General features: G+C 65.3%; 50 protein-coding genes and 1 tRNA gene (1 of these 51 only partly in view). 23 read left to right on the plus strand and 28 right to left on the minus strand.

From position 1 onward, the window contains the following. A partial coding sequence (locus B8115_RS00685) for a magnesium chelatase domain-containing protein (RefSeq protein WP_010625803.1) occupies nt 1–483 on the minus strand: 483 nt, incomplete at its 3' end. Nucleotides 484–558: 75 nt separating this feature from the next. Further along, nucleotides 559–888, minus strand: coding sequence for an accessory factor UbiK family protein (locus B8115_RS00690; protein ID WP_010625804.1), 330 nt, complete (start codon nt 886–888; stop codon nt 559–561). On the opposite strand from B8115_RS00690, the gene B8115_RS23515 reads away from it, so the two are divergent. The 4 genes from B8115_RS23515 to glnK all read left to right on the plus strand — a co-directional run bounded on the left by B8115_RS23515 (nt 887) and on the right by glnK (nt 3,340). Then, nucleotides 887–1,024, plus strand: coding sequence for a hypothetical protein (locus B8115_RS23515; protein ID WP_158409627.1), 138 nt, complete (start codon nt 887–889; stop codon nt 1,022–1,024). The genes B8115_RS00690 and B8115_RS23515 overlap by 2 nt on opposite strands. Nucleotides 1,025–1,172: 148 nt before the next feature. Next, nucleotides 1,173–1,511: a P-II family nitrogen regulator gene (locus B8115_RS00695; protein ID WP_010625805.1), complete on the plus strand. Its 339-nt coding sequence runs from the start codon at nt 1,173–1,175 to the stop codon at nt 1,509–1,511. A gap of 30 nt (nt 1,512–1,541) precedes the next feature. After that, nucleotides 1,542–2,867 carry an ammonium transporter gene (locus B8115_RS00700; protein ID WP_010625806.1) on the plus strand — a complete coding sequence of 442 codons (1,326 nt, stop codon included), beginning with the start codon at nt 1,542–1,544 and terminating at the stop codon, nt 2,865–2,867. 134 nt (nt 2,868–3,001) lie between these two features. Further along, complete coding sequence (glnK, locus tag B8115_RS00705; protein WP_010625807.1) at nt 3,002–3,340, plus strand: P-II family nitrogen regulator; 339 nt, start codon at nt 3,002–3,004, stop codon at nt 3,338–3,340. A gap of 74 nt (nt 3,341–3,414) precedes the next feature. Here the strand turns inward: glnK and B8115_RS00710 are convergent, their stop codons facing one another. Next, on the minus strand, nt 3,415–4,191 hold the full coding sequence (locus B8115_RS00710; protein WP_010625808.1) for a ferredoxin--NADP reductase: 777 nt from the start codon (nt 4,189–4,191) through the stop codon (nt 3,415–3,417). 146 nt (nt 4,192–4,337) lie between these two features. Here B8115_RS00710 and B8115_RS00715 point away from each other — a divergent pair, with 146 nt between their 5' ends. Beyond that, complete coding sequence (locus B8115_RS00715; protein WP_010625809.1) at nt 4,338–5,264, plus strand: LysR family transcriptional regulator; 927 nt, start codon at nt 4,338–4,340, stop codon at nt 5,262–5,264. A 41-nt stretch (nt 5,265–5,305) separates the two neighbouring features. On the opposite strand, the gene B8115_RS00720 is transcribed toward B8115_RS00715, so the two are convergent. The 6 genes from B8115_RS00720 to phnD form a co-directional block, all read right to left on the minus strand. After that, complete coding sequence (locus tag B8115_RS00720; RefSeq protein WP_010625810.1) at nt 5,306–7,369, minus strand: methyl-accepting chemotaxis protein; 2,064 nt, start codon at nt 7,367–7,369, stop codon at nt 5,306–5,308. A 132-nt stretch (nt 7,370–7,501) separates the two neighbouring features. Next, nucleotides 7,502–7,930: a host attachment protein gene (locus tag B8115_RS00725; RefSeq protein ID WP_010625811.1), complete on the minus strand. Its 429-nt coding sequence runs from the start codon at nt 7,928–7,930 to the stop codon at nt 7,502–7,504. Between the two features lie 101 nt (nt 7,931–8,031). Then, nucleotides 8,032–8,841 (minus strand): phosphonate ABC transporter, permease protein PhnE, encoded by an 810-nt coding sequence (phnE, locus tag B8115_RS00730; RefSeq protein ID WP_010625812.1) that lies wholly within the window; start codon nt 8,839–8,841, stop codon nt 8,032–8,034. Continuing rightward, complete coding sequence (phnE, locus tag B8115_RS00735) at nt 8,835–9,644, minus strand: phosphonate ABC transporter, permease protein PhnE (RefSeq protein WP_010625813.1); 810 nt, start codon at nt 9,642–9,644, stop codon at nt 8,835–8,837. Before phnE (B8115_RS00735) ends, phnE (B8115_RS00730) begins: the two co-directional genes overlap by 7 nt. Further along, on the minus strand, nt 9,631–10,440 hold the full coding sequence (phnC, locus tag B8115_RS00740) for a phosphonate ABC transporter ATP-binding protein (protein ID WP_010625814.1): 810 nt from the start codon (nt 10,438–10,440) through the stop codon (nt 9,631–9,633). The genes phnE (B8115_RS00735) and phnC overlap by 14 nt, the downstream gene beginning before the upstream one ends. A 73-nt stretch (nt 10,441–10,513) precedes the next feature. Continuing rightward, nucleotides 10,514–11,515: a phosphate/phosphite/phosphonate ABC transporter substrate-binding protein gene (gene phnD, locus B8115_RS00745; protein ID WP_010625815.1), complete on the minus strand. Its 1,002-nt coding sequence runs from the start codon at nt 11,513–11,515 to the stop codon at nt 10,514–10,516. Between the two features lie 180 nt (nt 11,516–11,695). Here phnD and B8115_RS00750 point away from each other — a divergent pair, with 180 nt between their 5' ends. The 3 genes from B8115_RS00750 (at nt 11,696) to B8115_RS00760 (ending at nt 14,475) form a co-directional block, all read left to right on the plus strand. Continuing rightward, nucleotides 11,696–12,286: a histidine phosphatase family protein gene (locus B8115_RS00750; protein WP_010625816.1), complete on the plus strand. Its 591-nt coding sequence runs from the start codon at nt 11,696–11,698 to the stop codon at nt 12,284–12,286. Nucleotides 12,287–12,405: 119 nt separating this feature from the next. After that, complete coding sequence (locus tag B8115_RS00755; protein WP_010625817.1) at nt 12,406–12,834, plus strand: hypothetical protein; 429 nt, start codon at nt 12,406–12,408, stop codon at nt 12,832–12,834. Nucleotides 12,835–12,939: 105 nt separating this feature from the next. Continuing rightward, nucleotides 12,940–14,475 carry a diguanylate cyclase gene (locus B8115_RS00760; protein WP_010625818.1) on the plus strand — a complete coding sequence of 512 codons (1,536 nt, stop codon included), beginning with the start codon at nt 12,940–12,942 and terminating at the stop codon, nt 14,473–14,475. On the opposite strand, the gene B8115_RS00765 is transcribed toward B8115_RS00760, so the two are convergent. The 10 genes from B8115_RS00765 to B8115_RS00810 all read right to left on the minus strand — a co-directional run bounded on the left by B8115_RS00765 (nt 14,453) and on the right by B8115_RS00810 (nt 26,454). After that, on the minus strand, nt 14,453–15,181 hold the full coding sequence (locus B8115_RS00765; RefSeq protein ID WP_035589725.1) for an amino acid ABC transporter ATP-binding protein: 729 nt from the start codon (nt 15,179–15,181) through the stop codon (nt 14,453–14,455). The two genes, B8115_RS00760 and B8115_RS00765, sit on opposite strands and share 23 nt — an antisense overlap. Nucleotides 15,182–15,231: 50 nt before the next feature. Then, a complete protein-coding gene (locus B8115_RS00770) occupies nt 15,232–16,332 on the minus strand; it encodes an amino acid ABC transporter permease (protein WP_010625820.1) in 1,101 nt (366 codons plus the stop codon). A 10-nt stretch (nt 16,333–16,342) separates the two neighbouring features. Next, nucleotides 16,343–17,533 (minus strand): amino acid ABC transporter permease, encoded by a 1,191-nt coding sequence (locus B8115_RS00775; RefSeq protein ID WP_010625821.1) that lies wholly within the window; start codon nt 17,531–17,533, stop codon nt 16,343–16,345. Between the two features lie 108 nt (nt 17,534–17,641). Next, on the minus strand, nt 17,642–18,670 hold the full coding sequence (locus B8115_RS00780) for an amino acid ABC transporter substrate-binding protein (protein WP_010625822.1): 1,029 nt from the start codon (nt 18,668–18,670) through the stop codon (nt 17,642–17,644). Between the two features lie 354 nt (nt 18,671–19,024). Next, nucleotides 19,025–20,581: an alkyl hydroperoxide reductase subunit F gene (ahpF, locus tag B8115_RS00785; protein WP_010625823.1), complete on the minus strand. Its 1,557-nt coding sequence runs from the start codon at nt 20,579–20,581 to the stop codon at nt 19,025–19,027. Nucleotides 20,582–20,755: 174 nt separating this feature from the next. Next, on the minus strand, nt 20,756–21,319 hold the full coding sequence (gene ahpC / locus B8115_RS00790; protein WP_010625824.1) for an alkyl hydroperoxide reductase subunit C: 564 nt from the start codon (nt 21,317–21,319) through the stop codon (nt 20,756–20,758). Between the two features lie 128 nt (nt 21,320–21,447). After that, on the minus strand, nt 21,448–21,852 hold the full coding sequence (locus B8115_RS00795; protein WP_010625825.1) for a hypothetical protein: 405 nt from the start codon (nt 21,850–21,852) through the stop codon (nt 21,448–21,450). A 110-nt stretch (nt 21,853–21,962) separates the two neighbouring features. Next, complete coding sequence (locus B8115_RS00800) at nt 21,963–23,915, minus strand: M1 family metallopeptidase (RefSeq protein WP_010625826.1); 1,953 nt, start codon at nt 23,913–23,915, stop codon at nt 21,963–21,965. 8 nt (nt 23,916–23,923) lie between these two features. Continuing rightward, nucleotides 23,924–25,099 carry a ChaN family lipoprotein gene (locus tag B8115_RS00805; RefSeq protein ID WP_010625827.1) on the minus strand — a complete coding sequence of 392 codons (1,176 nt, stop codon included), beginning with the start codon at nt 25,097–25,099 and terminating at the stop codon, nt 23,924–23,926. Nucleotides 25,100–25,152: 53 nt separating this feature from the next. Continuing rightward, nucleotides 25,153–26,454 carry an MFS transporter gene (locus B8115_RS00810; protein ID WP_010625828.1) on the minus strand — a complete coding sequence of 434 codons (1,302 nt, stop codon included), beginning with the start codon at nt 26,452–26,454 and terminating at the stop codon, nt 25,153–25,155. A 209-nt stretch (nt 26,455–26,663) separates the two neighbouring features. Here B8115_RS00810 and B8115_RS00815 point away from each other — a divergent pair, with 209 nt between their 5' ends. From B8115_RS00815 to B8115_RS23510, 8 genes are all read left to right on the plus strand, one after another. Beyond that, nucleotides 26,664–27,077, plus strand: a complete 414-nt coding sequence (locus tag B8115_RS00815; RefSeq protein WP_010625829.1) for a hypothetical protein — start codon at nt 26,664–26,666, stop codon at nt 27,075–27,077. A 153-nt stretch (nt 27,078–27,230) separates the two neighbouring features. Further along, nucleotides 27,231–30,299, plus strand: coding sequence for a formate dehydrogenase-N subunit alpha (gene fdnG / locus B8115_RS00825; protein ID WP_141638468.1), 3,069 nt, complete (start codon nt 27,231–27,233; stop codon nt 30,297–30,299). Nucleotides 30,300–30,314: 15 nt separating this feature from the next. Further along, nucleotides 30,315–31,271 (plus strand): formate dehydrogenase subunit beta, encoded by a 957-nt coding sequence (gene fdxH / locus B8115_RS00830; RefSeq protein ID WP_010625832.1) that lies wholly within the window; start codon nt 30,315–30,317, stop codon nt 31,269–31,271. After that, nucleotides 31,268–31,957, plus strand: a complete 690-nt coding sequence (locus tag B8115_RS00835; RefSeq protein ID WP_010625833.1) for a formate dehydrogenase subunit gamma — start codon at nt 31,268–31,270, stop codon at nt 31,955–31,957. The genes fdxH and B8115_RS00835 overlap by 4 nt, the downstream gene beginning before the upstream one ends. After that, nucleotides 31,954–32,892 carry a formate dehydrogenase accessory protein FdhE gene (gene fdhE, locus B8115_RS00840; protein WP_010625834.1) on the plus strand — a complete coding sequence of 313 codons (939 nt, stop codon included), beginning with the start codon at nt 31,954–31,956 and terminating at the stop codon, nt 32,890–32,892. Before B8115_RS00835 ends, fdhE begins: the two co-directional genes overlap by 4 nt. Nucleotides 32,893–33,021: 129 nt before the next feature. Then, nucleotides 33,022–34,464, plus strand: coding sequence for an L-seryl-tRNA(Sec) selenium transferase (gene selA / locus B8115_RS00845; RefSeq protein ID WP_010625835.1), 1,443 nt, complete (start codon nt 33,022–33,024; stop codon nt 34,462–34,464). Further along, nucleotides 34,461–36,401 carry a selenocysteine-specific translation elongation factor gene (selB, locus tag B8115_RS00850; RefSeq protein WP_010625836.1) on the plus strand — a complete coding sequence of 647 codons (1,941 nt, stop codon included), beginning with the start codon at nt 34,461–34,463 and terminating at the stop codon, nt 36,399–36,401. Before selA ends, selB begins: the two co-directional genes overlap by 4 nt. A gap of 30 nt (nt 36,402–36,431) precedes the next feature. Beyond that, nucleotides 36,432–36,527 (plus strand) — tRNA-Sec (locus tag B8115_RS23510). A gap of 26 nt (nt 36,528–36,553) precedes the next feature. Here B8115_RS23510 and B8115_RS00855 read toward each other — a convergent pair. The 6 genes from B8115_RS00855 to B8115_RS00880 all read right to left on the minus strand — a co-directional run bounded on the left by B8115_RS00855 (nt 36,554) and on the right by B8115_RS00880 (nt 43,516). After that, entirely contained in the window at nt 36,554–37,213 is a 660-nt protein-coding gene (locus B8115_RS00855) for a L,D-transpeptidase (RefSeq protein WP_010625837.1), read from the minus strand. A gap of 248 nt (nt 37,214–37,461) precedes the next feature. After that, entirely contained in the window at nt 37,462–37,707 is a 246-nt protein-coding gene (locus B8115_RS00860; protein WP_010625838.1) for a formate dehydrogenase subunit delta, read from the minus strand. Between the two features lie 7 nt (nt 37,708–37,714). Next, on the minus strand, nt 37,715–38,539 hold the full coding sequence (gene fdhD, locus B8115_RS00865) for a formate dehydrogenase accessory sulfurtransferase FdhD (RefSeq protein ID WP_010625839.1): 825 nt from the start codon (nt 38,537–38,539) through the stop codon (nt 37,715–37,717). Next, nucleotides 38,536–41,451 (minus strand): formate dehydrogenase subunit alpha, encoded by a 2,916-nt coding sequence (fdhF, locus tag B8115_RS00870; protein ID WP_010625840.1) that lies wholly within the window; start codon nt 41,449–41,451, stop codon nt 38,536–38,538. Before fdhF ends, fdhD begins: the two co-directional genes overlap by 4 nt. Before the next feature lie 17 nt (nt 41,452–41,468). After that, nucleotides 41,469–43,019, minus strand: coding sequence for an NADH-quinone oxidoreductase subunit NuoF (locus B8115_RS00875; protein ID WP_010625841.1), 1,551 nt, complete (start codon nt 43,017–43,019; stop codon nt 41,469–41,471). Then, nucleotides 43,019–43,516 (minus strand): formate dehydrogenase subunit gamma, encoded by a 498-nt coding sequence (locus tag B8115_RS00880; protein ID WP_010625842.1) that lies wholly within the window; start codon nt 43,514–43,516, stop codon nt 43,019–43,021. Before B8115_RS00880 ends, B8115_RS00875 begins: the two co-directional genes overlap by 1 nt. A gap of 207 nt (nt 43,517–43,723) precedes the next feature. Here B8115_RS00880 and B8115_RS00885 point away from each other — a divergent pair, with 207 nt between their 5' ends. Beyond that, nucleotides 43,724–44,797, plus strand: a complete 1,074-nt coding sequence (locus B8115_RS00885; RefSeq protein WP_010625843.1) for a substrate-binding domain-containing protein — start codon at nt 43,724–43,726, stop codon at nt 44,795–44,797. Nucleotides 44,798–44,815: 18 nt separating this feature from the next. Here B8115_RS00885 and B8115_RS00890 read toward each other — a convergent pair whose 3' ends face one another. After that, nucleotides 44,816–45,922 (minus strand): hybrid-cluster NAD(P)-dependent oxidoreductase, encoded by a 1,107-nt coding sequence (locus tag B8115_RS00890; protein ID WP_010625844.1) that lies wholly within the window; start codon nt 45,920–45,922, stop codon nt 44,816–44,818. Between the two features lie 329 nt (nt 45,923–46,251). On the opposite strand from B8115_RS00890, the gene B8115_RS00895 reads away from it, so the two are divergent. Beyond that, nucleotides 46,252–47,538: an SRPBCC family protein gene (locus tag B8115_RS00895; protein WP_010625845.1), complete on the plus strand. Its 1,287-nt coding sequence runs from the start codon at nt 46,252–46,254 to the stop codon at nt 47,536–47,538. A gap of 113 nt (nt 47,539–47,651) precedes the next feature. Here the strand turns inward: B8115_RS00895 and B8115_RS00900 are convergent, their stop codons facing one another. Both B8115_RS00900 and fdhA read right to left on the minus strand, forming a co-directional pair. Continuing rightward, nucleotides 47,652–47,891 (minus strand): hypothetical protein, encoded by a 240-nt coding sequence (locus B8115_RS00900; RefSeq protein WP_010625846.1) that lies wholly within the window; start codon nt 47,889–47,891, stop codon nt 47,652–47,654. 160 nt (nt 47,892–48,051) lie between these two features. Further along, a complete protein-coding gene (gene fdhA / locus B8115_RS00905) occupies nt 48,052–49,245 on the minus strand; it encodes a formaldehyde dehydrogenase, glutathione-independent (RefSeq protein ID WP_010625847.1) in 1,194 nt (397 codons plus the stop codon). 248 nt (nt 49,246–49,493) lie between these two features. Here fdhA and B8115_RS00910 point away from each other — a divergent pair, with 248 nt between their 5' ends. The 5 genes from B8115_RS00910 to B8115_RS00930 all read left to right on the plus strand — a co-directional run. Beyond that, nucleotides 49,494–51,068 (plus strand): BCCT family transporter, encoded by a 1,575-nt coding sequence (locus B8115_RS00910; protein ID WP_010625848.1) that lies wholly within the window; start codon nt 49,494–49,496, stop codon nt 51,066–51,068. A 604-nt stretch (nt 51,069–51,672) separates the two neighbouring features. Continuing rightward, complete coding sequence (locus tag B8115_RS00915; RefSeq protein WP_010625849.1) at nt 51,673–51,873, plus strand: helix-turn-helix domain-containing protein; 201 nt, start codon at nt 51,673–51,675, stop codon at nt 51,871–51,873. A 56-nt stretch (nt 51,874–51,929) separates the two neighbouring features. Continuing rightward, complete coding sequence (locus tag B8115_RS00920) at nt 51,930–54,809, plus strand: SNF2-related protein (protein ID WP_010625850.1); 2,880 nt, start codon at nt 51,930–51,932, stop codon at nt 54,807–54,809. Then, nucleotides 54,809–56,575, plus strand: coding sequence for an AIPR family protein (locus B8115_RS00925; RefSeq protein ID WP_010625851.1), 1,767 nt, complete (start codon nt 54,809–54,811; stop codon nt 56,573–56,575). Before B8115_RS00920 ends, B8115_RS00925 begins: the two co-directional genes overlap by 1 nt. Then, nucleotides 56,575–57,324, plus strand: the 5' portion of a protein-coding gene (locus B8115_RS00930) for an ATP-binding protein (RefSeq protein ID WP_010625852.1). The gene runs 1,251 nt beyond the window's last position; only the first 750 of its 2,001 coding nucleotides appear in the window; its start codon is at nt 56,575–56,577; its stop codon lies off the right edge, out of view. The genes B8115_RS00925 and B8115_RS00930 overlap by 1 nt, the downstream gene beginning before the upstream one ends.

Consider the following 57,324-nt stretch of genomic DNA (forward strand, 5'->3'; position numbering starts at 1 on the left):
GAGCAGATGCTCTGCCGGCAACACCTGCAGATCGCCGGCCAGGGCCGCCTCGTCGGCATTCTCCTTAGGCACGATCAGCTTGCGCCCGGCCTTGCGTGCCGCCAGCGCCAGCGGCAGTACGCCGCTGATGGGACGCAGCCGGCCGTCCAGCGCCAGCTCGCCGACGCTCTCGATGCCTTCGAGCGCCTCACCGGGAAGCTGGCCTGAGGCCACCAGAATGCCCAGCGCGATGGGCAGGTCGAAACGCCCGCCGACCTTGGGCAGGTCGGCGGGCGCCAGGTTGAGCACGATTCTGCGTGTGTTGGGGAAGTCGAAGCCAGCGTTGGTGAGGGCGCTGCGCACCCGTTCGCGACTCTCCTTGACGGCGGCCTCGGGCAGGCCCACCAGGGTCATTCCCGGCAGGCCGTTGGCCAGATGTACCTCGACCTGCACCTCGGGCGCTTCCAGCCCCAGGCCGGCCCGCGTGGCAACGATCGCCAGCATCTTGCGGTCCCTCGCAGTTCATTTGCGTGAGGCTCAGATACTAGCACTATGCCGCAACGGGCTCTCCACGCTGGCTCAGCGCTTGGCTTCGCCGGGTTCGTCAGCGTTCTTGCCCGCATCCTCGGGCAGCGTGAGGGTCGCCTGGGTCACCGGGGTCTCGCGGGCCGCCAGCGCCTTCTCCAACGCCGCCACCTGCTGCTCCAGCGCCTCGACCCGGATGCGCGTGCGCTGCAGCACGTCCATCAGGATGTCGAAATCCTCCCGCGATACCAGCTCGAGGCGGTCGAAGGCGCCGCGTACGACCTGCTGTATTCCCTTCTGCAACTCTTCCGGCGCCTGGGCCGCCCCCTGCAGGCGCTCGCCGAGCTGCTGCGCCAACCGGCTGATGGGGTCCTGACTCGCCATGGTGCGCTTCTCCTTTCGCCTGGGCATGTTGCTCTACAGCATACGCAAGGCGCTGCAACGACGCATTCCCTTCTCACGCTCCGACATGGCGCGCCTGCACCACAACAAGGCACCAAGCTGGTGCACGGGCGCGTAACCCTCCTCTCCCTCTTGGTGAATCGAGCCTATCTCGTCCTGAAAAACGGCTGTAAGAAAAGGTTTTTTTCGGAAATGGCACGTAATGCGCATAAGCAAGACACAGCAGCTGGCAACCCATCGCCCAATACCAGCATGGAGAGACGCTAATGAAGCTCATCACCGCCATCATCAAACCGTTCAAGCTCGACGACGTACGGGAGGCCCTGGCCGACAACGGCGTGCAAGGCATCACCGTGACCGAAGTGAAAGGCTTCGGCCGTCAGAAGGGCCACACCGAGCTCTACCGCGGCGCCGAATACGTGGTCGATTTCCTGCCCAAGGTCAAGGTCGAGGTGGCCGTGGACGACTCCCGCGTCGAGAGCGTGCTGGATGCCATCTGCGGTGCGGCCAACAGCGGCAAGATCGGCGACGGCAAGGTCTTCGTGACGCCGCTGGAGGATGTGATTCGCATCCGTACCGGCGAACGCGGCGCCGAAGCCGTCTGATCGACATAACGAGAACAACGGAGAACAGCCATGAGTGAACTTGCCGAGTTGAGCTATGCGCTCGACACCTTCTATTTCCTGATCTGCGGCGTGCTGGTGATGTGGATGGCCGCCGGCTTCTCGATGCTGGAAGCCGGCATGGTGCGCGCCAAGAACACCGCCGAGATCCTGACCAAGAACATCGCCCTGTTCGCCATTGCCTGTACCATGTATCTGCTGGTGGGCTACTCGATCATGTACTCGAGCGATGCCGGTGGCATCCTGCCCAACCTGGGCGTACTGATCGGCGGCGAGAACAGCGTCGATGCGGTCACCGCCGGTGGTGAAGACGCCCCCTACTACTCCATGCGCGCCGACTTCTTCTTCCAGGTAGTGTTCGTCGCCACCGCCATGTCGATCGTCTCCGGCGCCGTGGCCGAGCGCATGAAGCTGTGGGCCTTCCTCGCCTTCGCCGTGGTCATGACCGGCTTCATCTACCCGGTGTCCGGCTACTGGACATGGGGCGAGGGCTGGCTCGACGAGCTGGGCTTCTCCGACTTCGCCGGCTCCGGCATCGTGCACATGGCCGGTGCGGCCGCGGCACTGGCCGGCGTGCTGGTCCTCGGCCCGCGCAAGGGCAAGTACGGCAAGGACGGCAGCATTCACGCCATCCCGGGTGCCAACATGCCGCTGGCCACCCTGGGTACTTTCATCCTGTGGATGGGCTGGTTCGGCTTCAACGGCGGCTCGGAGCTCAAGCTCTCCGACGTGGCCTCGGCCAACAACGTGGCCCAGGTGCTGGTCAACACCAACGCCGCGGCGGCCGGTGGCGTCATCGCCGCGCTGATCCTGGCCAAGGTTTGGTTCCGCAAGGCCGACCTGACCATGGCCCTGAACGGCGCCCTCGCCGGCCTGGTGGCGATCACCGCCGAGCCGCTGGAGCCCACGGCGCTGGGCGCGACCCTGATCGGTGCCGTGGGCGGCATCATCGTGGTGGCCGCCATCGTCACCCTCGACAAGCTGAAGATCGACGATCCGGTCGGCGCCATCTCGGTGCACGGTGTGGTCGGCATCTGGGGTCTGCTGGCGGTGCCGCTCTCCAACGACGGAGCCACCTTCGGTGCACAGATCATCGGCGGCCTGGCGATCTTCGCCTGGGTCTTCGCCGCCAGCCTCGCCGTGTGGCTGATCATCAAGGCGATCATGGGCGTACGCGTCAGCGAAGAGGAAGAGTACGAGGGGGTCGATCTGGCCGAGTGCGGTATGGAAGCCTACCCCGAGTTCAGTGTCGCCCGTGTCTACGGCGGCAGTGGTGGACGTCCGCAGTCCGGCGGCTACGCAGCCGGCGCACCGGTCGGTCAGCCCCGCCCAGAATAAACGCTTACCCCTTCCGGGCTCCCTGCGGGGAGCCTTTTTTCTTCCTGCCAAGGGCGGTGTATGCTTGAGGCCAGCCGATTCGTACCCGCCCGGGTTCGAGCGAAGAACCCCGCACGACAACGAGGAAACAGACCATGAAACTGGTGACCGCCATCATCAAGCCGTTCAAGCTCGACGACGTTCGCGAGTCGCTTTCGGAGATCGGGGTGCAGGGTATCACCGTGACCGAGGTGAAGGGCTTCGGTCGTCAGAAGGGCCACACCGAGCTCTATCGCGGTGCCGAATACGTGGTCGACTTCCTGCCCAAGGTGAAAGTGGAGATCGCCATCGACGACGACCTGATCGAGCAGGTGATCGATGCCATCACCCAAGTGGCCAATACCGGAAAGATCGGCGACGGCAAGATCTTCATCACGCCGCTTGAGCAGGTGATCCGGATTCGTACCGGCGAAACCGGCAAGGATGCGGTATAAGCCCAGTCAAACAAAAACCCACGACCGCAAGGCCGTGGGTTTTTTGAAGCTCGCCAAGCACCGAACGCCCCTTTTTATTTCTCGACGAAGGCGCGCTCGATGACGTAATCGCCGGGTTCGCCCATGCGCGGCGAGATGTTGAAGCCCAGGTCGTCCAGCAGGGCGCTGGTCTCGTCGAGCATCGCCGGGCTGCCGCAGATCATGGCGCGGTCCTGCTTGGGATCCATCGGCGCAATGCCGGTGTCCTCGAACAGCTTGCCGCTGCGGATATGGTCGGTGAGGCGGCCCATGGTGTGGAACTCCTCGCGGGTCACCGTGGGGTAGTAGACCAGCTTCTCGCGGATCTCGTCGCCCAGGTATTCGTGAGCCGGCAGCTCCTTCTGAATGAAGTCGGCATAGGCCAGCTCGCTGACACTGCGCACGCCGTGCACCAGGATCACCTTCTCGTAGCGCTCGTACACCTCCGGGTCCTGGATCAGGCTCATGAACGGGGCCAAGCCGGTACCGGTGGAAAGGAAGTAGAGGTTGCGCCCCGGCAGCAGGTCGTCGGTGACCAGGGTGCCGGTGGGCTTGCGGCTGACCATGATCTGGTCGCCCACCTTGAGGTGCTGCAGACGCGAGGTCAGCGGGCCATCGGGCACCTTGATGCTGAAGAACTCGAGGTGGTCCTCGTAGTTGGGGCTGGCGATGGAGTAAGCACGCATCAGCGGCTTGCCGTTCACTTCGAGGCCGATCATCACGAACTGACCGTTCTTGAAGCGCAGGCTGCGCTCGCGGGTGGTGCGGAAGCTGAACAGGGTGTCGTTCCAGTGGTGGACACTGAGAACCTCTTCCAACGCAAACTTGCTCATGCCGGCTCCTAGATATTCCTATATCGAATAAAGCATTGGGCTAGATGATTTGCTTGCATTATAAGAGCGCAAGGTTTATCTGTTAATTGGATTGTATGGATATCCTTTATCCAGATTACTGATATAGATCAACATCGAGCCGTTTCATGCATTTCACCCTGCGCCAACTCGAGGTCTTCGTCGCCGTCGCCCAGCACGAGAGCGTCTCCCGCGCCGCTCGGGCGCTCTCCCTGTCGCAGTCGGCCACCAGTACCGCCCTGGCCGAACTCGAGCGCCAGTTCGACTGCCAGCTGCTCGACCGTATCGGCAAGCGGCTGCGGCTCAACGCGCTGGGCTTTCAGCTGCTGCCCAAGGCGGTGGCGCTGCTCGACCGCGCCGAGGAGATCGAGGAGATCCTGCACGGTCAGCAGGGCATCGGTTCGCTCGACGTGGGCGCCACCCTGACCATCGGCAACTACCTGGCGACGCTGCTGATCAGCGATTTCATGCAGCGCCATCCGGGCAGCCGAGTACGCCTGGCGGTGCGCAATACGCGGGAGATCATCGACCGCGTGCGTCAGCACGAGCTCGACCTGGGGCTCATCGAAGGGCACTGCGAGGAGGAGGACGTGATCACCCAGTCCTGGGTGGAGGACGAACTGTCGGTGTTCTGTTCGCCCCGCCATCCGCTGGCCGGCCAGGGGCCGGTGGAGCTGGAGCGGCTGCTGCGCGAGGCCTGGATCATGCGCGAGCAGGGCTCGGGCACGCGCATGACGCTGGAGCAGGCCGCAAGGCATCGCCGCGGGCGCTTCAATACGCTGCTGGAGCTGGAACATACCGAGGGCATCAAGCGCGCGGTGGAGTCGGGGCTCGGCATCGGCTGCGTGTCGAAGCTGGCGCTGCGTGACGCCTTCCGCCGCGGTAGCCTGGTGCCGATTCCCACTCCCGAGCTCGACCTGAGCCGCCAGTTCGCCTTCATCTGGCACCGCCACAAGTACCTGGCCACCGGCATGCGCGAATTCCTGCGCCTGTGCCGGCAGATGACTGAGGGGGTCAGGCGCAGCGACGAGATCGACCTGCCGCCGGTCTCCTGACCCTCCTGTTGCCTTACCCCAGGGTCCCTTGGCCCCTGCCGTCAGCGATCGCGCAGACGGAACCCGCCGACGACCTGGGCCAAACGATCGGCCTGCTCGCTGAGCTGCTCGGCGGCGGTGGTCGACTCCTCCACCAGCGCGGCGTTCTGCTGAATCGTACGGTCGAGGTCGGCCACGGCCACGCTGACCTGGCCGATGCCGTCGCTCTGCTCACCAGCGGCCATACTGATCTCGCCGAGCATGTTGGCTACCCGGTTCACGCTGGCCATCAGCTCGCCCATGCTCTCGCCGGCGCGTCCCACAAGCTCGGTACCGGTGATGACACGCTGGCTGGAGGCCTCGATAAGGGAACGGATGTCGCGCGAGGCCTCGGCGCTGCGCGTGGCCAGTTGGCGCACCTCACCGGCCACCACGGCGAAGCCGCGGCCGTGCTCGCCGGCCCGGGCGGCTTCGACCGAAGCATTGAGCGCCAGCAGGTTGGTCTGAAAGGCGATGCCGTCGATGACCTTGACGATCTCGCCGATCTGCTGCGACGAGCGGCTGATCTCCTGCATGGTGTCCACCACCTGGCCGACCGTTTCGCCGGAGCGCTGGGCGACCTCGGCGGCCGACTTCGACAGGCCGTTGGCTTCCCGCGAGGAGGCCGAGGTGTGCTCTACCGTGGCCGAGATCTGCTCCATGGAGGCGGAGGTCTGCTGCAGACTGGCAGCGGCCTGCTCGGTGCGCCGCGACAGATCCTCGCCGCCGTTGGCGATCTCGCTGGCCGCTATACGTACCGATTCGCTGCTGGCGCGCACGTCGAGCAGCACGTCGTGAATCTTGTCGACGAAGGCATTGAACTGAATGGCGAGCTCGGCGCTCTCGTCGCGCCCTCGTACCGGCAGGCGTTGGGTCAGATCGCCGTCGCCGGTGGCGATCTCACGCATGCGTTCGGCCAGCAGGCGCAGCGGCCGCGACACGCGGGTGCCGACCCACCACAGGGCGGCGAGCCCCAATGCCGCCAGCAGCAGGCCGACCAGCGCCATGCCCAGGGTGTCGGCCCGGCGCTGCTCGTTCATCATCGCCTGCAGCGCCGTTAGCTCTGCCATCACCGCCGCTTCGGGCAGCCGGATCATCAGCGTCCAGGGCTGCTCGCTCTCGCCGATGGTGAAGGGCTGATAGCGCTCCAGCATGCCATCCCGCACCAGGCTCACGCTGGAGCCCTCCGCCTGAGCCTGCTCGAGGGCCGACAGCACCTGAGCATCGAAGGCTTCGCTTGCCGCATCGCCGAGCCGCTCGGCATTGGCGGTATAGGCCACCAGCCCCCCGCGCCCCGCCACCAGGGCCATTTCGCCCGCCCCTCCGTAGAGCGACTGGTTGGCCTCGAGCAGCAGTGCCTGGATGAAATCCAGCGACAGGTCGACACCGGCCACGCCGCGAAACGCCCCCTCGACCAGGATCGGCACGTTGAACGAGGTGACCAGTAGCGTCTCGCCGCCGAAGTCGTAGGGCGCCGGGTCGATGATACAGGGGGCGAGGCTCTCCCGCGGGCAGAGGTAGTATTCGCCCTCACGCACGCCATTGCCGAGCAGCGCCGTGCTCTCCATGGTCTCGCCCAGCGGCAACACCTCGACGCCGCCCTCCCCGGTGCGATACCACCAGGGCATGAAGCGACCGCTGCCGTCGTAGCCGTCGCTTTCGCCAAGATCGGCATACAGCGCATCGCGGCCGAAAGCATCAGGCTCCCAGCCGATGAAGGCGTCCAGCAGCGAAGGGTTCTGCACCACCGTCTCGCGCACCAGATTGGAGAGCTCGCGCCGGCTCAGGCCAAGGGCGGTGCGGCCGCTGCCGTCCCGCTGGCCCATCAGCGCGTTGGTATCTGCCAACTGGGTGGCCAGGGTCAGGGCATGCTCGAGTTCGCGCTGGATCCTGCCGGCCTCGGCGTCCGCCAACACCGCCAGGCGCTCGTCTACGGCCCCTTCGAGCAGTTCGCGCGTGTGGGTCTCGACGGTCTGCTGGGTACGTGCCGAGGAGAACAGGGCATAAACGACCAGAGCCACGACCACTGCCAACAGGCAGGGTCCGGCCAGCATGACCACGAATTGGCGGATCGATCTGAGGTGCATGGGCGTTCTCGCTGAAGTGGATAGCATGTTGCAGCGAAGTAAACTTCACAGCCATGCTCCTTCTATCGGCAAGAACGCCCCTTTCTTGAGTGCACGCTTGAGTTCAGGCTCGAGCGCGAGGCCAAAGTCGCTTCAGCGCATGTCGCTGACGGCTTTCTGGATATCGTTCAGCGGCGCCTTGGAGAGATCCTTGTCCAGGGTGTGGATGATCAGCTTGCTGGTCGGCCCGTCGATCTTGTCACGCAGCACGCCCAGGAAGCGGGGCGGAGCGACGAGGATCAGCTTGTCCATGCTGTTGTCGACCCTGGCCTTGTAGATTCGCTCGGCGATCTGCTTGGCGAAGATCTCCGCCTCATGGTCCAGCGCCACGCTGTCACCGCGACTGGAACGCCGAGTGTGAGAGGTCGACTCGTCGACGGCTCCCGTCTCGCCGGTGACCAGGTCTCCCTCGTGCAGACGCCCTTCGGCGTGCACCAGGCTCTCCTTCTCCTCCAGCTTCAGCGCGTCGCGGGTGAATACGCGCGCCCTAGCCGCATCGGCCACCACGATATACGTTGTCATAGCCTCTCCTTGATGCAGTGAATGGAGCCCCATCGCGGGACCTCGATTTCAACATGGCAAGGGCAGCCGGGAAGGTCAACCGGACAACAAGCCGTCGTCCCTCAGAGCACCTTGCGTCGCAGCAGGCCCGTCACCGCCTCGCCGATCAGCACTAGCACGATGATGGCGATGAGGATGGTGGCCACCGTGGGCCAGGCGAAGGTGTCGATGGCTCCCTGCAGGATCACCCCGATACCGCCGGCGCCGACCAGACCCAGCACCGTCGATTCACGGATGTTGATGTCCCAGCGCAGGATGACGATGGCGAAGAAAGCCGGCATCACCTGGGGCACGACGGCATAGGCGATGACCTTGGCCTTGGAGGCGCCGGTGGCTTCCATGGCCTCCACCGGGCGACGGTCGATCTCCTCGATGGCCTCGCCCATCAGCTTGCCGATGAAGCCGATGGAGCGAAACATGATGGCCAGGATTCCCGCCAGAACCCCGGGGCCGAAGATGGCCACGAACAGCAGTGCCCAGATGATGGTGTTCACCGAGCGGCTGGCTACCAGGATGAAGCGCCCCAGCCACAGGCAGGCGCGGTTGGGCGTGGTGTTCTGGGCCGCGATGTAGGAGACCGGCAGCGCAATGAAGATCGTCAGCAGGGTCGCCAGGGTGGCGATGTGCACCGTCTCCAGCAGCGCGTTGGTGATCGCGGCAAGCCGCGAGGGGTCGGGCGGCCACATGCGCGCGCCCAGGCTCGAGATCTGGTTGGGAGCGTCCCACACCCAGGGCCAGAAGATGTCGATGTCGCGTATCGCCCAGTAGACCACCATCACGGTAATCAGCAGCACGCCGTAGCGGATCAGCTGCTGCTTGCGGTCGTAGCGCCGCCAGACGCGGTCGGCCAGGGCTCCGGCATGATCTACCATATCTTCTTCCTCACCCAGCCGCTGATGCCTTCACTGACCAGAATCACGGCAATGATCATGAGCAGGATGGCAAAGGCGAAATCGTAGTCGTAGCGACCGAAGGCATTCATCAGGGTACCGCCGATGCCGCCGGCGCCGACGATGCCGACCACCGCCGAGGCGCGCAGGTTGCTGTCGAGCTGGTACATGGAGAGCCCCACCTGGCGCGGCAGGATCTGCGGAAACACGGCATAGATCAGCGTCGCCAGGTAGCCCGCTCCGGCGGCTTTCATCGCCTCGACCTGGCCCCAGTCGATCTCCTCGATCTCCTCCGCCAGCAGCTTGCCGACGAAGCCGATCGAGTAGATCGTGAGCGTCAGGATCCCGGCCAGCGGACCGAAGCCCACCGCTGCCACGAACAGGATGGCGACGATCACCGGATGGAAGCTGCGCGAGACGATGATCACCGCACGTCCGAGAAGGTAGATGGGCTTGGGCGCCACGTTCTTGGCCGCCATCACGGCGAAGGGGATCGACAGCGCTACCCCCATCAGGGTGGCCAGAATGGCGATCTGGAAACTCTCCTTGAAGCCGGTGATCAGCAGCCCGCTGCGCTCGAAGCTGGGAGGAAAGCCGCCGCCGAAGATACGTGCCGCCCGTGGCAGGCCCTCGCTGATGCGCGCCCAGTTGAACGGCAGCGAGCCGAAGGCCCACACCAGGTAGACGATCACCACCAGCCACAGCCCATAGCGCAGCACCGGGTTGGCGATGAAGGGCGGTTTGCGCCAGGTACGCGGCGCGGCGGCCTGGTCAGGTCGAGTCATGAGCCACCCCCTGCTGCGCCGGGCGGCCGGGCTCCTCGGTGATCTCGTCTTCGGCTGTCTCGATGCCGCCGTAGATGGCGTCCAGCGCCTCCTTGCCGAAATCGGCCGGCGCGCCGTCGAAGATCATCCGGCCATGGCGCAAGCCGACGATGCGTTCGGTGTAGGCCTTGGCCTGGGCCACGTTGTGAATGTTGATCAGCACCGGCAGTGAGAGTTCGCTGGCCAGGCTCTGCAGCAGCTTCATGATCTGCTCGGAGGTACGCGGGTCGAGCGAGGCCGTGGGCTCGTCGGCGAGCAGGATTTCCGGTTCCTGCATCAGCGCCCGTACCACGCCGACCCGCTGACGCTCACCTCCGGAAAGCTCGTCGGCCCGCTTGTTGGCATAGTGGGCGATGCCCACCCGTTCCATCAGCGTGAAGGCGCGCTCAATATCGCTCTGGGGATAGCGGCGGGTAATCGCCTGGTAGAGATTGACGTAGCCGAGCCGCCCTGCCAGCACGTTCTCCATCACCGTGAGACGGTCGATCAGGTTGAAGCCCTGAAACACCATGCCGATCTTGCGCCGGGCACGGCGTAGTTCGCGCCCGCGCAGGTGAACCAGCTCGGTACCGTTGAGCTTGATCGAACCCGAGGTGGGCTCCACCAGGCGGTTGATACAGCGCAGCATGGTGCTCTTGCCGGCCCCGGAGGCGCCGACGATGGAGACCACGCTGCTGCCTTCGACCGTCAGATCCAGCTCCTTGAGCACCGGCTCGTCACGGCCGTAACGCTTGACCAGCTTTGAAATTTCCAGCATTCACCCACCTCGCGGAAAGAGAAACGGAGACGCCCCCGGCGAAGCCGAGGGCCCCGGCTGCACGCTGCCAGGTTTACTCCTGCTCCAGGTCCTCGCGGGTGTAGCGCACGTCGTTGGCGGCCTGGATGGTACGGATGACCTCCCAGTGCTCCTGGTAGTTGATGGGGATGAACTTGTCGACGCCCTCGAACTCATCGCCCAGCGCCGTGCCTTCGAAATCGAAGGTGAAGAAGGCTTCCTTGATCTTCTCGACCAGGTCAGGGTGGAGGTTGTGCGCGTAGTTGTAGGAAGTGGTGGGGAACGCATCGGTCTCGTAGATGATCTTGACCTCGTCCGGATCATAGAGACCCCGCGCCGCCATGCGCTCGACCACCTCGGAGGCCACCGGTGCGGCGTCATAGTCGCGAGCGACCACGCCCAGCATCGACTGGTCGTGACTGCCGGAGTAGACCACCTCGTAGTCCTCATCGGGCACGATGCCGAGCTCCGGGAACAGCGCCCGCGGCGCCAGATTGCCGGAGTTCGACGTTGGCGAGGTGTGCGCCACCCGCTTGCCACGCAGGTCCTCCAGATCGTCGATGCCGGAATCGACGTGAGTGTAGACCTGCAGGGTATAACCGAACTGACCGTCGTCGGAGCCCATCAGGGCGAACGGCACCGCGCCGGCCAGGTTCACCGCGAACGGCGTCGGGCCGGTGGAGAAGCCGGCGATGTGCAGTCGCCCGCTGCGCATGGCCTCGACCTGAGCCGAGTTGGACTGCACGGCGAAGAAGCGTACGTTACGCTCGGTCACTTCCTGGAGATGATCAATGAAGGGCTGCCAGATGTCGGAGTAGATGGCTGGATCCTCCACCGGGGTATAGGCGAAGATCAGCGTATCGGGGTTGGCCCACTCGGATTCGTCGGCGGGCAGATCGGCGACCATGTCGCCATCCTCGTCGCAGAATAGAGTGTCCAGGGCGCCGCGGGGGCAGTCGGCCTGGGCCTGCGCCGAGATCAGCAGGGCCAGAGGCAGCAGGCTGGACAGAGCCAGTGAATTCAGGGCGGCGCGGCCGAAAGTCTTGGGTGTTGTCATTGGCGTGTCTCTCTGATCTTTGTCGTTATTCGAGTTATTGGATTCATGTATGCCGATCTTGCGGCAAGACGCGGGATGACCTGTGCCGGCATCCCGCCTAGCCTGCTCGAAAGTGAACATGCTGAAGCCCGCATGATCGCAAACGAAACTAACCTTCAATCTAGGTAGTGTGACAAGACGATGTCAAACCGATTTCAGTTCTCTTCGGGCTCGCGCCACAACCGCTACCTGCTGATGCGGCATGGTCACAGCGAGGCCAACGAGCGGCACCTGATCATCAGCACCCCGGCCAGGGGGCTCTCGGCGTTCGGCCTCTCCCACCAGGGCGAGGCACAGCTGCAAGCGCTGCTCGACGACTGGCGCTGGCCATCGCCGACTCGCATCCTGCATTCCGACTTCCTGCGTACCACCGAAACCGCCACCCGAGTGGCCACTCACTTCGGGCTCGCGCTGCAGGCCGAGCCGCGCCTGCGCGAGCGCGACTTCGGCGATTTCGAAGGTGGGCCGGACTGCCGTTATCCCGACGTCTGGGCGCTGGATGCCCAGGACCCGGAGCATTGCGAGCATGGCGTGGAGAGCGCCGCCAGCGTCGCCGCTCGCATGCAGGGGGTAATCGCCTCACTGGAGCAATCGCTGCGCCAGGAGACCGTGCTGCTGGTGAGCCACGGCGATCCGCTGCAGATCCTGCTGACCGCCCTGGCGGGCCGTGCGCTCGGTGAGCACCGCGCCCGCGACGCGCTGCTACCGGCCAGCATCACCCTGCTCGACTGAGCGGCGAAGCGCTGCCCGACGTAACGGCTGACGCTGGCCGCGATCTGGGGTAGCATCGAACCGCCGGCAGGGATGTCGGACCGTTCATCGTATGCCGATGTCCCTAAGGGAGGAGCCCGATGCGCCAATTTCTGTTTCCCAGCCGCCCCATGTCCCGCGGCTTCCTACTCTTCTTGCACCTTCTGTTGCAGATGGGGCTGCTTGTAACCGCCGCTCTATGGCTGCTGCCACGCACCCCTTGGTTCGCTGCCAGCGACTGGTACCTGGCCTGGCCCGAACTGGCAGCGGGTGCCGGGCTGTGGCTGGCGGCAGCATTCACGCTGCGCCTGCTCATCGAGCTCTGCCTGTTGCCTCATCACCTCGCCGCTCGTGCCGGTTTCGCACCCGGCGACGTGGTGACGCGCTCCTTCGAACGCCGCCCTGCAGTACATGATGCCCAGGCCGCATGGACCAGCGAGGCACGCTCGGTCGAGATCGAACCCAGCGTGCTGGGCAGCGCACGAGTGACACGCCCCGCCGAGCCCCTCAAGCCTCAGGGCAGCATCTGACCTACGGCCGGCCAGGATTCGTCACTTTCATCGTGCACGTTGCGGTGTAACAGAAATGTAAGCCTCTGTTATGATCGGTCTACCGCCCGATGGATGAGTCGACCCATGACGGTTCCGATCCAGCCCGACGCCATGCGCCTCCTCGCCGCTCTCGCCAAGGGCAGCCGGGCCTTGATGAAGGGACGTTTCTGGGGCGACGGCGTCGATGCACTGCTGGGCGAGATCGGCCGGGCCTCGGGGGCCAGCCGGGTATGGATCTTCCAACTGCTGGAGCTGCAGGACGAAGCGGTCATTCAGGACTATGTGTTCGAGTGGGCCGCCAAGCCACGCTATCGCCAGCTCACGCAGAAGCGCTTTCGCTTCTTTGCCAGCGTTTTCGATGACCCCACCTACCGCCACATGGTCGCCGAGCGTCAACGCGGCATGTCACAACGCTTCATCACCGAACGAATGGCGCCGGGGCCGCTGCGCGAGAACCTCGAGAGCCAGCAGATACTCTCGATGATCACGGTCCCCATCATGGTGGACGGCCGCTGGTGGGGCACGCTGGGAATCGACGACTGCGAGCGCCCCCTCGACTGGGAGGGCGCCGGGCTCGACGCACTCGTCATCGCCGCAGAACTGATCGCCTCGTCACTCTATCGCCACCAGCTCGCCAGCCGCCGACGCCAGTTCGAGCTGTTTCAACAGGTCGCCGAATGCGGGATCTGGGAAATCGACCTACATAGCGGTTCGACCTGGTGCTCTCGCGCCCTGCTGCGCACGCTGGGCTACCCCGACGACTATGCCCGCCTGCCGCTGCGACGGTTGCTGGCCCATATGCTAAGAGCCGACCGGCGGCGCCTGTGGAAGCGGATGCGCCAGTGCCTGAACGGCTCGGATGCAGGCCAGAGCTTTCGCCTGGACGTGCGGCTGCAACGCCCTGGAACCCCGGCACGCTGGCATGAGCTCGTCGCCGAACTGGCTTGCGACACCAGCGGCCGGCCCAGCGTCATATCGGGGCTGGTCATCGACATCAGCCGTCGCAAGCAGGGAGAGGAGCGAGCCATGCTCGCCGCCGAGTACGATGAACTCACCGGCGTGATGAACCGGCGCGGCCTGACACGCCATCTACAGACGACACTGAAGCGCTCCTCGACCACGCTCTGCCACCTGTTGATGCTCGACATCGACCACTTCAAGCAGATCAACGATCGCTACGGGCACCCCGCCGGCGATGCCCTGCTCAAGCTGGTCGCCACACGGCTGGACAACGAGCTGCGCGGCCAGGACGTGCTGGCCCGCATGGGCGGCGAGGAGTTTGCGGTATTCGTCAGCGGGCTCGACGATGCTCTGGCGTGGCTGCTGGGCGAACGTCTGAGGGCCAGCATCGCCGATACCCCCTTTTCGCTTCCCCCGCTGGCGGGCATGGCCGCAGCACCGCCCGTCACCATCACGATCAGCATCGGTATCGCCCGGCTGATTCCCGGCGAGGATCTGGAGCACGCCCAGAGCCTGGCCAGCACTCAGGCCGACCAGGCGCTCTATGCCGCCAAGCGCACGGGACGCAACCGTGTCATGGCGTATCCTCAGGCGACGCCGGCGATGCAGCAAGCCACACCGCCGCCGGTCTCGCCTCCTAGTGACCGAGGATCTGACTGAGGAAGAGCTGGGTACGCTCGGACTGCGGGTTGTTGAAGAAAGGCTCCGGCGCATTCTCCTCGATGATCTGTCCCTGATCCATGAAGATCACGCGGTCGGCCACGGTCTTGGCGAAGCCCATCTCGTGGGTCACGCAGAGCATGGTCATGCCCTCGTTGGCCAGCTCGACCATGACGTCGAGCACCTCCTTGATCATCTCCGGGTCGAGCGCCGAGGTGGGCTCGTCGAACAGCATCACCTCGGGGTGCATGCACAGCGAGCGGGCGATCGCCACGCGCTGCTGCTGGCCGCCGGAGAGCTGGCCCGGGTACTTGCGCGCCTGCTCGGCGATACGCACCCGCTCCAGGTAGCGCATGGCCTGCTCCTCGGCCTCGCGCCGCGGCTTCTTCTGCACCCACATGGGCGCCAGACAGCAGTTCTCCAGCACCGTGAGGTGCGGGAAGAGATTGAAGTGCTGGAACACCATACCCACGTTGCGGCGGATCTGCTCGATGCGCTTGACGTCCTGTGTGAGCGGAATGCCGCCGACCACGATCTCGCCGGCCTGATGCTCCTCGAGATGGTTGATGCAGCGGATCAGCGTCGACTTGCCCGAGCCCGAAGGGCCGCAGATGACGATTCGTTCGCCGCGCTTGACCTCGAGATCGATGTCGCGCAGCACGTGGAAGTCGCCGTACCACTTGTTGACGCCGCGCATCTGGACCATGGGGGTCTCGTTGCCGGCCTGGGTTGCTTGTTCAGTCATTGTTCTCATTCCTATCTCTTATGGCCGGTGTGCAGCTTCCGCTCGAGGTACTGACTGTAGCGCGACATGCTGAAGCAGAAGATCCAGAACATGAACGCGGCGAACACGTAGCCCTCCAGGGCGAAGCCCAGCCAGCGGGAATCCGACAGTGCCGCCTGGACGATGCCCAACAGGTCGAACAGACCGATGATCATGACCAGGGTGGTGTCCTTGAACAGCGAGATGAAGGTGTTGACGATACCGGGAATCATCATCTTCAGCGCCTGGGGCAGCACGATCAGGCCCATGCGCATCCAGTAGCTCATGCCCAGCGCCGCCGCCGCTTCCTCCTGGCCGCGGGGTATCGCCTGCAGCCCGCCACGGATGACCTCGGCCATGTAGGCGCTCTGGAACAGGGTGATACCGATGAAGGCGCGGATCAGGCGGTCGACGCTGACGCCGGTGGGCATGAACAGCGGCAGCATCACCGAGGCCATGAACAGCACCGTGATCAACGGCACGCCGCGCCAGAACTCGATGAACACCACGCAGAAGCTCTTGACGATGGGCATCTGCGAGCGCCTTCCGAGCGCCAGCAGGATACCGATCGGCAGCGCTCCCACCATGCCCACCACGGCCAGCACCAGGGTCAGCATCAGACCGCCCCAGCGATGGGTCTGCACGACGGGCAGGCCGAAGTGGCCGCCGTAGAGCATGACGTAGGCGAACACCGGGAAGGCCACCAGGGTTGCCAGCGCCACCCAGCGCTTGAACGGTAGGCGCGGAATCATCAGCCAGGCGATCATGCCGACGAAGACGGCGAAGGTCACATCGACCCGCCAGATCTGGCTGCGCGGATAGAGGCCGTAGATGAACTGGGTGAAACGGGTGCTGACGAAGACCCAGCAGGCCCCCTCCCGTGAGCAGTCGTCTCGGGTGGTACCGACCCAGTCGGCATTGATGAGGGCCCACTGGATGGTCGGTACCAGCAGCAGATAGAGCAGGTAAAGGCCAAGCAGGGTGAAAATGGTGTTCACCGGCCCGCTGAACAGGTTGGCACGCAACCAGGCGACAGGCCCCACCGTATTGCTGGGCGCAGGACGCGCCTCGATCATCTTGTATTGAATCGTCATGGCGCCTCTCCTAGCGTTCCACCAGCGCCACGCGGGCGTTGAACCAGTTCATGAACATCGACACCAGCAGGCTGATGGTCAGATAGACCGCCATGGTCATGGCGATGACCTCTATCGCCTGACCCGTCTGGTTCAGCGTGGTACCGGCGAATACCGAGACCAGATCGGGGTAGCCGATGGCCGTGGCCAGCGAGGAGTTCTTGATCAGGTTAAGGTACTGGCTGGTCAGCGGCGGAATGATCACGCGCAGCGCCTGAGGCACCACCACCAGGCGCAGCACCAGGTTCTGCGGCAGGCTCAACGCCTGGGCCGCTTCGGTCTGACCATGGGAGATCGCCTGGATACCGGAGCGTACGATCTCGGCGATGAACGACGCCGTGTAGATCGATAGCGCCAGCCACAGAGCGAGGAACTCGGGGATGATGGTGATGCCGCCGCGGAAGTTGAAGCCGCGCAGCTCAGGCACGTCCCAGGTGACGGGCACACCGGTCGCCACCAGAATGAATAGCGGTAGGCCGACGATCAAGGCCAGCGAGATCCAGCCCGCAGGCAGGCGCTTGCCGGTGGCCTCGTGGCGGCGCTTGTTCCAGATCGTCAGCGCGATGCTGGCGACCACGGCGATACCGAAGGCCAGCGGGATCAGGCCGAAGCCCGACTCGAACAATGGCTCGGGCAGAAACAGCCCGCGTACGTTGAGAAAGATGACTTCGCCGAAAGCCAGGCTATCGCGCGGACCGGGCATGGCCCGCAGCACGGCGAAGTACCAGAAGAAGATCTGCAGCAGCAGTGGAATGTTACGGAAGATCTCGATATAGCCGCTGGCCAGCCGGGCGATCAGCCAGTTGGGCGACAGCCGCGCGATACCGACGATGAAACCGATGATGGTGGCGGCCACGATACCCAGTGCCGATACCAGCAGCGTATTGAGCAGGCCCACCACGAAGGTACGACCGTAGGTGCTCTGGGACGAATATTCGATCAGGGTCTGGCCGATGCCGAATCCGGCGGTTCTTTCGAGAAAGCCAAAGCCGGTGGTGATGCCGCGGGCGGCCAGGTTGGCCTGTGTATTGCCGATGATGTAGAGCAGAAAAGCGATGACAGCGGCAATCAGCAGCGCCTGGAAGATCAGGGCGCGCTTGGCGCGGTCGCGCCAGAAAGGCGGTTTGGGGCCCAGCGAGTGAGCCTTGGAGCGAACGGACATGAAGGGACTCTCCGCCTGGATCCGTCAAGCAGTTATCAAACCCCGGCCTGGGGTGTCCGGGCCGGGGCAGGGTTGGATCGAGGCACCTCAGGTGACTCGGGCGGTCGATCAACGAATCGGCGGAGCGTACTGGAAGCCACCGTCGGTCCACAGGGCGTTGGCACCACGCTCGATCTGCAGCGGTGAGTCCATGCCCACGTTGCGCTCGAAGCTCTCGGCGTAGTTACCCACTTGGCTGACGATGTTGTAGGCCCAGTTGGCATCGAGGCCCATGCCCTCGCCGTAGTTGCCGTCCTGACCGAGCAGGCGGGCGATGTCCGGGTTGCTGGAGTCGCGCATCTCGTCGGCGTTCTCGCTGGTCACGCCCAGCTCTTCGGCGTTGAGCATGGCGAACAGCGACCACTTGACGATGTTGAACCACTGATCGTCGCCCTGGCGCACCACCGGGCCCAGCGGTTCCTTGGAGATGACATCGGAGAGGACCACAGCGCTGTCGGGATCGGAAAGCTGGATGCGCAGTGCGGCGAGCTGGGAGGTATCGGAGGTCAGCACGTCACAGCGGCCAGCCTCGAAGCCGCCTACGGTCTGCTCGGAGGTATCGAAAACGATGGGGTCGAACTCCATGCCGTTGGCACGGAAGTAGTCGGCCAGGTTCAGCTCGGTAGTAGTACCCGACTGGATACAGACCGCAGCGCCGTCGAGCTCGCTCGCGCTGCTCACGCCCAGGTCACGCGAGACGAGGAAGCCCTGACCGTCGTAGAAGTTCACACCGGCGAAGTTGAGGCCCAGAGTGGTATCGCGAGTGGTGGTCCAGGTGGTGTTGCGCGAAAGGATGTCGACCTCGCCGGACTGCAGCGCGGTGAAACGCTCCACGGCGTTCAGCGAGATGTAGCGCACGGCTTCGGCATCGCCGAAAACCGCAGCTGCCACGGCACGACAGACATCGACGTCCAGCCCCTGCCATTCGCCCTGGTCGTCGGGGGCGGAGAAGCCCGGCAGGCCGTCGCTGACGCCACACTGGACGGCGCCACGCTCGAGGGTGTTCTGCAGGGTGTTGGCCGAGGCCAGGGAGGCGCTACCCAGTGCCAGTGCCGCTGCGGAAGTGGCCAGTAGCCACTTGTTCTTGTTGTCACGCATGAAAAATATCCTCGATGGGTTATTGGTCTTCTTGAGTGATGCATGCCTGGGCATGTGCCCAGCACCTTAGCAAGGATTGTTCCAGGACAGGGATAGAGCAGGCAAAACACTTATTCAACGGTCGCAGCCAAGGCGATCCGTCCTGTGAGAGCGCACCGCCTTAGTGCGCCCAGAGCCTACCGGCAGCCCACTTGCACCTGCAGAGTGCCACCTGGAAGGAGGAGCGCCAGGCGGAGATCGAGACCGCTGAAAAGACGATGCCCTGCAGGTCATGGCCTGCGGGGCATCGAGTGAAGCGGCGGCCGGCAACGAGTTCCCGTTGCCGGCCGCGGACGTCAGTGACGTATTAGGGCGTCAGTGGCGAATCAGATAGTCGAAGGCGCCAAGTGCGGCCTTCGAGCCCTCGCCCATGGCGATGACGATCTGCTTGTAGGGCACGGTGGTGACGTCGCCGGCGGCGAAGATACCGGGCACCGAGGTCATGCCGCGCTCGTCGATCACGATCTCGCCGCGCGACGAGAGCTCGATGGGCGAATCGGTAAGCCACTCGGTATTGGGCACCAGGCCGATCTGGACGAAGATGCCCTCCAGCTCGAGCCGCTTGATCTCGCCGCTGGCACGCTCCTCATACGACAGGCCGTTGACCCGAGTGCCGTCGCCGTTCACTTCGGTGGTGCGCGCGCCGAGGATGATCTCGACGTTGGACAGGCTGCGCAGCTTCTTTTGCAGCACCGCGTCGGCACGCATCTCGTCCATGAACTCGATCAGCGTTACGTGACCGACGATGCCAGCCAGATCGATGGCCGCCTCGACGCCGGAGTTACCGCCGCCGATCACCGCCACGCGCTTGCCCTTGAACAGCGGACCGTCGCAGTGGGGGCAGTAAGCCACGCCCTTGTTGCGGTACTCGGCCTCGCCTGGCACGTTCATCTCGCGCCAGCGGGCGCCGGTAGAGAGAATCAGCGTCTTGCTCTTGAGGCGCGCGCCGGAGGCGAACTCCACCTCATGCTCGCCGCCCTGGTCGGCGGCCGGGATCAGCCTGACCGCACGCTGCAGGTTCATGATGTCGGCTTCATACTCCGTGACGTGCTGCTCGAGGGCCGCGGCCAGCTTGGGGCCTTCGGTGTAGGGCACGGAGATGAAGTTCTCGATGGCCATGGTATCGAGCACCTGGCCGCCGAAGCGTTCGGCCGCTACGCCGGTGCGGATTCCCTTGCGCGCGGCGTAGATGGCCGCTGCGGCGCCGGCCGGGCCACCGCCCACCACCAGCACGTCGAAGGCATCCTTCTCGTTGAGCTTGGCCGCCTCGCGCTGGGCCGCGCCGGTGTCGACCTTGGCCAGGATCTGCTCCAGGCTCATACGCCCCTGGTCGAAGGGTTCGCCGTTGAGGTAGATGCTCGGCACCGACATGATCTGGCGCTGTTCGACCTCGTCCTGGAACAGCGCGCCGTCGATGGCGACGTGGCGCACGCCCGGGTTGAAGATGGCCATCAGGTTGAGCGCCTGCACCACGTCGGGGCAGTTCTGGCACGACAGCGAGTAGTAGGTCTCGAAATGGAACTCGCCTTCGAGCGCCTTGATCTGGGCGAGGGTGTCGTCGCTGACCTTGGGCGGATGACCGCCCACCTGCAGCAGCGCCAGTACCAGCGAGGTGAACTCGTGGCCCATGGGGATACCGGCGAAGACCACGCCGGGCTCCTCGCCGGGACGGTTCAGGGCGAAGGAAGGCTTGCGCGCATCCGTACCGTCCAGGCGCAGGGTGATCTTGTCGCTCAGGGCGACGATGTCCTTCAGCAGCCCATGCAGCTCCTGGGATTTCGCGCCGTCATCGAGGGATGCGACGATCTCGAACGGCTGCGTGACCTTCTGCAGGTAGGCTTTTAGCTGACTTTTCAGATTGTCGTCCAACATGACAGCGGTTTCCTTCATGTCTGGGCTGGAAAATGGCAAGACGATGCTCTCAGCGCTGACGTGGCGTCGGCACAGGCATGGGCTTGCACGTATCGGAAAATCGCCCGGGCAGCACATGCCCGGGCGGGAACACACACGGGATCGGAAGCGAGCCCGCGGGTCAGGAAAGACCGATTAGATCTTGCCGACCAGATCCAGGGACGGAGCGAGAGTCTGCTCGCCTTCCTTCCACTTGGCCGGGCAGACTTCGTTCGGGTTGTTGCGAACGTACTGGGCGGCCTTCAGCTTGCGCAGTGTCTCGGCGACGTCGCGGGCGATGGCGTTGTCGTGGATCTCCAGGGTCTTGATCACGCCTTCCGGGTCGATCACGAAGGTGCCGCGCAGGGCCAGACCGGCTTCTTCGATATGCACACCGAAAGCGCGAGTCAGCTGGTGAGTCGGGTCACCGACCAGCGGGAACTTGGCCTTGCCCACCGCCGGGGAAGTCTCGTGCCATACCTTGTGCGAGAAGTGGGTGTCGGTGGTGACGATGTAGACCTCGGCACCGGCCTTCTTGAACTCCTCGTAGTGCTCGGCGGCGTCCTCGACTTCGGTCGGGCAGTTGAAGGTGAACGCGGCCGGCATGAAGATCACCACGGACCACTGGCCCTTCAGGTCCTCGTTGGAGACTTCGACGAACTCGCCGTTGTGGAAAGCGGTGGCCTTGAACGGCTGGACTTCGGTGTTGATCAGGGACATTCAGTAATGCTCCGTGTCATTGGTGGGGTGATCCGAATACGGGGGCTATCTTATCCATCGCAACCCATAGGCGAAAATTGATTGCCGCCATGGTTCCGATAAGGGTTCTCTATGGTGTCACCGAAACGCTATTGCAAGGCTATCGCCTCACCCTGACGATTCAGCGCCAGGAAGCTCTGGGTATTGCCCATCTGCAGCGACTGCACCATGCGCTGCAGATGGTTCTCGGCCTCTTCGCTGGTGGGCGCCTCTCGACCGCGGCCGGACAGCGCGCCGACGAAGACGACGTCCCACTCAATGCCGGTGTGCTGCGACTCCGCCACCAGCGCATCCATGTCACTGAGCTCCTCGGGCGCCTTGTCGACGCACAGTACCGGGGTCAGCGCGCCACCCTCCCCCTGCTCGAAGCGCTCACGCTGCTCCTGGGTGGGGTTGTCCGGCAACTCGGCGCGGGTGAAGACGAACAGCAGCCGCTGCGGCTCTGGCTGACGACGCGCCTCGTCCAGCAGATCGGCAAAACGGGAAATGGCCAAGGCAATCCTCCAGCAGATTCCGTGCGCTTTCGCGACATGATCGAGTCGTGCGCCGGGCATCCGGCGGCTCCCGATACGATAGCGCATCGAGCACCGCTGCGTGCAAGCGATCAGGGCGACCAATCGACGCGCAGGGCCGTCTCCTCGAGCGGCCAGGCGCCGGTGGTCGTCTCGTCGCCGTCCACGATCAGGTAGCCATGCGCCAGCTGGTGGCGCAGGCTGCCCAGCAGGCGCATGAGGGTCTCCCGGTCGTCAGCGCTGATTGCCGTCACGGTGGTGCCGGGCAGGGTCCAGGCCCGTGCCTGGCCACGTTGCGCCATGTCGAGGACGACACCATCGAGCCCCTGGCCCTCGAGCCAGCCAGCGACGGGCTCGGTCAGCCCCACCAACAGCAGCGGCGGCGCGCCTTCTGCCAGCGACATCCCCTCGCTGGCAGAAGGCAGCGGGGCACCCAGGGCCTGCCTGACCGGCTCGGCCAGCGAGGCCTCCAAGGCCAGCAGCCGACTGGCAGGATCGAGCGCCACCCGGCGCAGGATCGGCGGTCCGCCCACCCGGCGCAGCAGGTCGAAGTCGGGGTCGACGAGAAGCGCGAGCGGCTCATGCTCCAGTTGCAGCGAGAATTCGACGCGCTCCTCTTCGAGCGAAACACGGTGCCGCTCCACACCGGCGACGGTCTCGACCCTGAGCGGCACCTGGAGCGGCCAGGGTGCACCCACCCCGCTTTGCTCGAGCACCCCCGCTAGCGTCCAGCCGTCCGGCGTCTCACGGCGAGTGGCCTCGACACCCAGCGCTGGACGCCCCGGCTGCTGCGCCCAGGCTTCGACAAACGCCTGAAGCGACTCGCCGGCGGCCTCGCCCAGCGCCGTCGCGAGGTCGCCCCAACCGGCCTCACGATGCATATGGCGCTCGGCGAAGCGGCGCAGCCCCGCATCGAAGGCTTCGTCGCCGATACGCTGGCGCAGCATGTGCAGCAGCATGGCGCCGTGCTGATAGCCCAGCAGGCGTAGCGCCGGGTCGCGCTGGCCGCGGAAATCAGTCAGGCGGCGGTCGTAGCCATCCGGCAGCGCCGCCAGATCGAGCAGCCAGCGGCGGCGGGTCTCCCGCGCCTCGCCGCGGGCTTCGTCGAGGGCATAGTCGGCCAGGTAGGTGGTCAGCGCCTCGGACCAGTTGCCGCCGATCCCGTCTTGGTTGGAATAGTCGACCAGCACCCCGGCACCCCACCAGGCGTGCATCAGCTCGTGGGCCAGCGAAGTGCGAGGGATGAACGGCAACGGGATGACCCGCTCGCCGAGCAGGGTGAAGCCGGGATAGGCCAGCCCAACCGGGGCCGGCGAGGCGGCGATGCTGAAACTGGCGTAGGGATAGGGGCCGACGCGTTCGACGAAGCGCTGCAGGTAGTCGGCGGCGTGGTCCAGGTAGGTTTCGGCGTGGGCGGCATCGAGCGCCTCGGGGAACAGCGTGCGCAAAAGCACGCCGTCGACCTCGCGGCTGCGCTCCACCCACGGGCCGGCGGCCAGCTCCACCACCCGCGTGCGCGGATGCTCATGGCGCACGCGATAACCCACCTCGTCGACCCGGGGCTCGCCCTGCAGCGAACCGGTGCCCACCGCCCGCTGCCCTGGGGGTAGCGCGATCTGCAAGGTCAGTGCAAAAGGGCCGAGGTCGTCGAAGCGCGGATACCAGCCGCCGTGGGCCGGCAGCAGGCTGCCACGAGGCGAGAGCATTAGCCGCTCGCCGTCCTCCAGACGCCCCTGCCAGCGCAGCGTCAGCGTTTCGGCTCCCGGCGGCAGCGCCAGCCGGTGGCGTCCATCGCCGTCAGGCTCGGCCGCGATGGCGTCGCCGTCGGCCTGCGCGGCAACCAGCTCGAGGCCGGGCAGAAGCGTGAAGTCACTCGACTCGGGCGGCGGCGAGAAGGACATCTCCCCCGCCAGGCGGCCACTGTCGGGATCGAGCGAGATATCGAGGCTGACCTGGGGCAGCGCCTCGGCCCGCGCCGCAGCGATGCCGAAAAGCAGGGCGAACGCCGTCAGCCCGGCCAGGAGTGCGCGCAGCGCGTTCGGCATGGCCCGGCTCATCGCGTGTCGCTGCCGCCGTCACTCGGCGGGAAACGCGCCAGGATCTCGCGCCGCTCACCGTTGCGCTCCACCTCCAGCGGCAGCAGGGTGCCGGGCGGCTGCCGCTGCACCCGTTGGGTCAGATCGGCAGGCCTCGCCAGCGCCTCACCCGCGGCGCGCATAATGATATCCCCCTCCTCCAGGCCCGCGCTCTCGGCCACAGAGCCACTCTGAATGCCGCGCACCTCGATCCCGGCCTCATTGGGCACGATATAGACCCCGAGCTGCATCGGCGGCTGGGCCTGCGCCGGGGTCTCGGCCAGGGTGAATACGGCATGCGCCAGCCCCGCCGGCGGCAGCTCGCAGCCGTCGACTTCCACCGCCCAGGGCAGCAGGGTAGCGTGGGCGTCTACATCCAGGTCGTTGAGCTGATGGGGCACCCCGTGCTCGTACTGCAGGTGGCCTTGGCCGATCAGCCCCACCGCCAGCACCCCCTCGGCAGTGGCTTCGGCCAGCCCTGTGGCCATGGCGCGGTCCCATACGAGCTGCGCGGCGATGAAGCGCTCGAGGCTCGCTTCATCGTCCCCCGCGCTGGGATGCTGGGCATGCACGGCGGCCAGGCGCTCGCGATAAGCCGGCAGCGCCTCGGCCGGCGCGGTAATACCGAAACGTTCGTCTTCCGGCACCCCATCCCAGCCCTCACCGGCCAGGCGACCGCGCAGCTCGGGGGTGACGTTGATCGCCTTGAGCGGCACCTGGTTCAGGCGGGCGAAGTGCAGGATCGGCAGGTAGAGCTCCGGATCGAAGCCCCAGGCGCTGCGCCAGTTGCTGGCGTCGAGGAACTCCGCCTCGTCGAGCTCCCCCGCCACCCAGGCATCCAGCGCGGGCTGGGCCTCGCGGGGCAGCATCTCCAGGCCAATCACCATGTCCGGGCGCAGGGCGTGCAGGCCGGCCAGGGTGTGCAGCTGCCAGCGGTGGTGATCCATGCGGTCGTGCTGCTCGCCGAGCAGCACCACGTCGCGCTCGGCGAGATTGGCGAACAGTGCCGCCGAATCGAGCCGCTCGCCGCCGGGCTGCAGCCATTGGCCCGGCGGCGGGCAGCTGTCGGCCTGTACGGTCATGGGCAGCGCCAGGCAGGTCAGCAGGCCCAGCGCATGGCCCAGCATACGGGGCAGGGCGAATGAACGTCGCATCGGTCTTTTTTCTCCCTCTGAGGGCGTCCCCCATGATGGCGCATTCGCCAGCTTCAGGCAGCCTCTTCCCGCGACGTCCCCGCGGCCTCCTCGAAGTGGAACTCCATCTGGGTCGGCTCCAGGCGCGGGTCGAGCTCGGTGAAGTGCGGCGTCTCCAGGGTCGGCACCGCCACGAAGGGCTCCTGCTCGACTTCCTCGATCGGCTCACCGGGACGACGGCGCAGGCGCAACGTCACGAACAGCGCCAGCGCCAGCGAGGCGCCGCCGAGGAACATCCACAGCCCATCGGGGCCGATCGCCTGCATCACCAGCGAGGCCGAGAAGGGGCCGATGATCGAGCCGATGCCGTACCAGATCATCAGCTTGGCATTGGCGGCGACGATCTCGCCGGGCTCCAGCCAGTCGTTGGTATGGGCCAGGCTCAGAGCGTAGAGGGTATGCAGCATGGCGGTGTGGAAGCAGGCCACCAGTACCAGCAGCCAGAAGTCGATGCGCACCAGCATCGACACCAGGACACCGGAAATCGTCATCACCGCCGCCATGCCGAGGATCACCTTGCGCCGGTCGATACGGTCGGAGAGCCGCCCGAGCCCCCACTGGGCGAACAGCGCCACCATGGTGGTGATGGCCATGAAGCGCGCCGTTTCGCCAGTGGTCAGGCCGATCTCCTGACCGTAAAAGGGCGTCATGGCGAAGAAGGACTGCACCATCAGTCCGGCGGTGAATGCCCCCACCAGCCCCACCGGCGCGCGCTTGAACAGCGTCTTGAGCGGGATCTTCTGCGGCTGGATGTCGTGGGTCTGGCGCGGGCCGTGGATGCGCACGATCGACAGCGGCACCAGCGCCAGGGCGAACAGCATGCCGACCAGGGAGAACAGCGCCGGGCCGGCCGGATCGGCCAGATTGAGCATCCACTGCCCGCCGGCCAGCGACAGGGTCGAGATGATCATGTAGATCGCCAGCACCCGGCCGCGATTGTCGTTGGTCGACTCCCCCGAGACCCACGACTCCATCACCATCAGCATGCCGGCCGTGGCGACCCCGCCGAGCAGGCGCCAGACCAGCCAGGCCCAGGCGTCGACCCACAGGCCGTGGAGCATGGCGGTCACCGCCAATATCCCGGCACAGGCGGCGAACACGCGAATATGCCCCACGCTGCGGATGCGCTTCTCCAGCAGGTAGCTGCCCAGCACGAAGCCGAGCGAGAAGCTCGACATCAGCAGGCCCGCCATGTGCGAGGGGAAGCCCTCGATGGACATGCGCACCCCGAGCAGGGTCATGATCAGACCGTGCCCGAGCAGGAAGCTGATTTCACAGACGAAAAGTATCGGAAGGGTGGCCGGTAAACTGCGCAAGATGTCACTCCATTGACGATGCCGGACGATGGACGATGCCGAATGCGAAACGAACGTGACCACCCCGGCATCCCATCGGGGCGGCTGGCTCCAGTGTAGAAAGGCGTAGCGAGAGATTGCCACTCATCGAACCCAGGCTCCTCGCTGTCGGCCTCAGCCGTCAGGGTCTACGCTGGGGGTGAGAGAGAGCGGCAGGCAAGGAGGCAAGCATGGCAGCCAAGACGTTCGTCCCTCTGCTGGGGGCAACCATGCTGTGGTCGGCCGCGGCGCTGGCCACCGACCCGGCCACACCGGACGAGAGTGCCGCCGGCATGGACCCGGCGGAGATCACCGAAGCGCCGGATGTCACCACCGGACGGGCCGGCACCACCAGCGGTATCACCGGTGCCGACATGGAAGAGAAGGATCAGGGCAGCGGCAGCGGCGAGACCCAGGGCGACGAGCTGTTCCAGACGCCCGCCGCCGCATCCGATGCCGGCCCGGCCTACGAGACCCAGTCGCCCGAGCGCGAGGAGGATGGCGAAGGCGATGACGAGGTCATGCCCGACGAACCGCTGGGCGCCGACGACACCGGTCGACAGGAAGACGGCGAGCCCCAGGCCAGCGGCGATCAATCGCCCTGATGACCCCGGCGACAGCCATCCCGCGGCAGCCATTCGTTACCAACGGAAACCAACGACGAACCGCGATCCTGTCAGGAGTCGCTACGCTTAATACAGACCGCTAGCAAAGATGCATAACGATACAATGGGTACGGGAACCAGGCAGGAGGCCTCATGACCCTCAGGGTTTCGCGCAGACAGTTCTTCAAGCTCGGTGCGGCGGGGATGGCCACATCCAGCATGGCGATGATGGGCTTCGCCCCGGATCCCGCCATCGCCTCGATTCGCCACTTCAAGCTCACCGGCGCCAAGATCACGCGCAGCAACTGCACCTACTGCTCGGTGGGCTGCGGCGTGCTGATCTATGCCCGCGGCGACGCCGCGATCAACAACATCGACGACATCTATCACGTCGAAGGCGACCCGGATCACCCGGTGAGTCGCGGCTCGCTATGCCCCAAGGGCGCGGGGCTGCTCGACTACATCCGCAGCGAATCGCGCCTGCGCTATCCCCAGGTACGCGAGGCCGGCAGCAGGGAGTGGAAGCGGATCAGCTGGAACGAGGCCTTCACCCGCATCGCCCGACACATGAAGGACGATCGCGACGCCAACTTCGTTACCCAGGACGACGAAGGCAATACGGTCAATCACTGGACCACTACCGGCATGCTGGCGGCCTCGGCCTCGACCAACGAGACCGCCTACTGCACTCACAAGATCGCCCGCAGTCTGGGCATGGTGGCGTTCGACAACCAGGCGCGCGTCTGACACGGACCGACGGTGGCAGGTCTTGCCCCAACATTCGGTCGCGGTGCCATGACCAACCACTGGGTCGACATTCGCAATGCCGACCTGATCATCGGCATGGGTGGCAACCCTGCCGAGGCTCATCCTGTTGGCTTCCGCTGGGTGATGGAGGCGCGCGAGCACAACGACGCCCGGCTGGTGGTGGTCGACCCGCGCTTCACCCGCACCGCCGCGGTGGCGGACTATTTTGCCGAGATACGCACCGGCACCGATATCGCCTTCCTCGGCGGGCTGATCCATTACCTGATCGAGAGCGGTCGCTTCCAGCGCGACTACGTGCTCGCCTACACCGACGCCAGCCTGCTGGTGGCCGATGAGTTCGGCTTCGAGGACGGTCTATTCAACGGCTACGACACCGACAACGGCGAATACGAGATGGAGGGCTGGCAGTACCAGTACGACGAGGACGGTCACGCCCTGCGCGACGAGACACTCGAGCACCCGCGCTGCGTGTTCCAGCTGATGCGCCAGCACTACAGCCGCTACACCCTCGACGTAGTCTCCTCGGTGTGCGGCACGCCGCGCGACAAGATCCAGCACGTGTGGGACATGGCCGCCGAAACGGCCGCCCCCGACAAGACCATGACTTTCCTCTATGCGCTGGGCTGGACGCAGCACTCCATCGGCTCGCAGATCATCCGCACCGCGGCCATCGTCCAGTTGCTGCTGGGCAACATGGGCATGCGCGGCGGCGGGGTCAACGCCCTGCGCGGCCACTCCAACATCCAGGGACTGACCGACCTGGGGCTGCTCTCCGATCAGTTGCCCGGCTACCTGACCCTACCCGACGACGACGAGCAGGACTACGAGGATTTCATCCTCGAACGTGCACGGCCGCCGCTGGTGCCTGAAGAGATCTCCTACTGGCGCTACTACGAGCGCTTCCACGTCAGCCTGATGAAGGCGTGGTACGGCGACGCCGCCACCGAGGCCAACGACTGGTGCTACGACTGGCTGCCGAAGATGGGCGAGGACCTCTACGACATCCTGCACACCTTCGAACGCATGCATCGCGGCGAGATGACCGGCTACCTGTGCCAGGGCTTCAATCCGCTGGCGGCCTTCCCGCACAAGGCCAAGGTCACCGAGGCGCTGTCGCGGCTGAAATTCCTGGTGGTGATCGACCCGCTGCGCACCGAAACGGCGGAGTTCTGGATGAACCACGGCGAGTATCACGACGTCGACCCCGCCGCCATCGATACCGAGGTGTTCCGCCTGCCCACCACCAGCTTCGCCGAGGAGGACGGCACCATCGTCAACAGCTCGCGCTGGCTGCAGTGGTTCTGGCAGGCCGCGCCACCGCCGGGCGAAGCCAAACCCGACACGGCGATCCTGGCCGGCATCTTTCTGCGCATGCAACGGCTCTACCAGGAAGAAGGCGGCGCCTTCCCCGACCCCATCCTCAACCTGCACTGGCCCTACCGCCGGCCGGAGGAACCGAGCCCCGAGGAGCTGGCTCGGGAGTACAACGGCTGGGCGCTGGAGGACGTCTTCGACGAGGACCGCAACCTGGTGGTACGCGCCGGCGAGCAAATCGAGGATTTCGGCTTCCTGCGCGCCGACGGCTCCACTGCCTGCGGCTGCTGGATCTTCGCCGGCTGCTGGACCGAGGGCGGCAACCAGATGGTGCGCCGCGACAACTCCGACCCCTACGGCACCGGCCAGACCCTTGGCTGGGCCTGGTCGTGGCCGGCCAACCGCCGCATCCTCTACAACCGCGCCAGCGCCCGCCCCGACGGCACGCCCTGGGCGGCCAACAAGGCCGTGGTGTGGTGGGACGGCGAGCGCTGGGTCGGTAACGACGTGCCCGACTTTCCCGAGGACTCGCCGCCCGAGGCGACCCAAGGCCCGTTCATCATGAATCAGACCGGGCGCGGCCAGCTGTTCGCCCGCGACCGCATGAAGGAGGGGCCCTTCCCGGAGCACTACGAACCCTTCGAAACGCCAGTCGCGAACAACCCGCTGCACCCGGACAACCCGCTGGCCAAGCACAACCCGGGAGCGCGCATCTTCCCGCAGGATCTGGAAAACCTCGGCACCTTCGAGGAGTTCCCCCATGCCGCCACCAGCTATCGCCTGACCGAGCACTTCCACTACTGGACGATGCACAACCGGCTCAACGCCATCGCCCAACCGGAGAAGTTCGTCGAGATCGGCGAGAGCCTGGCCCAGGAGCTGGGCATCGCCAAGGGTGATCGGGTGCGGGTCAGCTCCAAGCGCGGCTACATCGATGCGGTGGCGGTGGTGACCAAGCGCATTCGTCCGCTGCAGGTGGCCGGCAAGACGGTGCATCAGGTGGGCATTCCGCTGCACTGGGGCTTTCTCGGCGAGACCAAGAAGGCCCATCTGACCAACACGCTGACCCCATCGGTGGGCGACGCCAACACCCAGACGCCGGAGTACAAGTCGTTCCTGGTGCGCGTCGACAAGCTGTAGCGCAAGGAGGCCAAGATGAGAGGCGAACAGGTCAATCTGCAGAACATCATCGCCCGCTCGGCGACCACGGTGCCCTCGCCCCAGGAGCGAACGGGGGGCATCGACCCGGTGACCAAGCTGATCGACGTGTCGCGCTGCATCGGCTGCAAGGCGTGCCAGGTCGCCTGCGCCGAGTGGAACGACCTGCGCGATGAGGTCGGCAACAACGTCGGCGAGTACGACAACCCGCTCGATCTCACCCCCAATACCTGGCAGGTGATGCGCTTCGACGAGTACGAGAACGAGCAGGGCAACCTGGAGTGGCTGATCCGCAAGGACAACTGCATGCACTGCGCCGACCCCGGCTGCCTCGAGGCCTGCCCGGCACCCGGCGCCATCGTGCAGTACGCCAACGGCATCGTCGACTTCAACTCCGAGCACTGCATCGGCTGCGGCTACTGCGTCACCGGCTGCCCCTTCGACGTGCCGCGCATTTCGGAGGTGGACGGCAAGTCCTACAAGTGCACGCTGTGCTCCGACCGGGTGTTCCACGGCCTGGAGCCGGCCTGCGTCAAGTCGTGCCCCACCGGTTCGATCATGTTCGGCACCCGGGACGACATGCTCGACCTGGCCGAGACCCGCACCAACTTTCTCAAGAGCCGCGGCTACGACAACGCCGGGGTCTACAACCCCGAGGGCGTGGACGGCACCCACGTTATCTACGTGCTGCAGCATGCCGACAAGCCGGGGCTCTACAGCGCCCTGCCGGAGGATCCCCGCATCAGCCCGATGGTCAGCGCCTGGAAAGGCGTGACCAAACCGCTGGCCTCGGCGGCCATCGGCCTGGCCGCCCTGACCGGCTTTCTCCACTACGCCACCGCCGGCCCCAAGGAGCACGGCGAGGAGGACGAACAGGCGGTGCGCGACGACGAGGCCCGCCAGAGGGAGCGGGAGGCCAGAGAAGAACGAGATGAGCGGGAGGAGCGACCATGAGCCTGGCCAAGACGGATCCGCAGCTGCTGCGCTACGGCGTCTGGACACGCCTGCTGCACTGGCTCGTCGCCATCAGCTTCGTACTGCTGGTGCTCAGCGGGCTGCCCTTCTTTCACCCCTTCTTCTGGTCGCTGACCGGGCTGTTCGGCGGCCCCACCATGACCCGCATCCTGCATCCGTGGATCGGCCTGTTCATGTCGCTGCTGTTCGTGCTGATGGCGATCCGCTTCTTCAAGGAGAGCCTGTTCAAGCGTCACGACGTGCAGTGGCTCAAGCAGATCGACGACGTGCTGGCCAATCGCGACGAGAAGCTGCCGCCGGTGGGCAAGAACAACGCCGGCCAGAAGCTGGTGTACTGGGTCATGCTGCTGTGCGTACCGCTGCTGCTGATCACCGGCGTGCTGATGTGGCAGCCCCTGGTCGGTGAAGAAGTGCCGATCACCCTGCGCCGGCTGGCCTCGATGGGCCACGCCTACCTCGCCTTTCTCGCCATCATCACCCTGATCATCCACATCTACTCGGGCATCTGGGTCAAGGGCTCTTTCCAGGCCATGGTGCGCGGCCGGGTGAGCAAGGCCTGGGCCCGCCATCATCATGATCTGTGGTACGAGGAGGAGATGGAGAAGGAGCGCAAGCACCGCGAGATAAGCCGCCGCCACGAAAGCCGCAAAGGGGAGTCGCCGTGACCCACGCCTATGGCAATGCCCCCACGGGGATCATGCAACCGCCCGAGGTTCGCCTGCCCGGCGACGACCATTTCGCCCGGCGCGCCCAGCGCCTGCAGGCGCTGGCCGAGCGCAACGCACCGCTGGGGGAGTTTCTCGGTTTCATGGCCCAGCTGGCCACCGCCCAGCAGGTGGCACTGGAACGGGCCACGGGCTGGCAGCCCGATCCCGAGGCGTTTCGCCTGGCGCTGGAGCACGGCATGCCGCCGCTCAATGCCCAGGCGCTGCAGGGCGACATCGACATCCAGGGCGAGCTGACGGCCCTGCTCGGCGCACTGGAGCTGCACGTGGGCGAAGCGCAGCGCCCCCTCATCGCCGCCCTGCGCGAACTGCCCGACGCCACGCTGAAGCAGCTCATGGCCCAGCTCCTGGCCGGTGAGGCCGGTGACGAGCAGCACCGTGGGTTGATGCCGCTGATCGCCGCTGCTCTGCAGGTGGCCTGGCAGCGGCTGGTGCAGGCGCTGCCGCATGCCCCGGCCCGCCCCAGCGGCGAGACACGTACCCTGTGCCCCTGCTGCGGTTCGCCGCCAGTGGCCAGCGTGATCGAGAGCGAGGCCAGCTGCAGCGGCGTACGCTACCTGCAGTGCGGCCTGTGCGCGACCCAATGGTACTTCGAACGCTCCCTGTGCAGCGTGTGCGAGCAGAGCGGCAAGCTCAGCTACCTGAGCCTGGCGCCGCAAACGGGCGAAGGGGAAGACGAAGCGACTGCCGAGGCGGCCCAGGCCGAGGCCTGCGGCGACTGCGGCAGCTATCTCAAGATATTCCCCCGCACGCTGGACGCCGAGGCCGAGCCGCTGGCCGACGACCTGGGCAGCCTGGCGCTGGACCTGCTGCTGGGCGAGGAGGGGCGCTACCGACGCAGCGGCTTCAACCCGCTGCTGATCGCCGAGGGCTGAGCCGGCGGTTGGACGCCGCCCGGTCCGGCATGCTATGCCATAGGGAGCCCAACCACGAAGGGGCGCACGGGGAGAGTCCCGCGCCCCACAAGAACGTGGGTGACCCCTGACATGGACATGAGCACGACAATGGACGTTCGACGCCGTCTGCCCGCAGTGGATACCCTGCTGGCCCATCCCGCCGTGGCCGCCGCCCGCGCCCGGCATGGCCACCGCCTCGTGCGGCGCGCGGTGCGCCAGACCCTGGACGAGGCCCGCCAGCAGCTCGCCGCTGACCAGAAGACCAGTGAAAGCGTCGATGGCGACGCCCTGGCCAACGCCGCCATCGAGCGGCTCACCGAGCTGGCCCGCCCGGCTTCCCGCGCGGTGTTCAATCTCACCGGTACCGTGATCCACACCAACCTGGGCCGCTCCACCCTCGCCGAGGCGGCCATCACGGCCATGGCCGATGCCGCACGCCACCCCATGGCGCTGGAGTACGATCTGGACGATGGCGGCCGCGGCGACCGCGACCGCCTGGTCGAGGATCTGCTGTGCGAACTGACCGGCGCCGAGGCCGCCACCGTGGTCAACAACAACGCCGGCGCCGTGCTGCTGGCGCTGGGCGCCCTGGGAGCCGGACGCGAGGCGCTGATCTCCCGCGGCGAGCTGATCGAGATCGGCGGTGCCTTCCGCATGCCCGACATCATGCAGGCGGCCGGCTGCCGGCTGCGCGAGGTGGGCGCCACCAACCGCACCCACCCGCGGGACTTCGAGTCCGCCATCGGCGAGCACACCGGGCTGATCGTCAAGGCGCACACCTCCAACTACGCCATCACCGGCTTCACCAAGAGCGTGCCGGAACCCACGCTGGCCGAGATCGCCCACGCTCACGGCGTCCCCCTGCTGGTCGACCTGGGCAGCGGCGCGCTGGCCGACTTCACCGCCCTCGGCCTGCCCTACGAGGCGCAGCCGAATGACGCCATCGCCGCCGGCGCCGATGTGGTCACCTTCAGCGGCGACAAGCTGCTCGGCGGCCCCCAGGCGGGCATCATCGTCGGCCGCCGGGAAGCCATCGCCACCATCAAGCGCCACCCGCTCAAGCGCGCCCTGCGTCTGGACAAACTGACCCTGGCGGCGCTGGAGGCCACCCTGCGCCTCTATCGCGACAGCGACGCCCCCGAGCGCGACATCCCCACCCTGGCGCTGCTGACACGCCCCGAGGCGGAGATCGCCGCCACCGGCGAACGCCTGCTGCCCCATGTGAGCAGTCTGCTCAGCGACTTCGAAGTGACGCTCGCGCCCTGCGCCAGCCAGCTCGGTAGCGGCTCACTGCCGGTGGACCGGCTGCCAAGCCGGGCCCTGACATGGCGCCCCCGCGCCGAGCAGCGACGCCAGCGCGAGCGTCAGCTGCATCGCCTGGAAGGCGCCCTGCGCCAGCTGCCGCGCCCGGTCATCGGGCGCATCGGCGACGGTGCCTTGCACCTCGACCTGCGCTGCCTGGCCGGCGAGGCGGAAATCGCCATCTTCATCGGTCAGCTGGAGCAGCTGCCCCGCCTGTATGGCGCTGCCCCGCCGGGAGACACGCCGTGATCGTCGGCACCGCCGGCCACGTCGACCACGGCAAGACCGCCCTGATCCAGCAGCTCACCGGTATCGACACCGACCGGCTGAAGGAGGAGAAAGCACGTGGCCTGACCATCGAGCCCGGCTTCGCCTATCCCGAGGTGGCCGAGGGCGTCGAGCTCGGCTTCGTCGACGTGCCCGGTCATGTGCGCTTCCTGCATCACATGGTGGCCGGTAGCGCCGGGGTCGATACGGTGCTGCTGGTGGTGGCCGCCGACGACGGCGTGATGCCGCAGACCGTCGAACACCTGCAGATCCTCTCCCTGCTGGGGCTCGACCGCGGCCTGGTGGCACTGACCAAGGTCGACCGTGTCGACGCCGCGCGCCGCCGTCAGGTGCGCGAGGAGATCGCCGCTCTGCTGGCCGGCACGCCGCTGGCCGAGGCGCCGCTTCACGAGGTGTCGAGCACAAGCGGCGAAGGGGTGAATGCCCTGCGCGAACGGCTGTGGGCGATGGCCTCGGCGCAGCGCGACACCGTCGTGCGCGGCCATTTTCGCTTCGTCGTCGACCGGGTCTTTACCAAGCGCGGCGCCGGCGTGGTGGTGACCGGTACTGCACTGGCCGGCCGGGTGAACGAGGGCGACACGCTACGCCTGGCCCTCGGCGGCCATAAGGCCAGGGTGCGCGGCCTGCGTCGCCAGAACCGCGAGAGCGAGTGGGCGCATCAGGGCGACCGCGTGGCGCTCAACCTGGCCGGCAGCGACGTCGACCGCGACCTCATTCAGCGCGGTGACTGGCTGGTTGCCGACGCGCTCGAGACACCGCCACTACGCCGCCTGGACGCGACACTGCAGCTGCTCGACTCGGCCCCGAGCGTGAAGCACTGGACGCCGGTGCAGGTACACCTAGGCGTGGGCCGCTATGGCGGGCGCCTCTCGCTGCTGGAAGGCCAGCACCTCGCCCCCGGTGAGAGCATGCTGGGCCAACTGGTGCTGGATGAGCCGGTGCACGCCTGCCTGGGCGACCGCTGCGTGATTCGCGATCCCGCAGCGGGCATCACCCTGGGCGGGGCCACGGTGCTGGAAGGCGACCCGCCGCGCCGCGGTCAGCGCCGTCCCGAGCGCCTGGCCTGGCTCGCCGCCCTGGCCGAGTGCGCTGCCGTCACACCGCTGCAGCTGCAAGAGTTACTGGAAACGGGACTGCGCCTGCAGTCGACCGGTGTCGATCTCGACGCCCTGGCACGCAACGCCAACCTCGAGCTGACAGCGCTGATCGACGCGGTAGCAGCGCTGGGTGGCGTTACGCTACCGAACCGGGAACGGACCCGCGTCTTCTCCGCCGAGGCCATCGCAGCCCTGGAAGCCCGGCTGCTCGACAGCGTGGCCACTAACCACGAGCGCGAGCCTTCGATGCTGGGCACCGAGCGCGGCCGGCTGACGCGCCAGGCCGTTCCGCAGCTACCCGAAGCGACGGGCCGGCAGCTGATCGAGCGGCTAGTGGCCTGCGGCAAGCTGGTGCCCCACGGCCCCTTCGTCGCCCTGCCCGGCCACCAGGCCAGCCTCGGCGAGGAGGACGAAGCGCGGTGGCAGCGGCTCGAACCGCACATCGCCGAGGCTGGCTTCCAACCGCCGCGAGTGCGCGATCTGGCCGCCAGCGAAGGCTTCGCAAAAGAGAGCCTCGACGAAGCCCGCATCCGCGAGGTGCTCATCGCCTGCTCCCGTCTCGGCCGGCTCTATCAAGTGCGTCGCGACCACTTCTACCCGGCTGCCACGGTGGCCGAGATGGCCGCCATCGTGCAGGCACTCGAACGCGAGCACGGCAGGATCCGCGCGGCCGACTTTCGCGACCGCATCGGCACCGGCCGCAAGCTGGCCATTCACATACTCGAATTCTTTGATAAGGTAGGCTTCACGCGCCGTATCGGAGACGAACGCGTGATACGCAACGCCGAGATGTGGCCGTAGGGCAACGGCCTATCATGAAGAACCGCTCAAGGAAGAGGATCGACCCCCGGTGGGGCGGCCAGACTTCAAATCTGGTAGGGGCTGCCAGCGGTCCCTGGTGGGTTCGACTCCCACGCTCTTCCGCCAGCTCCTCCTATTGCACAAGACTTTGCCTAGCCCTTGATCACCACCCGTGTGCCGATGCGCAGCCACGGGTCGAGTGCACGAATCTCCTCGTTGCTGACCGCCACGCAGCCCTCGGTCCAGTCGAAGCTGCGATGGATCTCGGGGTCGCCCTGCCCTAGGCCATGAATCCCGATCAGCCCGCCCAACGCCGTGGTATGCGGTGCCCGGCCGTGGCGCGCCCGGTAATTCTCGATGTGCCAGTACTCCTGCATGGTGATCTTGCCGCTGCGCAGCGCTTCTTCGGCGACTTGGGCATTGGGATAGTCGAAGCCGAAGAACAGGCCGAAGCGCGAGGCGCGGTTGATGCGGTCTACGCGGAACTCGCCGATCGGCGTCATCGAACTGCCCCTGGCGCGCAGCGGCGCCGCACCGCCGGCACCGAAGGCGAGGTGTTCGATGCGCTTGATCTCACGCTCGCCGCGCATCACCCGCACCCGGCGGTTGCGCAGATCGATGCTGAGCCAGACCTCGTCGGCGGTCAGCCCTTCGGGCTGCGCCACCGCGTCCAGCACCTGCCACAGCGTCGGCAGCTCCGGCATCACGCCATTGAGTGTATGAGAAGATTCGGGAATATTGGCCTGGGCCGTCGGCCCAAACGCGAAGAAGCCTGCCGTCATGGCGGCAGCCTGGAAGAATGCCCTGTTCATGAGCCCCTGCCCGTGCGTAGTGGAGTTATCGTCGACTCGAGCCGATCGAATTATTCGGACCCGCCATGGCCCGTACCATGAAGATATGGCACGCCTCCCTTCGAGGGGATCTCGTCACATGGGGCTGGGAACAAGGTCGCCAACCGAACCATGAGACGCATGGGCCGAATATACCATAGGCACGCTAAGGCAAAAGAGGGGCTCGCCTCCTTTCGTTGAAAAAGCGCGTGAAAGACTGGTATCGGGCGTCAGGCGCTCGCCGAATGCGTCTCGCTCTGGCTCTGTGCCAGCCGCTCGATGGCCTGCCGGGCCAGGGGCGACAGCTCGCTGCCGTCCTGTTGGAGATAGTCGACGATCTGGCGCTTCATGCTGCGCGCCCAGAACTTCTTCAGGTGGGTATACACGCGCTCGGCGGCGACATCGCCGTAGTGGGCATTGTTGGCGGCGATCTGATTCGCCATGTGGATCAGGGTATCGAGCTGACTGCGGCTCATGGCGACTTCAACCTCCGCTGGCTTGAACGACCGGCACGGCTTCGCGTACCGGCTGATGATAAATGACGTGGCGCCCCGTGCGGGCGAAGCCGACCAGCAGCAGGCCAGCCTGGCGCGCCTGCTCGATGGCGAGCGAGGTGGGAGCCGATACGGCGACGAGGCAGCCGATGCCCGCGCTGGCGCACTTCTGCACCATCTCGTAGCTGGCCCGGCTGGAGACCAGCGCAAAGCCGTCCCCCACCGATAGACGACGACTCAGCATGGCGCCGATCAGCTTGTCCAGGGCGTTGTGGCGACCGACGTCCTCGCGTGCCAGTTGGATCTGCCCGCCGAGGTCGCACCAGGCGGCGCCGTGGGTGGCGCCGGTTTCGCGCTGCAGCGGCTGGTGCCACTTCAGCGCCTCCAGTGCCTGCTGAATGGCAGCGTCGTCAACGGCCGGCGCTGCCACCCGGCCGATGGGACGGATCGCCTGCTCCAGCGACTCGGTGCCGCACAGCCCACAGCCGGTACGACCGGCCAGACTGCGGCGGCGCTGCTTGAGCTCCATGAAGCGCTGAGTGGCGATCTCCAGATGCACGGCGATCCCTGCGGACTCCTCCCGCACCTCGATGCCGTAGAGCTCATCCGGCGTGTGCAGGATGCCCTCGGTGAGGCTGAAGCCGAGGGCGAAGTCGTCGAGATCGTCCGGCGTGGCCATCATCACGGCATGTGAGATGCCGTTGTAGACCAGCGCCACCGCCGTCTCCACGGCGACGCTGTCCTCCAGCCGCTCGGCGCTGCCGGCCCGACGCACGTCCACCGGAACCCGGCAGCGGCTGTGGTCGTCACTCATTCACGCGCTCCGCTGAGAGCCTCGCCCGCTTCGTCTTTGTTCCCACCGCGCAGCAGCTCGAGCTGCAGCCGGTCGAAGGTCTGGAACTGGCGCTGCCAGGCGGACGGCTGGCTGACCTTCTCGACCTGTACGGCGGTCACCTTGTACTCCGGACAGTTGGTTGCCCAGTCGGAGCTGTCGGTGGTGATCACGTTGGCCCCGCTGCCCGGATGGTGGAAGGTAGTGTAGACCACCCCCGGCGGCATGCGGTCGCTGATCCGCGCGCGCAGCACCGTCTGGCCGGCACGGCTGGTGATACCGACCCAGTCGCCGTCGCGCACGCCGCGCAGCTCGGCATCGGCGGGGTGCAGTTCGAGCACGTCCTCGTCGTGCCAGGCCTGGTTGTGGGTACGCCGGGTCTGGGCGCCGACGTTGTACTGGGAGAGGATACGCCCGGTCGTCAGCAGCAGCGGGAAGCGGCGGTTGCTGAGCTCGTCGCTCGCCACGTAGTCGGTGATGGCGAACTGGCCGAGGCCGATGGGGAAATTCTCGATGTGCATGGTCGGGGTGCCCTTGGGGTGGACCTCGTTGCACGGCCACTGGATGCTGCCCAACTCATCGAGCCGCGCGTAGCTGACCCCGGTGAAGCTCGGCGTGAGGCCGGCGATCTCGTCCATGATCTGCGACGGATGGTCGTAATGCATGGGATAGCCCAGCGCATTGGCCAGATCCACGGTCACTTCCCAGTCCTGCTTGCCGGCCAGCGGCGGCATCACCTTGCGCACCCGGTTGATACGGCGCTCGGCGTTGGTGAAGGTGCCGTCCTTCTCCAGGAACGAGGAGCCCGGCAGCAGCACGTGGGCGAACTTGGCCGTCTCGTTGAGGAAGATGTCCTGCACGATCAGGCACTCCAGCGAGCGCAGCGCCTGCTCGACGTGCTGGGTATTGGGGTCGGACTGGGCGATGTCCTCGCCCTGCACGTAGAGGGCCTTGAATTCGCCGGCCACGGCGGCATCGAACATGTTGGGGATGCGCAGCCCCGGCTCGTCGTCGATGGGCACACCCCAGGCCGCCTCGAAGCGCTCACGCACGGCGGGGTCGCCGACGTGCTGGTAGCCCGGCAGCTCGTGGGGGAAGGAGCCCATGTCGCAGGAGCCCTGGACGTTGTTCTGCCCGCGCAGCGGGTTGACGCCCACCCCTTCGCGGCCGATGTTGCCGGTGGCCATGGCCAGGTTGGCGATGCCCATCACCATGCTCGAGCCCTGGCTGTGCTCGGTGACGCCGAGGCCGTAGTAGATCGCGCCGTTGGGCGCCTGGGCATAGGTGCGCGCGGCGCGGCGCACCTGCTCGGCGGGCACCCCGGTGATCGCCTCGACGTTCTCCGGCGCATGGCGCGGGTCGAGGATGAACTCGCGCCAGGCCTGATAGCCCGCCGCGTCGCAGCGCTTGGCGATGAACTCGCGGTCCTCGAGCCCTTCGCTCATCACCACGTGAGCCATGGCGTTGATCATCGCCACGTTGGTGCCGGGGCGCAGGGCGAGGTGCTGGGCACCGCGATGGTGCGGCGTCTTGAGCAGGTCGATGCGGCGCGGGTCGACGACGATCAGCTCGGCGCCCTGGCGCAGGCGGCGGCGCATCTGTGAGGCGAACACCGGGTGGGCGTCGGTGGGGTTGGCGCCGATGACCACGATCACGTCGGCTTTCATCACCGAGTCGAAGGTCTGGGTGCCGGCGGACTCGCCCAGCGTCGTCTTGAGGCCGTAGCCGGTGGGCGAGTGACACACCCGGGCACAGGTGTCGGTGTTGTTGTTGCGGAAGGCCGCACGCACCAGCTTCTGCACCAGGTAGGTCTCCTCGTTGGTGCAGCGCGACGAGGTAATGCCGCCGATGCTTTCGCGGCCGTACTTGGCCTGGATCGCCTTGAGCCGCTGCGCGGCGAAGGCAATCGCCTCCTCCCAGCTCACCTCGCGCCAGGGCTGGTCGATCGACTCGCGAATCATCGGCGTCTTCAGGCGGTCGGGGTGGGTGGCGTAGCCGAAGGCGAAGCGACCCTTGACGCAAGAGTGGCCGTGGTTGGCGTCGCCGCCCTTGTACGGCACCATGCGCACCACCCGGTCGCCCTGCATCTCGGCCTTGAACGAGCAGCCCACGCCGCAGTAGGCGCAGGTGGTCACCACGCTGTGCTCCGGCTGGCCCTGCTCGATCACCGATTTTTCCATCAGCGTCGAGGTCGGGCAGGCCTGCACGCAGGCGCCGCAGGAGACGCACTCGGAATCCATGAACGCCTCGCTCTGGCCGGCGGCGACCTTGGACTCGAAGCCACGCCCCTCGATGGTCAGGGCGAAGGTGCCCTGTACCTCTTCACAGGCGCGCACGCAGCGCGAGCAGACGATGCACTTGCTGGGGTCGAAGCTGAAGTAGGGGTTGGAGTCGTCGGTTTCGGCGTCCAGGTGATTCTCACCGTCGAAGCCGTAGCGCACCTCGCGCAGCCCCACCGCACCGGCCATGTCCTGCAGTTCGCAGTTGCCGTTGGCCGGGCAGGTCAGGCAGTCCAGAGGGTGATCGGAGATGTAGAGCTCCATCACGTTGCGCCGCAGCTTGGCCAGACGCGCGTTCTGGGTGGTCACCTTCATGCCGGCCGCAACCGGCGTGGTGCAGGAGGCCGGCAGGCCGCGCCTGCCCTCGATCTGCACCGCGCACAGGCGGCAGGAGCCGAACGCCTCGAGGTTGTCCGAGGCGCACAGCTTGGGAATGTTGATGTCGGCCAGCGCCGCTGCGCGCAGCACCGAGGTGCCTTCGGGCACGGTGATCGCGACGCCGTCGATCTCGAGGCTGACCAGCGTCTCGGAGAGCCGCGCCGGGGTGCCGTAGTCGCGCTCCGGCAAGAAGTGCTGGGGAACGGACGTCTGCTTGGGATCGTAATAGTTCAACATATCGGGCCTCCTCCCGCTCAATGCGGCTGCGCGTCGCGCTGCAGATCGTCGGGAAAGTGTTTCATCACGCTCTGCACGGGGAACGGCGTCATGCCGCCCATGGCACAGAGTGAGCCGTCCACCATGGTCTCGCACAGGTCGGCGAGCAGTACGAGATTGGCCTCGCGACGCTCACCGGCACGGATGCGGTCGATCACCTCGACGCCGCGCACCGATCCGATGCGGCAAGGGGTGCACTTGCCGCACGACTCCACCGTGCAGAACTCCATGGCGAAGCGCGCCTGCTCGGCCATGTCCACCGTGTCGTCGAACATCACCACGCCGCCGTGGCCGAGTACCGCGCCGACCTCGGCGAAGGCCTCGTAGTCGAGCGGCAGGTCCCACTGGCTGTCGGGCAGATAGGCGCCCAGCGGGCCGCCCACCTGCACCGCACGCAGCGGTCGTCCGCTGAAGGTGCCGCCGCCGAACGCCTCCATCAACTGGCGCAGAGTGGTGCCGAAGGCGAGCTCCACCAGCCCGCCGCGCTGGACGTTGCCGGCCAGTTGCAGCGCCAGGGTGCCCCGCGAACGGCCCATGCCGTAGTCGGCGTACGCCTGCCCGCCGTCGCTGAGAATGAAGGGCACCGCCGCCAGCGACAGCACGTTGTTGACCACGGTGGGCTGACCGAACAGGCCTTCGATGGCCGGCAGCGGCGGCTTGAAGCGCACCATGCCGCGCTTGCCTTCGAGGCTTTCGAGCAGCGAGGTCTCTTCGCCGCAGATGTAGGCGCCGGCCCCCAGACGCACCTCGAGGTGGAACGTCCGGCCGCTGCCGAGGATGTCGCCACCGAGATAGCCGGCAGCCTCGGCGCGGGCGATGGCCTCATTGAAGATCTCCTGGGCCAGCGGATACTCCGAGCGCAGGTAGACGTAGCCTTGGGTGGCGCCAACGGCGAGGCCGGCGATGGCCATGCCCTCGATCAGCAGATAGGGATCGCACTCCATCACCAGGCGGTCGGCGAAGGTGCCGGAGTCGCCCTCGTCGGCGTTGCAGACGATGTACTTCTGCGCGGCGGGGGCGTCGAGCACGGTCTGCCACTTGATGCCGGTGGGGAACGCCGCCCCGCCGCGACCGCGCAGACCGGAGGTCTTGACCTCGTCGACGATGGCCTGGGGAGCGAGGCCAAGCGCCCGGCGCAGGCCGCGGAAGCCGTCGTGGGCGCAATAGTCCTCCAGCGACAGCGGGTCGGTGACGCCGATGCGCGAAAAGGTCAGACGCTGCTGGGCCTGAAGATAGGGAATTTCCTCGGCCGGCCCCTGGCACAGCGACGATGCCTCGTCGCCTGTGAGCAAACCGGCCTCGAACAGCCCGGCCACGTCCTCGGGGGCCACCGGCCCGTAGGCGATGCGCCCGGCGGCGGTCTCGACCTCGACCAGCGGCTCCAGCCAGAACAGCCCGCGGGAGCCGTTGCGCACCAGTTCGATCTCGACGCCACGGGCCTCGGCCTCGGCCTCGATGCGCTGGGCGACCTCGTCGGCGCCCAGCGCCAGCGCGGTGGTCTCGCGGGGAACGAAGAGTCTCGTGGTCATCAGCTCACCTTCAGCACTTGGGTGGTCAGTTCATCGACCAGCCGGTCGAAGCGCTCGGGGGTGACCCGGGCCAGGATGCGATCGTCGACGCGCAGCGACGGACCGCAGGCGCAGTTGCCCAGGCAGTAGACCGGCTCCAGCGTGATCTCGCGGTCGGCGGTGGTCTGGTGGTAGTCGATCCCCAGGGTGTCCCGCGCGTGCATTTCCAGCGCCCGTGAGCCCCGCGCCTGGCACGCCTCGGCGCGACAGATCTGCACCACGTGGCGCCCCGGCGGCGTGGTGCGGAAATGATGGTAGAAACTGATCACGCCGTGCACCTCGGCCCGGGTGAGCTGCAGCGATTCGGCGATGAGCGGCACCGCCTCGCGCGGCACGTAGCCGCAGCGGTCCTGAATCGCGTGCAGGATGGGGAGCAGAGCGCCGGGCTTGTGCTTCAGGGCGTCGATCTCGTCCTGAATCAGTTGGGGCGTCCATGAAGGGAATGGGCTATTGAGCATGGCCTGGCCTCGAGGCGAACGTATGGAGCGCATCTTCTGGCGTCTTGCGTCGGTACGTTCGGAGCTGCTGGTTACGGTCTAGTTATGTACCACTTGTTTATGTACTACAGTGCATATATTGGATAAGGTGCCCGTAGCATCATTGATAGTGCGTATTTGTGAAGGTAGCAGTCCTGCTTGGGTTACGAAATATGAAAAACACATCATATGAAACGCATTAAAATCGAACCTGCCTGGTCCTTCACCGACGAGGCCGGCAACCGCCTGGATCCGCAGCTGTTCGGGCTGCTGCAGGGCATCCATCGCAGCGGCAAGCTGACCGAGGCTGCTGCCGAGGCCGGTATCTCCTACCGCCATGCCTGGAACCTGCTGAATAAATGGGCCACCTTCTTCGGTGCTGCCCTGGTGGAGATGCAGAAGGGCCGTGGCGCACGGCTCACCCCGCTGGGCGACAAGCTGCTGTGGGCACGCCAGCGGGTGGCCGCCCGGCTCGGACCGCAGCTGGAGAGCCTCGGCTCGGAGCTCAATCTCGAGCTGCAGCAGCTGTTCGAGGGTGTCGAACCGGTGCTGCGCATGCACGCCAGCCACGGCTATGCAGTGGCGCTACTGCCCAGGTTCGCAAGCGACTTTCAGCTCGATCTGCAGTACTGCAGCCCCCAGGAGGCGCTGTCAGCGCTGAATCGAGGCGCCTGCGACGTGGCCGGCTACCACATGCCGACCTCGGCGACCCGGGGCCCGCTGATGCAGGGCTACCGCCGTCAGCTGCGGCCACGCAGTCACAGCATCATTCGCTTCATCACCCGCTGTCAGGGGCTGATGCTCGCGCCGGGCAATCCCAGGGGCCTGACCGGCCTGGCCGATCTGGTGCGCGAAGACGTACGCTTCATCAACCGCCAGCAGGCCTCCGGCACCCGGGCACTGCTCGACATCCTGCTGCGGGAGGCTGGCCTCTCGTCACAGCGTATCCGCGGCTTCGAACTGGAGGAGTACACCCACTCCGCCGTGGCCGCCTACATCGCCGCCGGCATGGCCGACGTCGGCTTCGGCGTCGAGGCCGCTGCGCGCCAGTTCGGCCTGGATTTCCTGCCGCTGGCCACCGAGCACTACCTGCTGCTGTGTCAGCGCCGGAGTCTGGCCGACCCCAGCGTCGTGCACCTGCTCGAGATGATCCGCAGCCAACCGTTCCAGGCGGCCGTCCGCGAGCTTCCCGGCTATTCGCTGGACCGCTGCGGCGAGGTGTGCGGCGTCGACGAGCTGTTTGGCGAGGCCCAGCACGGCTGAGCCTCGCCGTTGCCGTCGTCAGTAGTCGACCACCACGTTGCCCCGGGGCTTGCTGCAGCAGGAGAGGATGTAGCCCTCTGCCACGTCCTCGTCGGTGATGCCGCCGTTGTGCTCCATGTCCACTTCACCTGACTTGAGCCCCACCCGGCAGGTGCCGCAGATTCCCATACCGCAAGCCTTGGGAATGTGCAGCCCCAGCTTGGCCGCCGCGGCATGCACCGTCTCGCCCGGCTGAATGCGTACGCTCTTGCCCGAGCCGACGAACTCGACGCTGAGCATGTCGGCGTAATCGATCTCCTCGGCCTCGGCCTCGGCTTGCTCGGCCAGCTCCAGCACCTCCTCGCGCACATCGAGCGGCGTGGCGCCGAAGGATTCCTCATGGTAGCGGCTCATGTCGAAGCCGTTATCGCGCAGAATGCGCTTGATCGCGTTCATGTACGGCGTAGGGCCGCAACAGAAGATCTCCCGCTCGAGGTAGTCGGGCGCCATCAGCTCGAGCATCGGCTGGGTCAAATACCCGCGATAGCCGGCCCAGGCCTCGCCGACGTCGTCCTTTTTCTCGCAGACGATATGCAGCTTGAATTCAGGAATCCGCGAGAACATGTGCACCAGCTCGCGATGGTAGATGACATCGCGGGGGGCACGTGCACTGTGGATGAACTCGACGTCGACGTTGGCGTTCGTGTCGAAGAACCAGCGTGTCATCGACATCAGCGGTGTGATACCCACGCCGCCGGAGAGGAACAGCACCTTGTCGGCAGGAAAATCGATCGAATTGAAATTGCCCACCGGGCCATGCACCGCCAGTTCGTCGCCGACCTTCAGGTTGTCGTGTAGCCAGTTCGACACCCTGCCGCCAGGCACCCGCTTGACGGTGATCGAGAAACTGTAGGGAATCGACGGCGAGCTGGAGATGGTGTAGGAGCGCATGATCGGTTCGCCTTCGATCTCCAGCTCCAGGGTCACGAACTGCCCCGGCTTGAAGAAGAACAGCACCGGCTGCTCGGCCATGAAGCAGAAGGTACGAACGTCCCAGGTTTCCTGGATCACCTTGACGCAACGCACCATGTGGCGGCCGTTGGTCCAGGTCTGGGTCGTGACGGGGTTGAGAAAGTTCATGGTCATGTCGAGTCGCCTGGCATTGATCAGCGTGGAAGGCTCCGACTGCGGAACACCGCCTGCCGTTGATCGAATTCTGCGTCAGCCGGCAAGCCCTCGACTTGCCTGACTGCGACACGAACGTACCCCTGGCTTCCACTTGGGGGGATTTTTCTGCACCCACTGGTCGCGACTGAACGCTTTCGGGTCGTCAGCAGACAACTGAACGACCTGAGGCTGATCCACACTCGCCGTATTCGTACTCGGCACCCAAGACAATTACCATGCCGCTCCCTGGCGAAAACCAACAATTCGACCGATGCCGCCACCGCGGCCAGCAATGAGGATGTCTCTCCATGGATCCGATCTCACCCACCACTCTGGACGATCCCCTGGACCCGGCGCGTGAAGCCGTCGTCGCGATGCTCGCCGAGCGCGAGCGCAACTTCTCGCTGCCCCAGGCGTTCTACAACGATGCCCGCCTGTTCGCCCTGGACATGCAGGAAATCTTCGGCAAGGAGTGGCTGTTCGCCGGCATGACCTGCGAGATTCCCGCCAAGGGCAATTACATGACCCTGCAGGTCGGCGACAACCCGGTGATCCTGGTACGCGGCGACGGCGGTTCCATCCATGCTTTCCATAACGTCTGCCGTCACCGCGGCTCACGGCTGTGCGTCAGCGACAAGGGCAAGGTGGCCAAGCTGGTCTGCCCCTACCATCAGTGGACCTACGAGCTCGACGGCCGCCTGCTGTTCGCCGGCAGCGACATGGGCGAGAACTTCGACCTTTCCGCCTATGGCCTCAAGCCGATCCACGTGCGCACCGGCGGCGGTTTCATCTTCATCAGCCTGGCCGAGCAGCCGCCCGCCCTCGACGATTTCCTGCTCACTCTGGAGCACTATCTCGAACCCTACGAGATGGGCAACCTCAAGGTCGCCGTGGAGTCGAACATCGTCGAGCAGGCCAACTGGAAGCTGGTACTCGAGAACAATCGCGAGTGCTATCACTGCAACGGTTCCCACCCTGAGCTGCTCAACTCGCTGCAGGAGTTCGACGACACCGACGATCCCCGTGCCACGCCCGCCTACAAGGCATTGGTGGCGCAGAAGCAGTCGGACTGGGACGAGCAGCAGATCCCCTGGCAGCTCAAGCGCTTCGGCAAGCGCAACCGGTTGACCCGCACCCCGCTGCTGGATGGCGTGGTCTCGATGACCATGGACGGCAAGCCGGCCTGCAGCAAGCTGATGGGCCGCCTGACCAGCCCCGACATGGGCTCGCTGCGCATCCTGCACCTGCCCAACTCCTGGAACCACTTCATGGGTGACCACGCCATCGTGTTCCGCGTGCTGCCGCTGGGCCCGCAGGAGACCCTGGTGACCACCAAGTGGCTGGTGCACAAGGATGCCGTGGAGGGCGTCGACTACAAGCCCGAGGAGATGCGCCGGGTATGGGACGCCACCAACGCCCAGGACAAGCGCCTGGCCGAGGAGAACCAGCGCGGCATCAACTCCAAGGCTTACCAGCCGGGCCCCTACTCCGAGACCTACGAGTTCGGCGTGATCGACTTCATCGACTGGTACAGCGAGCGGATGCAGGAGAACCTGGGCCACAGCGCCCCTCACCTGCAGGTGGTGAAGGGCTAGGCCCCACCTACTCCTCGTGATGTGAAAGAAATCGCCCCCGGCCAAGGCCGGGGGCGATTTGTTTCACTCGGGTTCGAACAAAAGCCGACAGTGTTGCGGGCGCGTGCCGATGGCTAACCCGCGATTGGCCGCAGATGATTCACCAGCGCTTCGCGCACCTCGGGCAGCATGACGCCGGTCTGCGCCTCCAGCTCGGCGACCAGCGCCTCCAGACCGGGCACCTCCGACTCGGCCTGCCGCTGGGCGACAAGCCGGGCGCAGGTGTCGGGGTCGGCATCGGCAGGCAGGTCGATGCCCAGCGCCACCAGGCGCTGACGGAAGTCCTCCGCATCGATCAAGTCGGCGTACATCATCTCTCCACCTCCCGCTACCGTCGTTCGCTCCTCTAGATTACCCGCTCGGCCGTCAGGCGGCCACGCTGCGCATGGGTCGAATAACGAAAATGGCTGGTCGCGCCGCTTACAAGGTGCGGCGTCGGCCAGCTCGGGTTACTCCTTACGTCACCAAGCTTACTTACGCAGCTACGCTGCCGTGGGGATCGATGACGAATTTCTTGGCCGCACCACCGTCGAAATCGGCATAGCCCTGTGGTGCCTGATCGAGCGAGATTATCTGCACGTTGACCGCGTCGGCGATCTTGACCTTCTCGAACAGGATCGCCTGCATCAGCGGGCGGTGATACTTCATTACCGGGCACTGGCCGGTATGGAAGGAGTGAGACTTGGCCCAGCCGAGGCCGAAGCGCATGCTCAGTGCACCCTGCTTGGCGGCGTCGTCCACGGCACCCGGATCCTCGGTCACGTAGAGGCCCGGGATGCCGATCTGGCCGCCGGCACGGGTCATCTGCATCGCCGAGTTGAGCACGGTGGCCGGCGCTTCCTTGCCGTGGTTGCAGCCACAGGCATGGGCCTCGAAGCCGACGCAGTCGACGAAGGCATCGACTTCGCGCTCGCCGAGGATCGCCTCGAGCTTGTCGGCCATGTCGCCGTCCTGGGTCAGGTCGATGGTTTCACAGCCGAAGCTGCGCGCCTGGGCCAGGCGTTCCTCGATCATGTCGCCGACGATCACACAGGCCGCACCAAGCAGCTGAGCCGAGACCGCCGCCGCCAGGCCCACCGGGCCGGCTCCGGCGATATAGACGGTGCTGCCCGGACCGACGCCGGCCGTCACGCAGCCGTGAAAGCCGGTGGGGAAGATGTCCGAGAGCAGGGTCAGGTCACGGATCTTTTCCATGGCCTGGTCGGTGTCGGGGAACTTCAGCAGGTTGAAGTCGGCGTAGGGCACCATGACGTATTCCGTCTGGCCACCGACCCAGCCGCCCATGTCGACATAGCCATAGGCGGCACCGGGGCGCGCCGGGTTGACGTTGAGACAGATCCCGGTGCGGCCTTCCTTGCAGTTACGGCAGCGCCCGCAGGCGATGTTGAAGGGCACCGAGACCAGGTCGCCCGGCTTGATGAATTCGACGTCGCGCCCGCACTCGACCACCAGGCCAGTGATCTCGTGACCCAGCACCAGGCCGGAGGGCGCGGTGGTACGACCGCGCACCATGTGCTGGTCGCTGCCGCAGATATTGGTGGTGACCACCTTCAGGATCACGCCGTGGTCGCACTTGCGATTGCCAAGGGCGAGTTCCGGATAGGGGATGGATTCGACATCGACCTTACCCGGGCCCTTGTAGACGACTCCTCGGTTGGCTTGGCTCATGGCTGGCTCCAGTGCGTTGTTGTCATGGGGCGGCACATTCCGCCGCTTCAGCCTATGCCCTCCACCAAGTGGCACTTGCCCCACAGAGACCTCCACTTGCCTGCGCGAGACACGTCGCCGCGGCAATGAGCCAACGGATAGCTGGAGGTCGCTTTCACGACATACCCCTCGCCGCCCTGGCCCAACAATGATTCGCCCGGGAGCGCACGGCGCTTGCGGATGCCAACAACAACATGCGAGGAATCCCCATGAAGCATGACGATGTGCCAATCCTCAAACCCGGGCAGGACAACGCCCAGGTGCTGGGGATGGACTTCCACCATCCCGTGTTCCCACTCTCGGCCCTGGCCATCCTGGCCTTCATCCTCTACGCCCTGATCTATCCCGATGCCGCCAACAGCCATCTCACTGCGGCCCGTGGCTTCTCCATCGAGCACTTCGACTGGCTGTTCATGATTGCCGGCAACCTCTTCGTGCTGTTGTGCCTGACGCTGATCGTCCTGCCGCTGGGGCGCATCCGCCTGGGCGGCAGTCAGGCCCGCCCGGAGTACTCGACCACCTCCTGGTTCGCCATGCTGTTCGCCGCGGGTATGGGCATCGGCCTGATGTTCTGGAGCGTGGCCGAACCGGTGGCTTACTACACCGACTGGTACGGCACCCCGCTCAACGCCGAAGCGCACTCCCCGGCCGGCGCCAGCGCGGCCATCGGCGCCACCATGTTCCACTGGGGCCTGCACCCCTGGGCGATCTACGGCGTGGTGGGGCTGTCGCTGGCCTTCTTCGCCTACAATCGCGGCCTGCCGCTGACTCTGCGCTCGGCCTTCACGCCGATCCTCGGTGAGCGGGTACGCGGCTGGTTCGGCCACATCATCGACATCGTCGCGGTACTGGCCACCATCTTCGGTCTGGCCACTTCACTGGGCTTCGGTGCCTCCCAGGCGGCCGGCGGCCTCAACTACCTGTGGGGCGTGCCCAATACCATCGGCACCCAACTGGCGATCATCGTGGTGGTCACCGCCGTGGCACTGTTCTCGGTGTGGCGCGGCATCGACGGCGGCGTGAAGCTGTTCTCCAAGATCAACATGATGCTCGCCCTGGGCCTGCTCACCTTCGTGCTGGTGACCGGCGGCGTGCTGCTGTTCGTCAACAACCTGTGGCACACCACCTTCGCCTACGTCAGCCACGTCGTGCCGCTCTCCAACTGGATCGGTCGCGACGACACCACCTGGTACCACGGCTGGACCGTGTTCTACTGGGCCTGGTGGATCTCCTGGTCGCCCTTCGTCGGCATGTTCATCGCGCGGGTCTCCCGCGGGCGTACGGTACGTGAGTTCCTGATCGCCGTGCTGCTGGTGCCGACCCTGGTCACGCTGGTGTGGATGAGCGCCTTCGGCGGCACCGCCCTGACTCAGTCGGCGGCCGGTGTGGGCGCCCTGGCCGACGGCATCAGCGACGTCTCGCTGGCGATGTTCCAGATGCTCGAGCACCTGCCGTTGACCACCCTGACCTCCAGTCTGGCGATCCTGCTGGTGCTGATCTTCTTCATCACCTCGTCGGATTCCGGCTCGCTGGTGATCGACAACATCACCGCCGGTGGCAAGACCGATGCGCCCCGCGGCCAGCGCGTGTTCTGGGCGGTTCTGGAAGGCGTGATCGCCGGTATCCTGCTCTACGGCGGCGGCAGCACCGCACTGGGCGCCCTGCAGGCCGGCGCCGTGGCCACCGGGCTGCCCTTCACCCTGGTACTGCTGGGCATGGCTTACTGCCTGGTCAAGGGGCTGCGGGAAGAGCAGCGCGGGCTGGCGGTCGCCAAACCGGCCTGATACGCCGCCAACCTCACGTAAGAAGCAACCATGCGACCCCGGCCTTGGCCGGGGTCTTCTTGTTGGGGAAGACAATAAGTCAAACTCCAAGCTCCAAGAGACCAACCGGTTGGATCGCTATCGCAAGCGATGCAAGGCCCGCCGCCGGTGCGCAGCTGGCGTGTGTGCCACTTGCCCTGGGTGCGGCCTATCTCCGCCAATACCGCCCCCCAACGCAACGACAGGCGCATCACCGTGGTGTCCTCGAACAAGTCACCCAGCGGGCCGGTCGAGCTGGCGCGTGAGCGCAGCGAACCGCTCACGCTCCGAGGCGAGGCCGCGCCGGCGATGGTGGGGCTACACGACCAGCGAAGGCCATGCGGATGTGCCGCGATTGGTCCGCCCCATCGTGCCATTCGTTGATGCGGATGGCACGATGCTGTGGCACGCACTCGCTTTGCGCTGCTGGGAGTGGGAACTATGGCGTGACCGTTATTGGTCACGCCAGCCGATGCTCGCGCAATGTCTAGTAGATTTCTTGTTAGCTAGCGCCTTCCACCCTTTGGTAGAATTGAGCAAACTTGGCAATTCCAAGTCACGAAAGACCAAACCAGATGGTTTTCAGATGAGCGAAGTCGAGAGCGAGATCCTCACGCTTGAGGAGGTCGCGGCCTACCTAAAAGCCGGGAAACGGACAGTCTACCGCCTTGCCCAGAAAGGAGAAATTCCGGCGTTCAAGCTCGGAGGCACCTGGCGCTTTCGCCGCTCAGACCTGGATTGCTGGATTGCCGAAAGCATCAACAAAACGAAGCCGAAAACCGAGTGAGCAGGACCATGCCAGCCGGCAAATCACGCTCGGGGAAGGACGAGGGAGGATCGCCGTTGACGACCCAGCAACTTCTGACGCCGCACCAGAGCCAGTACTTCGCCTGGCTGCTAACCAGGCGTGCAGCGGGCGACTCCGTGGAGTCGCTGGCTTCGACTTTGGTTGATTCGCAGGTCGATCTGAATCCCCACCAGGTTGAGGCCGCGCTCTTCGCTTGCCGCAATCCCCTCTCACGCGGCGTGATCCTCGCCGACGAGGTTGGTCTAGGGAAGACCATTGAAGCCGGCTTGGTTCTTTCCCAACGCTGGGCCGAACGGCGGCGGAAGATCCTCATCATCGTTCCGGCAAACCTGCGCAAGCAATGGCACCAGGAGATGCAGGACAAGTTCGGCCTGCAAGGGCTGATCCTCGAAGCCAGAAGCTACAATGCAATCCGCAAGCAGGAGCAGCGGAACCCGTTCCAGTTCACCACCGGCCCAATCATCTGCTCCTATCAGTTCGCGAAGGCGAAGGCTGACGATGTTAAAAGTATTGAATGGGACTTGGTCGTCCTCGACGAAGCCCACCGCCTGCGCAACGTCTACAAGACCAGCAACGTAATCGCCAAGACCCTCAAGGACGCGCTGTCGGGCGTTCACTCCAAGGTGCTCCTGACCGCGACGCCGTTGCAGAACTCATTACTCGAACTCTATGGGTTGGTCAGCTTTATCGATGACCGCGTGTTCGGTGACCTTGATAGCTTCCGCTCACAATTCACCGGTAGAGAGCAATCTTTCAACAGTCTGCGTGACCGGCTGGCCCCCATCTGCAAGCGCACCCTGCGCAAACAAGTTCAGCCCTACGTGTCATACACAGCGCGCAAGGCCATCGTCGAGGAGTTCACCCCGTCGAGCGAAGAGCAGGAACTTTCCAAGCGCGTCGCCGATTACCTGCGCCGCCCCAACCTCAAGGCCCTACCCGAGGGGCAGCGCCAGCTGATTTCGCTTGTGCTGTGGAAACTGCTCGCCTCCAGCACGCACGCGATTGCGGGCGCGTTGGAGACGATGGCCAAGCGCCTCCAGGGTGTGCTCGACGAAGCCACCGAGGCTCCCGATCTGGCCGATGAACTCGACGAGGATTACGAGTCGCTCGACGAAACCGCCGATGAGTGGAGCGGCCAAGACTCAGATGTCGCAGCATCGAGCCTCATGGAACGCGATGCCATCGCGCAGGAAATCGAGGAGCTGCGCCACTTCAAAACGCTGGCAACCAACATCCGTGACAACGCCAAGGGCAAGGCGCTGCTCACCGCGCTGGATCGCGCCTTCGCCGAACTGGATCGGTTGGGCGCGGCCCGGAAGGCCATCATCTTCACCGAGTCCAAGCGCACGCAGGAATACCTCCTCGACTTACTGGCTGATACGCCATACGGCGACGGCATCGTGCTTTTCAACGGCACCAATAGCGACCAGCGTGCGCAGGCGATCTACAAGGACTGGCTGAAGCGCCACCAAGGCACCGACCACATCACCGGCTCCAAGGCCGCCGACACCCGTGCGGCACTGGTCGAGCACTTCAAGGAGCGCGGCAAGGTCATGATTGCCACCGAGGCCGGGGCAGAAGGCGTCAACCTCCAGTTCTGCTCACTCGTCATCAACTACGACCTGCCGTGGAACCCGCAGCGCATCGAGCAGCGCATTGGGCGCTGCCACCGCTACGGTCAAAAGCACGACGTGGTGGTGGTTAACTTCGTCGACCGCAGCAATGAAGCCGATGCACGAGTGTATGAGCTGCTGTCGCAGAAGTTTCAACTGTTCGAGGGCGTGTTTGGGGCGAGCGACGAAGTGCTGGGTGCCATCGGCTCCGGCGTCGATTTCGAGCGGCGTATCGCCGAGATCTACCAGAACTGCCGAGAGCCCGAGGAAATCAAGTCCAGCTTCGAGCAACTCCAGCTCGACCTCTCTGGCGAGATCAACGAGGCGATGGTCAAGACGCGCCAGGTATTGCTTGAGAACTTCGATGAGGAGGTGCAGGAGAAGCTGCGCATGCGGGCCGACGACAGCCGCAACGCACGCAACCGCTTCGAGCGGATGCTGATGGACTTGACCCGCGCCGAACTGGTCCATTGCGCCGCGTTCGATGATGACGGCTTCGATCTCCGCCGCATACCGACTGGAATCGAGCATAGCGACCTAGTGGGCATCGAGCTGGGACGCTACGAATTGCCCCGCCGCTCCGGCGACGCGCATCTATACCGCATCAACCATCCGCTGGCGCGATGGAGCATTGAGCAGGCCAAGGCTCGGGCACTCGACAAAGCTCGTCTCGTCTTCGACTACAACGCCTACGGTTCAAAGATCAGTACGCTTGAAGCCTATCGCGGCAAGGCCGGATGGCTCATCGTGAAGCTGATCTCGGTCGAGACACTCGGCAACCAGGAGCAACATTTGCTGGTTGCCGCGGGCACGACCGACGGCGTAGTGCTAGCGGAAGAAGACCCGGAAAAACTGCTGCGACTGCCCGCGACCACGCAGGCAGCCAGTCTGCTCAACGCTCCTGACGCCACCCTGCTGGCCGATGTGGAAGCACGCAAGACCGCACTACTGCGCGACGTCAACGAGCGCAACCTCGGCTACTTCGAACAGGAAGTCCAGAAGCTGGATGCCTGGGCGGACGACCTGAAGCTCGGTCTAGAGCAGGAAATCAAGGAGATCGACCGCGAGATCAAGGAGGTGCGCCGAACCGCCGCGACCTCGCCAACGCTGGAAGAAAAGCTGTCATGGCAGAAGAAGCAGCGAGAACTGGAAGGCAACCGCAGCAAGCTACGCCGCGAGCTGTTCGCCCGGCAGGACGAAGTCGAAGCGCAGCGCAATCACTTGATCAGCCAGCTTGAGGTGCAACTCCAACAGCAGGTCGAGGAGCGCACACTGTTCACTGTTGAGTGGGAGCTAGTCTGATGGCAACAGTTATCGCTCGCCCCCTCGAACTCGATCTGCTGTGCCAAAAACTTGATGCGGACTACGCGAACCGAATCGTAGGAACGGGAAACACCCCAGAGTCGCGGCGAAGCAACTACCTATCCAAGGCAATCGCTGCATTCGTCCTGCATGAAGACGCTGGAGCCAGTCTGGATGAGGCCGTGGCCGCCAGCATCGATGGTGGCCAGGATCATGGTATCGATTCGGTATTCATTTCAACGGATCAAACGATCTGGCTGGTCCAATCCAAGTACAAAGAGTCGGGCACCGGTGAGCCCGAACTCGGTGATGTATCCAAGTTTCGGGATGGCGTAACCGACCTTCTGCAAGGTCACTGGCACCGCTTCAACGGCGCCCTGCAGAACCGCCAAGCTGCAATCACCAATGCCTTGAACAGCGGTGTCTGCAGGATCAAAGTCGTGTTGGCCTATTCCGGCACGGCGGTGTCCGATGATCGGCGCGACATCTTTGCCGACTTGGAGCGCGCGTTCAATGGCACGAATCCGGGCTTTCTTCGGTGTCATGCTTATGGGCTCACTACCCTGCACGACCTGCATCTGGACGGAGTTTCGGCACAGCCCATAGAAGCCGAAGTCGAATTGAAAGACTTCGGCCACACGCAAGAGCCCTACCGAGCATTCTACGGGCGCATGGACGGCAAACGGCTCGCCGAGCTTTGGGCGGCACACGAAGAATATCTAGTAGATCGGAACATTCGCCGGTTTAAGGGCACGACCACCGTCAATGTAGGGCTGACCGAGACACTACGAAAAGAAGCACATCACTTCTTCTACTTCAATAATGGCGTTACCTTCCTCTGCGACTCCATAACAGAACAGCATCCCCGCGACCCGCATCGGCAGACTGGGACATTTCGCATTCGAGGCTTGTCCATCATCAACGGTGCGCAGACGGTTGGTGCGATCGCCCGCGAGCCACTGGCCCACTACGATGCTCATCCCACCGCAGTCATGGCGACTTTCGTATGCCTTGAGAACGCGCCTGATGGCTTTGGTGATCAAGTAACCCAATCGCGCAACCGCCAGAATGCCGTAGAGCTAGAAGACTTTGCCGCTCTTGATGAGCGGCAGACTATGTGGCAGCAGACCTTGCAGATGGCTGGCGTCACCTATCTGGTCAGGCAGGGGGAGGACGATCCGCCGCTATCATCAACCTGCTTTAGCGCACGTGAACTCGCACCGTTTCTGGCTTGCACCGTAACCACGAACGATTGGCAGGACTACGTGACCGCCGCCAAGGCCGACAAAAAGAAACTGTTTGGGCGGGTGGGATTGGTATCAGCTACGGACCCCTTACGTCAGTCGTACGAGCGACTCTTCGCCGACTCGCTTACGGCAAAGCAAATGTGGCGGATTGTCCAAATCGGCCGAATGGTCATAGAGAAAGTCCGCGCCCGTGCCATCGCCGAGGGAGATCCCGCCGGCTTGCCAGCGGGGACACTCCCCGCGCGGGAGATTCTCACTCACGGCGCCTGGTTGGTACTACACGTCATCTTCATCCGCCTTCAGTTGCAGAACGGGACAACGCTGTCGTTGACTCAAGATGAACTGACAGCGATTTCGCGCGAGGTCGATCTTGTTTGCGAGCGTCTTGTGAGTTCTGTCCAGGGCGTACAGTGGAACAAGCAGGCACGCAGCGTCTTTGAGAACAAAACGGACTGCCGAACCGTGAAAGGCCGTTTGATGGCGGCCTTGGCGCAGCAGGGTCAGGGAGGGAATCAATAGTGCAAGCGAACATCAAAGGCCTGGTAGATCGACTGGAGCTTTCCCAGGCCAAGGCAATGATGCCTCTTTACGAGGCTATCTCGAATGCTGTCGATGCAATTGAGGAACATCAGGACGGCTTCAGCAGTCATTCGATTCGCATCCGACTAGTAGCCTCCAACGACCTTGCCCATCAAGCTGGGGACGGGACTCTGGTCGTGGACGGCTTCGATGTCATTGATGATGGCATTGGCTTCAACGACAAGAACTTAGCTTCGTTTCAAGAGGCGCACACGCTTTCAAAGGTCAAGGTCGGCGGTCGAGGTGTCGGACGGTTCACCTTCCTGAAGGTCTTTTCATCCGTACACATCCGCAGCGTCTTCAAACGCAACGGTAAGGCCTTGCTGCGCGAGTTCGACTTCAGCATCCAAGATGAACTGAAAGGTGCAGACGCCACATCAGAAGTCAAAGAGGCATGTGGCACGCATACCTCTTTGCGGAGTATGGATGACAAGTTTCGGGCAGGGTGGCCTACCCAGCCCGAAACCATCGCTGAACGCATCATTGCACACTTTCTGATTCGGTTTGCAGCCCGCTCCTGCCCTCCGATGACTCTGGAGTCTCCCGGACACGCTCCGATTGACTTACAGGCCCTGTTTCAGTCAACAGTGCTAGCGCACATCCAAGAGCAGTTCTTCGAGGTTTCGGGTCATACATTTGCTTTGCAGGCATATCGTCACCGAGATGGACGCTCGCGCCACGAGCTCAAC

It is taken from the genome of Halomonas sp. KM-1, from assembly GCF_000246875.1.
Classification (GTDB): Bacteria; Pseudomonadota; Gammaproteobacteria; order Pseudomonadales; family Halomonadaceae; genus Halomonas; species Halomonas aerodenitrificans.

Bases quoted from the DNA above. Each gene is read 5' to 3' on its own strand.
- B8115_RS23515 (WP_158409627.1), top strand. From the start codon at position 887: ATGGTGCGCTTCTCCTTTCGCCTGGGCATGTTGCTCTACAGCATACGC.
- B8115_RS00690 (WP_010625804.1), bottom strand. From the start codon at position 888: ATGGCGAGTCAGGACCCCATCAGCCGGTTGGCGCAGCAGCTCGGCGAG.
- B8115_RS00695 (WP_010625805.1), top strand. From the start codon at position 1,173: ATGAAGCTCATCACCGCCATCATCAAACCGTTCAAGCTCGACGACGTA.
- B8115_RS00700 (WP_010625806.1), top strand. From the start codon at position 1,542: ATGAGTGAACTTGCCGAGTTGAGCTATGCGCTCGACACCTTCTATTTC.
- glnK (WP_010625807.1), top strand. From the start codon at position 3,002: ATGAAACTGGTGACCGCCATCATCAAGCCGTTCAAGCTCGACGACGTT.
- B8115_RS00710 (WP_010625808.1), bottom strand. From the start codon at position 4,191: ATGAGCAAGTTTGCGTTGGAAGAGGTTCTCAGTGTCCACCACTGGAAC.
- B8115_RS00715 (WP_010625809.1), top strand. From the start codon at position 4,338: ATGCATTTCACCCTGCGCCAACTCGAGGTCTTCGTCGCCGTCGCCCAG.
- B8115_RS00720 (WP_010625810.1), bottom strand. From the start codon at position 7,369: ATGCACCTCAGATCGATCCGCCAATTCGTGGTCATGCTGGCCGGACCC.
- B8115_RS00725 (WP_010625811.1), bottom strand. From the start codon at position 7,930: ATGACAACGTATATCGTGGTGGCCGATGCGGCTAGGGCGCGCGTATTC.
- phnE (WP_010625812.1), bottom strand. From the start codon at position 8,841: ATGGTAGATCATGCCGGAGCCCTGGCCGACCGCGTCTGGCGGCGCTAC.
- phnE (WP_010625813.1), bottom strand. From the start codon at position 9,644: ATGACTCGACCTGACCAGGCCGCCGCGCCGCGTACCTGGCGCAAACCG.
- phnC (WP_010625814.1), bottom strand. From the start codon at position 10,440: ATGCTGGAAATTTCAAAGCTGGTCAAGCGTTACGGCCGTGACGAGCCG.
- phnD (WP_010625815.1), bottom strand. From the start codon at position 11,515: ATGACAACACCCAAGACTTTCGGCCGCGCCGCCCTGAATTCACTGGCT.
- B8115_RS00750 (WP_010625816.1), top strand. From the start codon at position 11,696: ATGTCAAACCGATTTCAGTTCTCTTCGGGCTCGCGCCACAACCGCTAC.
- B8115_RS00755 (WP_010625817.1), top strand. From the start codon at position 12,406: ATGCGCCAATTTCTGTTTCCCAGCCGCCCCATGTCCCGCGGCTTCCTA.
- B8115_RS00760 (WP_010625818.1), top strand. From the start codon at position 12,940: ATGACGGTTCCGATCCAGCCCGACGCCATGCGCCTCCTCGCCGCTCTC.
- B8115_RS00765 (WP_035589725.1), bottom strand. From the start codon at position 15,181: ATGGTCCAGATGCGCGGCGTCAACAAGTGGTACGGCGACTTCCACGTG.
- B8115_RS00770 (WP_010625820.1), bottom strand. From the start codon at position 16,332: ATGACGATTCAATACAAGATGATCGAGGCGCGTCCTGCGCCCAGCAAT.
- B8115_RS00775 (WP_010625821.1), bottom strand. From the start codon at position 17,533: ATGTCCGTTCGCTCCAAGGCTCACTCGCTGGGCCCCAAACCGCCTTTC.
- B8115_RS00780 (WP_010625822.1), bottom strand. From the start codon at position 18,670: ATGCGTGACAACAAGAACAAGTGGCTACTGGCCACTTCCGCAGCGGCA.
- ahpF (WP_010625823.1), bottom strand. From the start codon at position 20,581: ATGTTGGACGACAATCTGAAAAGTCAGCTAAAAGCCTACCTGCAGAAG.
- ahpC (WP_010625824.1), bottom strand. From the start codon at position 21,319: ATGTCCCTGATCAACACCGAAGTCCAGCCGTTCAAGGCCACCGCTTTC.
- B8115_RS00800 (WP_010625826.1), bottom strand. From the start codon at position 23,915: ATGCCGAACGCGCTGCGCGCACTCCTGGCCGGGCTGACGGCGTTCGCC.
- B8115_RS00805 (WP_010625827.1), bottom strand. From the start codon at position 25,099: ATGCGACGTTCATTCGCCCTGCCCCGTATGCTGGGCCATGCGCTGGGC.
- B8115_RS00815 (WP_010625829.1), top strand. From the start codon at position 26,664: ATGGCAGCCAAGACGTTCGTCCCTCTGCTGGGGGCAACCATGCTGTGG.
- fdxH (WP_010625832.1), top strand. From the start codon at position 30,315: ATGAGAGGCGAACAGGTCAATCTGCAGAACATCATCGCCCGCTCGGCG.
- B8115_RS00835 (WP_010625833.1), top strand. From the start codon at position 31,268: ATGAGCCTGGCCAAGACGGATCCGCAGCTGCTGCGCTACGGCGTCTGG.
- selA (WP_010625835.1), top strand. From the start codon at position 33,022: ATGGACGTTCGACGCCGTCTGCCCGCAGTGGATACCCTGCTGGCCCAT.
- B8115_RS00855 (WP_010625837.1), bottom strand. From the start codon at position 37,213: ATGAACAGGGCATTCTTCCAGGCTGCCGCCATGACGGCAGGCTTCTTC.
- B8115_RS00860 (WP_010625838.1), bottom strand. From the start codon at position 37,707: ATGAGCCGCAGTCAGCTCGATACCCTGATCCACATGGCGAATCAGATC.
- fdhD (WP_010625839.1), bottom strand. From the start codon at position 38,539: ATGAGTGACGACCACAGCCGCTGCCGGGTTCCGGTGGACGTGCGTCGG.
- fdhF (WP_010625840.1), bottom strand. From the start codon at position 41,451: ATGTTGAACTATTACGATCCCAAGCAGACGTCCGTTCCCCAGCACTTC.
- B8115_RS00875 (WP_010625841.1), bottom strand. From the start codon at position 43,019: ATGACCACGAGACTCTTCGTTCCCCGCGAGACCACCGCGCTGGCGCTG.
- B8115_RS00880 (WP_010625842.1), bottom strand. From the start codon at position 43,516: ATGCTCAATAGCCCATTCCCTTCATGGACGCCCCAACTGATTCAGGAC.
- B8115_RS00885 (WP_010625843.1), top strand. From the start codon at position 43,724: ATGAAACGCATTAAAATCGAACCTGCCTGGTCCTTCACCGACGAGGCC.
- B8115_RS00890 (WP_010625844.1), bottom strand. From the start codon at position 45,922: ATGACCATGAACTTTCTCAACCCCGTCACGACCCAGACCTGGACCAAC.
- B8115_RS00895 (WP_010625845.1), top strand. From the start codon at position 46,252: ATGGATCCGATCTCACCCACCACTCTGGACGATCCCCTGGACCCGGCG.
- B8115_RS00900 (WP_010625846.1), bottom strand. From the start codon at position 47,891: ATGATGTACGCCGACTTGATCGATGCGGAGGACTTCCGTCAGCGCCTG.
- fdhA (WP_010625847.1), bottom strand. From the start codon at position 49,245: ATGAGCCAAGCCAACCGAGGAGTCGTCTACAAGGGCCCGGGTAAGGTC.
- B8115_RS00910 (WP_010625848.1), top strand. From the start codon at position 49,494: ATGAAGCATGACGATGTGCCAATCCTCAAACCCGGGCAGGACAACGCC.
- B8115_RS00915 (WP_010625849.1), top strand. From the start codon at position 51,673: ATGAGCGAAGTCGAGAGCGAGATCCTCACGCTTGAGGAGGTCGCGGCC.
- B8115_RS00925 (WP_010625851.1), top strand. From the start codon at position 54,809: ATGGCAACAGTTATCGCTCGCCCCCTCGAACTCGATCTGCTGTGCCAA.